The organism is Bradyrhizobium sp. 41S5 (genome assembly GCF_011516665.3).
GTDB lineage: Bacteria > Pseudomonadota > Alphaproteobacteria > Rhizobiales > Xanthobacteraceae > Bradyrhizobium > Bradyrhizobium quebecense.
The window spans coordinates 5,705,898-5,763,568 of the sequence record NZ_CP083721.1; the positions used below are offsets into that span (position 1 = coordinate 5,705,898).

A 57,671-nucleotide genomic window follows, 5' to 3' on the forward strand; every position below is an offset into this window, starting at 1 on the left:
CCAGAATCTCAAGGCGACCAAGGTCAAGGGCCGCATCGTCAATGTCGGCCGGCTCGGCGGCACCCACGGCGATTTCAACTTCGACCTGCACGCGGCGCGCCGCATCCACTACATCGGCGTCACCTTCCGCACCCGCTCGATCGAGGAGATCAGAGATATCTTCGACGAGGTGCGCAAGGACATCTGGCCCGCGGTCGAGGCGCGCAAGCTGCAGCTGCCGATCGACCAGGTCTACAAGTTCGCCGACATCGGTAAGGCATTCGAACACATGGAAGCCAACAAGCACCTCGGCAAGATCGTGGTGACGCTGTAGCCGTGCACGCCACTCCGTAGGATGGGTAGAGCGAAGCGAAACCCATCAAGGGTGCGCGCGGTGAGATGATGGGTTTCGCTGCGCTCCACCATCCTACGACCCTAATCTCGGTCTTGCCTGTGTGATGGCGACGCCGGAGATCGCGAGCAGCCCGCCGACAACCAGCTTCGGCGTCACCCGCTCGCCAAGGAACATCACGCTTGAGATCAACGCGAACACCGGAAGCAGCAAACCGAAGGGCGCCACGCGGCCCATGGAGCAACGCGCGATGAGCCAGAACCAGAGGCCAAATCCGACAATGCCTCCGATGAAAATCGTGTAGGCGAGCGCCAGCCAGCCGCGTTCATCCGCCGTGACAAGGCTCGCCGCTTGTCCATATTCAAGCAGCAACGACATCAACATCACCTGCGGCACCGTGAGCAGCGACGACCATCCCATCAACATCAGGGGATCAAACGGTCCGTAGCGTTTCGTTAGGACGTTGGACACCGCGAACGCGAACGCCGCCCCGACCACAAGCAGCAGCGGAAGCGCGTTTGTCGACAGTCCCGGCCCCGCTGCCAACACCACCACGCCGGCGAACGCAAGCACCACTCCGGCGGACGTGACGAGAGACGGCCTCTCCGCGAGCAGCGGCCAGGCCAGCAGGACGGTGAAAGGCGGCGCGAGTTGATATGCGACAGCCGATATGCTTCCCGAGCCGAGCCCAAGACCAACATAGAACAGCCCGAAGTTCAGTCCACCAAGGAAGATCGAAATAGCTGCGATAGGGCCGAACTGTTGACGCGTGGGCTTCTTGACGAACGGAACAAGCAGCAGCGCGATCGCCAGGAAGCGCAGTGCGAGGAAGAACAGCGGCGGAAACTCCGCGACGCCCACCTTGATGGCCACGAACTGCAGACCCCAGAGCAAGGGAACGGCCACTGCGCACAAGATCTGGATGGCAGACATGGCATCATTCCTTTCAAGACCGATCAGTCTAGATATGGACGCGCCAATAACGAAGGCGTCCATGCGCTATTGTTTATCTGAAGAAGCGATCGAGAAGCGCGTCAGCGGTGGCTTGCCATGTGATCCGTGTCTGTGCCGTTTTGGCGACCACCCGTAACCCCCAAACGAAACAGACGAGAATTCGGGCGGCACTTGCAGGCTCGACGCCATCGGCCAGTCTGCCCGCTGCCTCCGCGCGGGACAGTGCGTCTGCCACCCTGGCTTCCATGGTTTTGAAAAAGTTTGCGACGCGACGCCCAACCTCGGCATCCTGGCCGGCCAGTTCCATGGCTGTCGCCACCAGCAGGCATCCGCGCCGACCATTGGCGCCGCTGGCGCGCTCGATGTAACCGGCAAGGTAGGCCCGCAGGCCGGCGACCGGTTCCTTGCGGGGGTCGAGTTCGACATCCATCCGAGTCAGCGCATCGGCAATGTAGCGATCGAGCGCCCGCAGGAACAGCGAATGCTTGTCGCCGAAGGCGGCGTAAAGGCTGCCACGCGAGAGCTTCGTCGCACGAAGCAGGTCCGGAAGCGCCGTGGCGTGATAGCCGCGCGACCAGAACACATCCATCGCGCGTTCGACGGCGGCTTCGACGTCAAAGCCTCGGGGACGGCCACGGGGCGACTGCACGGGGGCTTGGCGGTTCATCCTCGGAATATAGACCGATCGGTCTATATATTGCAAGTGATCGCTTTGGGGCAAGAGCCGGCCAATGCCGGAACTTGTTGGTTAGTTTCGATGGCTCGATCATCAGAGTTCGCCGAGCATTTCCACTTCCAGGAAGCTATGCCCCGGCTCTTTCGCGTTCGATGTTCAGCCGACCGGTCCGGGAATCCAATAATCCCCCGCAAGCGGGCTGACCTTTACGCCACCAATGACTCCGAGCTCCAGGCTTGGATCGAAATAGCGCATCGTCCGCTCATTGAGGTCAATGATGCGGCCAGGCCGTAGTGGCCCCACGTCATTTATCTTCACGATGACCTTCTTGCCTACAGCCTCGACGAGGGCATATTTCGGCCTCCCGCCAAATTGGACCCCACCAAACTTCCGACGCAAGCTCGTTTTGATGGCGGCCGCCCAGACCGAGCGATCATAACGCTCGCCGGAGGCTGTGCTCGGACCGCCCTCCTCCTTGCCGGGCTTGAACGGATTGTACATGGATGCCGCGCCAACGATTGCATCCCCACACGCGGCATTGACGACGTCGCTTGAATGAACCGCACCGATTTCACTTCCAGCAGCGCGGCCAAAAATGGCGAACGCAACTACGGCGCCGCAAACTGCGGCGCTCGAGCCGAACAGCATCATAACTCCTTGACTGATTTTTCTCGATCGTTCGGTTCCCGATTCCGCAAAACATGGTCGGGTAACGTGGAGGCGTTAACTCGGAGCCAGTTCTTTGCGGATTCGTGCCATTTCCGGCGACGGAACCATTGCGGGAACCGCGGCGGTCCCACACAGTGTTTTTAGTTCTCGCCCGACTAAGACAGAGAATGCGTCAGCAACATGACTGAACAGAACGTCTTCGACGGCGCGTGAACAACCGCCGCACATCCATCAACGCAGGGAACGCCGCCCGATGCCGCGTTCCGAGCACCGGACCCGGCATCGCCGTCGCAACGCTCATGATTTTCCTGGTCGCACCACCCGATCGAGGGGCGCTTCGCGATCGTCACGGGTGCTGCGGCAAGACTCGATGATCACCGCATCGACGGTTACCAGTCGTCGTAGAGCCACTCCCTTGGCGGCATTCGAGGCGGCGCTCTCGCGTAGGGCGGCTCATATGTCCGCTGGGGCTTGCGCGGGGTCGGAGCCGGCTGCGTCGGAGGCGCTGATGTGGTCTTCTGCGCGGAAACCTTCGCGAGCGCCCGTTTCAATTCCTCCTGGCTTGCCTTGAGCTCCTCAATGGCTTTGGAGTTCTCGCGGGCCGTTTGCTGCTGGTCCGCCTTGAGCTGTTCGATGTTTCGCTGCACGTTCGCGAGATCGCGGGCAATGGTTTGCAGCAGATCGGTGCGATCCGGAGAAGCCGCAGGAGTTGGCGGCGGAGTGTCCTGCGTTGTTTTCGGTGCGGCGTCCTGCATTGCGGTCGAAGGCGCCGGCGCGGGCGTCGGTTGCGGTGGTGTGGGCTCCGCCGCGGCAATCTGAACGGCAGATGGAGCGCGCTGCGCGGTAAGCGGCGGATCATCCGGCGGCAATGATGGCGCTAACGCGAACTGCGGCACCCAGCGGGCGACGACCAGCTTGGCTCTCGCACCATAGGACGACTGCGAAGCCAGCACGGCGACAACGACACACGCCGCCAGCGACAAGGCGGCGAGGGCTCGGAAAGCTGGCCTTCCGGAAGATGATTGCGAACCGGGTCCGGACGAAGCAGCAGGTTCGGACGAAGCAGCAAGTCCGACCGAGGGTGGGTCAGGTTGAGCCGACGGAGGAGGCGGTGGGGGCGCAGCGTCGCGCTCCATCTTTGCAAGCCGCTCACTCAAGCGCGTCAGCTCTTCATCAGCGCGGACGATCTGCTTGTGAGCTTCCGCGAGCCGTTCATCGGCGCTCGCGGCCGGGCCCTCACCAGGTTCGGCTGCATTCGGAGTAGGTGTGGAGTTCATTGGCGTGTCCCTCTTCCGTCCAATGTCATCCAAGACTGCCGTCTTGGTTATCCATCAGGGTCGACCAGCCCTCAGCCTCCCGTTCAGCCTTGTCCCAGCAATGGTATGATAGCGCGCTTGACGTCTCGTGATAAGCAGGATCGCCTTCTTGTGGTGACGACGACTGTTGCCCGTTGGACACGACGGGCAACTCAGCAAAACGCGGCAACCCTCTCGATCAAAGCTCGGGCGAAACGCGCCGCGAGAACCCGGATGCATGTTTCACAGGTCGCGCAACGCTTCCCGTGTCGTCCTGGCGAAAGCCAGGACCCATATGTGGACGGCCCCCGTGGCACAAGAGCTTTCTGGGATTGATCGGATCGCTTGCATCCATATGTCCGGCCTGTTGAGTGCGATCGAATGGATCGCTGGCCAAGATGGTTTGCGCGATGCGAGTTCCAAACAACCACGCGACCTGTTGGCGGCCGATGGGTCCTGCGGATTGTCTCGCATCGTTGCTCGATCGATCGCTCCATCTGCTCTTGCAGCTCCGGGTCGGCTGACGAGCGAGCCCGCCGGCCGGCCAATCTGTTAAGCGGTACCCGTCGTAGCGGCATTCAGCCGTGCGGCGTCATAACTCTCGCCCGTCACCATCAGCTTCCAGGCGATGCGCGCCACCTTGTTGGCGAGCGCTACGGCCGCAAGCTTCGGCGGCTTGCGCTTGATCAGCGCCAGCAGCCAGCGCGAGTGATGACCGCGTCCGCGCCTGGCCTGCTGGATCACCGCCGTGGCCCCGACGACCAGCAAACGGCGCAGGTCCTCATCGCCCGCCCGCGTGATCTTGCCAAGCCTGGTCTTGCCAGCGGTGGAGTGGTCCTTGGGTGTCAATCCCAGCCAGGCCGCAAAGTGACGACCGGAGCGGAACGCGCCCGGATCAGGTGTCTTCATCACCAGCGCGGTTGCAACGATCGGACCGACCGAGGGGATCTGAGCCAGGCGCCGGCCCGTGGCATCGCCGCGGTGCCAGGCCATCAGCTTGGCCTCAACCGCCTCCAACTCACCCTCGAGCCTGACGCGCTCCCGGCCCAGCACCACAAACAGTTCGCGCGCCAGAGCGGGAAGCGTCTCGTCCTGCGCGATCCGCGCCAGCAGTGGTTCGATCGCGTCCAGTCCCTTGGGCGCGATCAGGCCGTACTCCGCCGCATGGCCGCGTATCGTATTGGTCAATTGGGCGCGCCGGGCGATCAATCCGTCGCGGACCCCCATCAGCATCAGCGCAGCCTGCTGCTCGGCCGTCTTCACCGGTACGAAGCGCATGCTCGGCCGGCTCATCGCCTCACACAGGCCTTCTGCATCCCGCCCGTCATTCTTGTTCCGCATCACGTAGGGTTTAACCAATTGCGGCGCCATCAGCTTCACCTCATGGCCCAGCCTGGAAAGCTCTCGCGCCCAATATTGCGACGCCCCGCAGGCCTCCATCCCGATCACGGTCGGCGGCAATTTGGCGAAGAACTCCAGCACCTGTCTGCGCGACAGCTTCTTGCGCAGTACCACCTGCTCCGTCGCATCAACCCCATGCAACACAAAAATATACTTCGACGTATCCATCCCAATGCGGATAATCTGGCTCACGGACGGTCTCCATGTCTGAGATTTGCAACAACCTCATTCTGGCACACTGATGCCGTAGGGGGCCGTCCACACCATCAACCCCGAATACGGGTCATGACGCGATGCAGCTGCTACAGCTCAACAACACAACCCTGTGGTTATGGGTCTTGGCTCTCGCCAGGACGACGGCTTGACTGGCGCAAACACAGGCGATCGATGAGCTTCGCACAGTGCACGTCTTGAGATTCGGAACAGTTCGCAACAACTCCACTACCGAGACGCGCTCTTGCAAGTGAGTTGCGATTGCGCATGGCGAACGACGACTGACACTTGATGTTCACCAACTCCCTGCTACACCGCCGCCCATGAACACATCCTCGACCAAGACATCCGTCGCCGCGATCTCGATCCTCGCCAGCGGCAGCATGGCGGTCGCAAAATTCGTCGTCGGCATCGCGATCGGATCGCTGGCGCTGATCTCAGAGGCGCTGCATTCGTCGATCGACCTGGTCGCCACCATCATTACCTGGGCGGTGGTGCGGGTGTCGGACCAGCCGGCCGACGCCGAGCATCATTACGGCCACGGCAAGTTCGAGAGCGTCTCGGCGCTCGGTATCATCGCCCTGCTCTATGTGCTGGCCGGCGGCATCCTGGTCCAGGCCTACAGCCATCTGCGCGAGGGAGCGCCGCCGCCGTCGATCTCAGCCATCCCCTTCATCGTCCTCGTCCTCGATATCGGGGTCAATCTGTGGCGGGCCCGCGCGCTGCACCGTGCCGCGCGCGACACCAAGAGCCAGGCGCTGGCCGCCGACGCGCTGCATTTCGCCTCCGACGTGATGGGATCCGCGGCCGTCATCGTCGGCCTCGTGCTGGCCGGCCTCGGCTTCTGGTGGGGCGATGCCGCAGCCGCCATCGCGGTCGCCGTGATGATCGCCCTGCTCGGCCTGCGCATGGCCCGCGAGACCGTCGAGACCCTGCTCGACCGCGCGCCCGAAGGCGCGCTGGAAAAGATCACCGCCGCCATTGAAGCCGTGCCGGGGGTGGTCGACGTCGAGCGGCTGCGGGTCCGCATGGTCGGCGCCACGCATTTCATCGATGCCTTTGTCACCGTGCCGCGCACCTACCCGATCGACCGCGTCGAGGACATCAAGCGCAGGGCGCAGCAGGCGGTGACCAAGGCGTTGGGGGACGCCGACCTCACCTTCACTGCGGTTCCGGTGGCGCGCGACAATGAGAGCGTGCGCGAGCGCATCATGGTGATCGCGCGCAATTCCGGTCTCGCCATCCACCACGTCACCGTCCACGACATCGGCGGCAAGCTGATCGTCGGCATCGACCTCGAGGTCGACAGCGCCATGGCGCTGGACGCGGCACACGACATCGCCCACGAGCTCGAGCGCGCGATCCGCGAGGACTTTGGCGAGGACGTCGAGGTCGACACCCATATCGAGCCGCTCGAGCCGGAACTGCCCTGGGGAACCGACGCCGCGCCCGACCGCGTCGAGGCCATCAAGACCGCGCTGACCGGCTTTGCCGATGGCGGCGTGATCCATGACATCCACAATGTGCGGGTCCGCAACAGCGACGCCGGCGAGGTCGTCAACTTCCATTGCCGCGCTGAGCCCTCGATGAGCGTGATCAAGGTGCACGAAAGCGTCGACGAGATCGAACGCAAGCTGCGCCGCGCATTCCCCACCGTGAAGCGTGTGATCAGTCACGCAGAACCGACGCGCGCGTAATTCTACGGAGCCGTTCCTGTTTCGGACTCACTTTGCGCCCGGTGATTCTCTCTTGGACAAGATTTTTTTCGCATTAACGAATCGTTGACTCTCGACAGCCCGGGAAATCTGGATTCAAATCATCATGATTCGGATGCGACGTGGGGAGCATCCGATCCGGGTAAAAAATCAGCTTAGATGGGGGTCTAAGGCATGGCGCGCGCGCATGCAGCGAACGCTTGTGTCCAATCCGATTCGATCAAGGGATTGGCGCAGTCGATCGCGAAACCGGCCTATCACAGGCTCTTGACGGCCGAGCCTGCACTGCGCCGCGCTGTCCCTACGCTGATCATCGCCTTCCTCATCACGATCTGCCTCGGCGCCTTCGTCCAGGTGATCGACCAGAACCGGCAGAAGCGCGGCGCGATGAAGCGCGACCTGGCCGCGCTCTCCGACATCCTCGCCGAGCGTCTCGACCGCCTGACCTCGGTGCGGCGCGACCGGCTCGCCAATATCGAGCAGATGCAGGAGCTGCTGCCCGACCTGATCCCGTCCTGGGGCATCGCCGATGGCCGCCATGTCATCATCACCGGCGCCGAGCACCGCGTGCTGGCCCGCGTGCCGATCGACGGCGCCGGCGAGAACGACCGCGTCCTCGACATCGTCTCCACCGCGCAGCTCCTGGTCGCACCGGGCCAGCAGGGCGCCGTCAGTGACATGACGTTGCCGGGCGGCACCGGCGCGCTGGCGATCTCGCAGCTCGTCAAGTCGCTACCCGGCCAGGTCGTCGTCATCCAGGAGATGAACGAGCCGATCTGGGGATCGGACGCCGCGCTCTCGGTGACGCTGTCGGCGACCACGAGCTTCGTGGTGCTGATCCTCGGCTTCGCCTTCCACTGGCAATCGACCCGCGCCCGCGAGGGCGACCTGATCAACGACGCCGTGCGCGGCAGGATCGACACCGCGCTCAATCGCGGCCGCTGCGGATTGTGGGACTGGGACCTGTCGCGCGGCAGAATCTTCTGGTCGCAGTCGATGTTCACCCTGCTCGGCCTCGATACCCGCAACGACCTCCTCACCTTCGGCGAGGTCAACGCGCTGGTGAACTCCGACGACATCAACCTGTTCGACATCGCCGAGCAGCTGATCTCGAGCAAGATCGATCACATCGACCAGAGCTTCCGTATGCGCCATGTCGGCGGCCACTGGATCTGGCTGCGCGTCCGCTGCGAGCTCAGCCACGCCGCGGCCGACAGCGGCCTGCATTTGATCGGCATTGCCGTCGACATCACCGAACAGAAGAGCCTCGCCGAGAAGTCGGTGGAAGCCGACCTCCGGCTGCGCGATGCCATCGAGACCATTCCGGAGGCCTTCGTGCTCTGGGACGCCGAGGACCGCCTCGTGCTCTGCAACTCGCACTTCCAGCGGCTGCACAAGCTGCCGGATATCGCGGTGAGCCCCGGCACCTCCTATGAGACCGTGATCGAAGTCGGCAGCATGCCCGAGGTGCGCACCCGCCTGCACGAGAGCGGCGTGCCGGCACCCGGCGCCCGCACCTTCGAGGCGCAGCTCGACGACGGCAGCTGGCTGCATATCAGCGAACGCCGCACCAAGGACGGCGGCTACGTCTCGGTCGGCACCGACATCACCCGCATCAAGGCGCACGAGCAGAAGCTGGTCGACAACGACCTGCGCCTGCGCGCCACCGTGATCGACCTGCAGCGCTCGCAATCCGAGCTGGAGCGGCAGGCCGTCGAGCTCGCCGACCTCGCCGAAAAATATTCGCAGGAAAAGACCCGCGCCGAGGACGCCAACGCCGCGAAGTCGAAATTCCTCGCCAATATGAGCCATGAGCTGCGTACGCCGCTCAACGCCATCATCGGCTTCTCCGAGATCATGGGTAGCGGCCTGTTCGGAACGCTCGGCTCGGACAAGTACGCGGAATACTGCCACGACATCCTGACATCGGGGAAATACCTGCTCGAGGTCATCAACGACATCCTCGACATGTCGAAGATCGAGGCCGGCCGCATGAAGTTCGACATGGAGCCGCTCGACCTCTCCGGCATCCTCGCCGAGTCGCTGCGGGTGGTCTCCGGCCGCGCCGAGCACAAGGGCCTGTCGCTGGAATCGGATATCGAAAGCACGATCTCGGTCGTCGCCGACCGCCGCGCGGTCAAGCAGATCATCGTCAACCTGCTCTCCAACGCCGTGAAGTTCACGCCCGACAACGGCCGCGTGCTGGTGCGCGGCCAGATGCTGGATGACTCGATCGTGCTCCTGATTGCCGACAGCGGCATCGGCATCGCACCGGAATCGCTGCGGCGGCTCGGCAAGCCGTTCGAGCAGGTCGAGAGCCAGCTCACCAAGAGCTACCAGGGCTCGGGCCTCGGACTTGCGATCGCGCGCTCGCTCACCAACCTGCATGGCGGCTCGATGAAGCTGCGCTCCAAGCTCGGCGTCGGCACCGTCGTCCGCGTCACCCTCCCCCGCGATCCGCGCTCCCTGCAAACCAGACTGCCCGAAGCGGCCTAGACTAGAGCATTTCATTGCTTAACTGAATCGGAGGGGATTCCGGTTTTTGGCGGTTTGTGATTCAAGATGCTGACTGGATTGGAGGCCAGCATCGCATGACCCGACCTCTTTCCCTGGATCTTCGCGAGCGTGTGGTGGCGTCGGTTTTGGCGGGCGAGAGCTGCCGATCTGTGGCGGAACGGTTTGGTGTTGCGGTCTCGTCGGTTGTGAAGTGGTCACAGCGGCAGCGGGCGACCGGCTCGGTTGCGCCCGGCAAGATGGGCGGTCACCGCAAGCCCTTGCTTGATCCGCATCGTGCCTTCATTGTCGAGCGGATCATTCAGACGCCGCACCTGACGCTGCATGGTCTGAAGGCGGAACTGGCAGCTCGTGGGGTCAAGGTCTCACACAACGCGGTCTGGCTGTTCCTGCGCCGGGAAGGGCTGCGGTTCAAAAAAAACACTGTTCGCCCTCGAACAAGCGCGCGCCGACGTCTCTCGTAGGCGCCAGCGTTGGCGATCCTGGCAGGCCGGACTTGATCCGGGCCGGCTCGTCTTCATCGATGAGACTTGGATCAAGACCAACATGGCCCCTTTGCGGGGCTGGGGCCCCAAGGGCGCACGCCTGCGCGGCTTCGCCCCGCACGGTCACTGGCGTACCCTCACATTCCTCGGTGCGCTCCGCCATGACCAACTCACGGCACCCTGCGTCTTCGACGGCCCGATCAACGGCGAATGCTTCTGCGCTTATGTGAAGCACCTTCTCCTGCCAACCCTGCGCGAAGGCGACATCGTCATTCTCGACAACCTCGGAAGCCACAAGTCGAAAGCTGTCAGGCAAATGATCCAGGCTGCTGGCGCCAGGCTCTGGTACCTGCCGCCATACTCGCCCGACCTCAACCCGATCGAACAGGCCTTCTCCAAGATCAAACACTGGATGCGGCAGGCTCAGAGGCGCACCGTCGAAGACACTTGGCGCCACATCGGTCACCTCGTTCAGGACATCCAGCCTCGCGAATGCGCAAACTACTTCGCAAACGCCGGTTATGCTTCAGTCAAAATGTGAAACGCTCTAGCCCCCGCGGGACTTCGCGAGCACCTCTTCCAGCAGCGCGGGATCGCCGAGGACGGCCAGCGTCTCGCGCGGCGTGAGATGCGCCACCGCCTCATCGAAACTGTCGCTGGCCTCGATCCGCGCGCGCGCCATCGCAAGATGACGGTCGATCTCGCCCGGACCGGCGCGTCGCGCCGGTGGAAGCGACGACAGATGACGACGCAGCAGGCCGGAATCCTGCCGCAGCGTCGCCAGCGCTGGGGCCGATGCCTGGGCAGGCTGCGACGCCAGTTCATTGGCGCGGACCAGCACGCCCGGCGGTCCGCTCTCCTCCGGCGTCACGAACAGCGCGCGCATCGCAGGCTTCGCCGTCCAGGCCCCGATCGGGATCGCAAACAGCAGGCCAACGATCACCGGCGACATCCACAGCAGCAGCGGCAACGACACCGCATAGGCGCTCGCCGCCATCGCCACACCGCAGGCGGTCGGGACCCCATATTTCCGATACAGTTCGCGTCGCTCGACCTCGCCGTCGTCGCGCCGCTGCGTCTGCCAGCCCGCATCCCGCCCGAGCAGAATCTCGATGACGGCGATCGACTGGAATACCATCATGACCGGTGCGATCATTGCCGAGATCAGCACCTCGGCGATGACACCGGTAAACGTCCGAAAGCCGCCGCCGAATTGCCGACGGGCATCCGAGCGCGCCAGCAACAGGATGAAGCCGAGCAGCTTCGGCACGATCAGCAGCGCCATCGTGAGGCCGAAGACCCAGGCGGCGAGCACCGGGTCCTGCGCCGGCCAGTTCGGGAACAGCGAGAAGCCCTTCGGAAAATATTCGGGGCGAATGAAGCGCGCCTGCAACGAGATCAGGATTCCGAGCAGCAGGAACGCAAGCCACATCGGCGCGGTGATGTAGGAGCCGATCCCCGCCATGAAATGCAGCCGCGAAATCCAGTGCAGCCGGCGCGTCGTCAGCACCGCGAGATGCTGCAGATTGCCCTGGCACCAGCGGCGGTCGCGGGCGGCAAAATCCAACAGCGACGGCGGCACCTCCTCGTAGCTGCCGCCGAGCATCGGCGCCATGTAGATGCCCCAGCCGGCGCGCCGCATCAGCGCCGCCTCGACAAAATCGTGGCTCAGGATATGTCCGCCGAACGGCTTGCGTCCGGACAGTTCGGGCAGGCCCGCCTGCTCGGCAAAGGCCTGGATCCGGATGATGGCATTGTGTCCCCAGTAATTGCCCTCGGAGCCGTGCCACCACGCGACACCGGCGGCGACCATCGGTCCGTACAGACGGCCGGCAAATTGCTGCAGGCGACTGAACAGGCTGCGCGCATTGACGATCACAGGCAGCGTCTGCAGCAGCGCCGCCTGCGGATTGGTCTCCATGGCGTGAACCATCCGCACCATCGTATCGCCCGACATCAAGCTGTCGGCGTCGAGCACGACCATGAACCGGTAGGCGGCGCCAAACCGCGTGATCCACTCGCCGAGATTGCCTGCCTTCCGCGCCGTATTATCGGCGCGATGCCGGTAGTAGAGCCTCCCGCCGCAGGCATCGCCGAGCGCGAGGAACGCCTGTTCCTCGGCGATCCAGATATCGGGATCGCGCGTGTCGCTGAGCACGAACCAGTCGAAGCTTCCGCCCTGCCCGGTCGCTTCGATGGATTCGTATATCGCGCGGAGGCGCGCCATCAATTGATGCGGATTCTCGTTGTAGGTCGGGAGCAGCACCGCGGTCCGGCTCGCGAGCCGCGGCAACGGACCATCATCGCGGATCGGCAGCGCGTTGCCTTTGCGCCCGAGCAGCACAAAGAAGCCGGCCAGCGCCGAGGCGAACGAGAACGCGATCCAGGCGAGCAGTGCGACGAACAGCGCCAGCACCATCCATTCCATGATCGTCACGCCGCCGACCTGGACCACCATGTACATCTCGTAGGCGCCCGCGCCGGTCAGCGCCGCCGTCAGCACCAGGATGAAGGCGCGGCGCATCAACATGCCCGCACCGGCCGACACCGGCTCGCTCACCGCGCGCGGCGGCTGGCCGAGATCGGCCGCCGACATCGCAAGCGGGCTCTCGTGCGGCAGGAAGCCACCGGCCGTTGCCGCGACGTCGGAACGAGGCGACGTGACTATGGCGCCCATCGATAGACCCAGATCTCCGAGAGCGGCTTGTCATCCTGCGCCAGATGGGCGCGCAACTCGACCGGCTCCTTCTTGACCGCACATTGGAAGCTGAGCCGCCATCCGCCGGTATTCGGGTTCGGCTGCGTGACAATGTTCGTGATTTCGGCCTTGTCGGCCGTCACGACGCCCTTGATGCTGGCCGGATCGATCCCCTTCAGATTGTCGCCGAACAGGTCGAGCACAAACAGCTTGCTGTTCTCGCCATGTGCACCGATGCCGGTGCGCGTGAAGCGCGCCAGCGAATGCGGCTTCGGCGCGTCAGGTCCCCAATGCAGGCGATAGGTCAGGTTGGTCTCGCTCTTGGCCTTGAGCGGCGCCTTCGGCCGCCAGAACGCGGCGATGTTGTCGTGGATCTCTTCCTTGGTCGGAATCTCGAACAGGATGACCGCGCCCTCGCCCCAGTCGCCGATCGGCTCGACCCACAGGCTCGGACGCTTCTCGAAGCTCGATTCGATGTCCTGATAGGCGAAGAAATTCTTCTCCCGCTGCATCAGCCCGAAGCCGTGCGGATTGATGTCCTGGAACGTGCTGATCTGGAGGTCGCGCGGATTGCTCAGCGGACGCCACAGGCTCTCGCCCTTGCCGTTGTAGATCGCAAGCCCGTCGGAATCATGCACCGACGGCCGGAAGTCATCGACCTCGTTGCGATCATTGGGCCCGAAGAAGAACATGCTGGTCATCGGCGCAAGGCCGGCGTGCTCGAGATCCGCACGCGGATAGAGCGATGCCTCGACATCGAAGACCGTGGTCTTCCCGGGTCTGATCGTGAAACGGTAGCTCGCCGCACAGCTCTTGCTGTCGAGCAACGCATGAACGACCAGCGAGGTCGCATTGGGCACGGGGCGCTCGAGCCAGAACGCCTTGAAGAACGGAAACTCCTCGCCCTTCGCCTCGCCGGTATCGATCGACAGGCCGCGCGCCGACAGACCGTATGTCTCACCCTTCGCGACCGCGCGGAAGTAGCTTGCGCCGAGGAAGACGCAGACTTCGTCGTAATAGTCCGGCTTGTTGATCGGCGCGTGGATGCGAAATCCGGCAAAGCCGAGGTCGGTCTCGGTGAACGCAGGAACGGTCTCACCGAACGAAAACATGTCCTTGCTGTATTTGACCTCGCTGACCTTGCCGTCCGCGACCTCGAAAATATTGACCTTGTTCTTGTAGAAGAAGCCACGATGAAAGAACTGCGCCTCGAACGGCAGCTTCGCGCCCCGCCACAACGCGCGCTCCGGCACGAAGCGGATCGAGCGGTACTGATCGTAGTTCAGGTCCGTCAGGCCATTCGGCAACTTCTCGTCCGGCGCCTCGAACGACTTGCTGGCGAGGTTGCGGGCAAGCTCCCTCACCATCGACGGGTTGAAAGGTGCGTCCGACGTGTTCCCTGCGGCCGCGGCCTCCCGCTGCGGCAGGAGCAGTAGTGTCGGCAACACGGCCGATCCGTGGAGTAACTGGCGACGATTCAAGGCGGCTCCTGCTCGTTGACCGGGACGCCGCAATGAAACCGCCAAGCGGTCGCTGAGTTCCATGTTGCCGCGCGCGGGAACGCGCGGCTGCTCCACGAAAACGAGACGAAACAGGAATCGCTTCGCGACGGGCTGTGCGCCGCGAATGGCTCAAGTGGGAACTGCGATGGGAGCGTCTCGGCCGCTGGCCGCGCGCTACGCGCTCTCCAGCTTCGGCGCGACCTCGCGTGCGACCTGCACCAGGGCGGCGATCAGCGGTGTCATCGGATCCCGCTGCGGGATCACCAGGCCGATGCTGTAGTCCACGACCGGATCGACGATCGGAATGCTGCGCACGGCATCGGCAAGGCCGAGCGTCTCGGCGAGCTTGGCCGGCATCACGCTGGCCCAGCGTCCGGTCTTCACATGGGTGTAGAGCACGAGCAGTGAATTCGACGTCAGCGTCGGCGTCGCCTCCGCGCCGACCGAGGTCAGCGCGCGATCGATGATGCGGCGGTTCTGCATGTCGGGCGTGAGCAGGCATAGCGGCACGGTGCCGACTTCCTTCCACGTCACCTGCTTGCGATCGCCGAACATCGCATCCGGCGCCGTCAGCAGACGATAGCTCTCGTTGTAGAGCGGGATGGTGCGGACCTTGCCGATCGGCTCGTTCTCGATGTAGGTCAGCCCGGCGTCGACCTCGAGATTCTCGAGCAGGCCGAGCACGTCGGCGGACGTGCAGGACTGGATGCGAAACCGCACATCGGGATGGCGCGCCCGGTACGGCGTGGTGAGCGAGGCCACCATGCCGAGCGCAGTCGGAATCGCCGCGATCCGGATCTCGCCCGACAGCTTGTCCTTGAGGCTGTTGATCTCCTGCTTCATCGCCCGCGTGTCGCCGACAATGCGCCGCGCCCAGTCCAGCGTGCGTTCGCCCTCCGGCGTGAAACCCTGAAACCGCGATCCGCGCTGCACCAGCATGACGCCGAGGATCTCCTCGAGCTGCTTGAGACTGGTCGACATGGTCGGCTGGGTGACCCCGCAGGCCTCCGCAGCCCGGCCGAAATGCCGTTCCTTGGCCAGCGCCAGCAGAAGTTCCAGCTTGTCGATCAAGGTTCAAACTCCTTCGGAAAACGGCGCCCCCAATGGCGGCCCGATATGCCCATAGGTAGCACGATCGGGGTGCGATCCCGAAATCCAAAGCGTCCCGGAAGTCCGTGATTCCAGAACATTATTGCGATCCCGGATCGACCCATTCGGCAACGCTATTAATCGCGTTTCGCAATCGCCGCATGAGACAGCTTTATTGATGTTTCGAAGGATTCCAATTCTCATGTGCAAAGCAAAAAACTGGATCGTGGGAAGCGCTGATGACGGTGGGATACGAACATTGGGAGAAGGCGCGCGGCGCTGAGATCATCGCCGAGCATGCCGGGCTTGAAGGCGCCACGCTGGTGATCCTGCACGCGCTGCAGGAAGCCTTCGGCTATGTGCCGGAGCCTGCGATCCCGATGGTTGCGGAGGCGCTCAATCTGTCCCGCGCCGAGGTGCACGGCGTGTTCACCTTCTACCACGACTTCCGCAAACAACCGGCCGGACGCCACGTCCTCAAGCTCTGCCGCGCCGAGGCCTGCCAGGCTGCCGGCGGCGACCGGCTTGCGGCGCGCGCCGAGGCCAAGCTCGGCGTTTCCCTGGGGAATACCACGGCTGACGAGCGCGTGACGTTGGAGCCGATCTACTGCCTCGGGCTCTGCGCCACCGCTCCCTCGGCGATGCTGGATGGCCGGCTGGTCGGCCGGCTCGATGAAGCGCGCATCGACGCGCTGGTCGCGGAGGCACAGCGATGACGATGCGAATTTACATCCCCCGCGACGCCGCGGCGGTCGCTGTCGGCGCCGACGATGTCGCTCTCGCCTTCGCGCAGGCCGCAGCAGCGCGCGGCGCAGCGATCGAGATTGTCAGGAACGGCTCGCGCGGGCTGTGCTGGCTGGAGCCGATGGTTGAGCTCTCGACCGCCCAAGGCCGCATCGCGTTCGGCCCGGTGACGCCTAAGGACGTTCCATCGCTGCTCGATGCGATGGCCGAAAACGGCCAGCATACCCTGCGGCTTGGTGTCACGGATGAGATCCCCTGGCTGAAACGCCAGACGAGACTGACCTTCGTCCGCTGCGGCGTGGTCGATCCGCGCTCGGTCGACGACTACCGCACTCATGGTGGCTACAAAGGCCTGGAACGGGCGCTGACGCTGAGCTCCGACCAGATCCTTGCCGACGTCACCACGTCTGGCCTGCGCGGCCGCGGCGGCGCCGGTTTCCCGACCGGCATCAAGTGGAAGACGGTGGCGCAGGCCAGCGCCGACCGCAAATACATCGTCTGCAATGCCGACGAAGGCGACAGCGGCACCTTCGCCGACCGCATGATCATGGAAGGCGACCCCTTCGTCGTGATCGAGGGCATGACGATCGCGGGTATCACGGTGGGCGCCACCAAGGGCTACATCTACATCCGCTCGGAATATCCGCATGCGGTCGAGGCGATGAACGCGGCGATCGTGGCCGCCCGCCGCGCCGGCTTCCTCGGCAAGCGGATCGGCGGCTCCGCGCACGAGTTCGATCTCGAGGTCCGCGTCGGCGCCGGCGCCTATGTCTGCGGCGAAGAGACCTCGCTGCTGGAGAGCCTTGAGGGCCGCCGCGGCATCGTGCGGGCCAAGCCGCCGCTGCCCGCGCATAAGGGCCTGTTCGGCCGCCCGAGCGTGATCAACAACGTGCTGTCGTTCGCGGCGATCCCCTTCATCCTCGACAATGGCACCAAGGCCTACGCCGATTTCGGCATGGGCCGTTCGCGCGGCACGATGCCGATCCAGCTCGCCGGCAACATCAGATATGGCGGGCTGTTCGAGACCGCGTTCGGCGTCACGCTCGGCGAGCTCGTCGACGAGATCGGCGGCGGCACCTTCACCGGACGCGAGGTGCGCGCGGTGCAGGTCGGCGGTCCGCTCGGCGCCTACTTCCCCCGCGCGCTGTTCGACACGCCGTTCGACTACGAGGCATTCGCCGCGCGCGACGGCCTGATCGGCCATGGCGGCATCGTGGTGTTCGACGATACCGTCGACATGGTCAAGCAGGCGCGCTTCGCGATGGAGTTCTGCGCGATCGAATCCTGCGGCAAATGCACGCCGTGCCGGATCGGCTCGACCCGCGGCGTCGAGACCATCAACAAGATCATCAACGGCGAGCGCGTGGTGGAAAACCTCGCCGTGATCGAAGACCTCTGCAACACCATGAAATTCGGCTCGCTGTGCGCACTCGGCGGCTTCACGCCCTACCCCGTGATGAGCGCACTGAAACACTTCCGGGAAGATTTTGGCGGAGATTTAGGTCCCGCACCGGCCCGGCTGCAGGCCGCGGAATAGCAAGGAGATCACGATGTCGCTGATCCAGGAAATCGATTTCGGCACGCCAAAATCCAAATCCGAGGCGATGGTCACGCTGACCATCGACGGCAATCAGATCACGGTGCCCGAGGGCACCTCGATCATGCGCGCGGCGATGGAGGCCGGGACCCAGATTCCAAAGCTCTGCGCGACCGACATGGTAGACGCTTTCGGCTCCTGCCGGCTCTGCCTGGTCGAGATCGAGGGCCGCGCCGGCACGCCCGCCTCCTGCACCACGCCGGTGATGAACGGCCTCGTCGTGCACACCCAGAGCGAGCGGCTGAAGAAGCTGCGCAAGGGCGTGATGGAGCTCTACATCTCCGACCATCCGCTGGACTGCCTGACCTGCGCCGCGAACGGCGACTGCGAATTGCAGGACATGGCGGGCGCGGTCGGCCTGCGCGACGTGCGCTACGGTTATGAAGGCGAGAACCACGTCTTCGCCAAATCGCACGGCTGCGAAAACGACAACTGGATGCCGAAGGACGAATCCAATCCTTACTTCACCTACGATCCCTCGAAGTGCATCGTCTGCTCGCGCTGCGTCCGCGCCTGCGAGGAAGTGCAAGGCACTTTCGCGCTGACGATCTCCGGCCGCGGCTTCGACAGCCGCGTCTCGCCCGGCATGAGCGAGAGCTTCCTCGGCTCCGAATGCGTGTCCTGCGGCGCCTGCGTGCAGGCCTGCCCGACCGCGACGCTGACCGAAAAATCCGTGATCGAGATCGGCCAGCCCGAGCATTCGGTCGTCACGACCTGCGCCTATTGCGGCGTCGGCTGCGCCTTCAAGGCCGAGATGCGTGGCGAGGAAGTGGTGCGCATGGTGCCGTGGAAGGACGGCAAGGCCAATCGCGGCCATTCCTGCGTCAAGGGCCGCTTCGCCTGGGGCTACACGACCCACAAGGAGCGCATCCTGAAGCCGATGATTCGCGAGCGGATCGAGGATCCCTGGCAGGAAGTGTCGTGGGACGAGGCGCTGAATTTCGCCGCCGCGAAATTCAAGGGCATCCAGCAGAAATACGGCCGTGACGCGGTCGGCGGCATCACCTCGTCGCGCTGCACCAACGAAGAGACCTATCTGGTGCAGAAGCTGATCCGCGCCGGCTTCGGCAACAACAATGTCGACACCTGCGCCCGCGTCTGTCATTCGCCGACCGGCTACGGCCTGTCGCAAACCTTCGGCACCTCGGCCGGCACCCAGGATTTCGATTCGGTGGAGGATACCGACGTCGTGCTGATCATCGGCGCCAACCCTGCCTCGGCTCACCCAGTTTTCGCTTCGCGCCTCAAGAAGCGGCTGCGCCAGGGCGCCAAGCTGATCGTGATCGATCCGCGCCGCACCGAGATGGTTGAATCGCCGCATGTGAATGCGCTGCATCTGCCGCTGTTGCCCGGCACCAACGTCGCCGTGCTCACCGCGCTCGCCCATGTCATCGTCACCGAAGGGCTGGTCGACGAGGCCTTCGTGCGCGAGCGCTGCGACTGGAGCGAGTTCGAGGATTGGGCCGCCTTCGTCGCGGAGCCGAAGCACAGCCCTGAAGCCACCGCGATCATCACCGGCGTCGATCCGAACGCTCTGCGCGAGGCGGCGCGGGTCTATGCCAACGGCGGCAACGGCGCGATCTATTACGGGCTCGGCGTCACCGAGCACAGCCAGGGCTCGACCACCGTGATCGCGATCGCCAACCTCGCGATGGTGACCGGCAATATCGGCCGGCCCGGCGTCGGCGTGAACCCGCTCCGCGGCCAGAACAACGTGCAGGGCTCCTGCGACATGGGCTCGTTCCCGCACGAGTTGCCGGGCTATCGCCATATCTCCGGCGACGCGGTGCGCGAGCAGTTCGAGGCGATGTGGAACGTCAAGCTCAACAACGAGCCCGGCCTGCGCATCCCCAACATGTTCGATGCCGCGATCGAGGGCACCTTCATGGGGCTCTACGTTCAGGGCGAGGATATCCTGCAATCCGACCCCAACACCAAGCATGTGGTGGCGGCGCTGTCGGCGATGGAATGCGTGATCGTCCACGACCTGTTCCTGAACGAGACCGCGAACTACGCCCACGTGTTCCTGCCCGGCTCGACCTTCCTGGAAAAGGACGGTACCTTCACCAACGCCGAGCGCCGCATCCAGCGCGTCCGCAAGGTGATGACACCGCGCAACGGCTATGCCGACTGGGAAGTGACAATCCTGCTCGCCAAGGCGATGGGCTTCGAGATGCACTACAACCATCCGTCGGAAATCATGGACGAGATCGCGGCGCTGACGCCGACCTTCACCGGCGTCTCCTACGCCAAGCTCGACGAACTCGGCTCGGTGCAGTGGCCTTGCAACGAGAAGGCGCCGGAAGGCACGCCGGTGATGCATATCGGCGGCTTCGTGCGCGGCAAGGGCAAGTTCATCATCACCGAATATATCGCGACCGACGAGCGCACCGGCCCGCGCTACCCGCTGCTGCTCACCACGGGCCGCATCCTCAGCCAGTACAATGTCGGCGCGCAGACCCGCCGCACCGAGAACGTGGTGTGGCATGCCGAGGACCGACTCGAGATCCATCCGCACGACGCCGAGCAGCGCGGCGTGCGCGACGGCGACTGGGTACGGCTGGCGAGCCGTGCCGGCGAGACCACGCTGCGCGCGCTGATCACTGATCGCGTGGCGCCGGGCGTGGTCTACACCACGTTCCATCACCCCGACACCCAGGCCAACGTGATTACGACCGACTTCTCGGACTGGGCGACCAACTGTCCTGAGTATAAGGTCACCGCCGTTCAGATCTCGCCGTCGAACGGACCGTCCGACTGGCAGAAGGCCTATGACGAGCAGGCCCGCCACTCCCGCCGCATCGCGCCGGTGGTGGAAGCCGCGGAGTAGCGATGCGCGAACCCGTCTACCAGGCGAAGCGGAAGGTCTGGCGCGACGGCGTCTTCAGCGAGGGCGTGCGCCTGATCCCGGAGGAGACGCCGCTGGCGCTGACTTATAATGGCGGCACCTACGCCGTGATGATGGGCTCGCCCGAGGACCTCGGCGACTTCGCGGTTGGCTTCAGCCTGAGCGAAGGCATCGTGCAATCGGCCGATGAGATCGAGACCCTCGGCATTGTCGAGCTCGACGACGGCATCGAACTTCGGATGTGGCTCAAGCCCGACAAGGCCGAACGGATCGTCGAGCGGCGGCGCAACATCGCCGGCCCGACCGGCTGCGGCCTGTGCGGGCTCGATTCGATCAGCGAGGCGGTCCGGCCGGCCGCGGTGGTGCCCGCAGGCCGCGTCTTCGCGCCGCGCGAGATCATGACCGCGGTGGCGGCGGTCGCGCCGCTGCAGGAGATCAACCACCAGACCCGTGCCGTGCACGCCGCCGCGTTCTGGACGGCCACGCGCGGCATCGTCGCGCTGCGCGAGGATGTCGGCCGCCACAATGCGCTCGACAAGCTCGCCGGCGCGCTGGCCCGAGACAAGGTCGTTACAAGTGATGGCGTGGTGCTATTGACCAGCCGCGTCTCGGTCGAAATGGTGCAGAAGACCGCCGCGATCGGCGCGCCGCTGATTGCTGCCGTGTCGGCCCCGACCGCGCTTGCGGTACGGATGGCGGATGCCGCCGGCATCACGCTTGCCGCGATCGCCCGCGCGGATGGATTTGAAGTCTTTACGCATCCGGAACGCGTCACAGGCGCGGTGCCCGGCAAGGAGTCCGCTTATGTCGTCGTCGCCTGACAAACTGGTCTATATGGCGAACCAGATCGGGAAGTTCTTCCACAGCCAGGGGCACGACCGTGCGGTGCAGGGCATTTCCGAGCACATCTGGAAGTTCTGGGACCCGCGGATGCGCAAGCAGATCTTTGCCCATCTCGACACCGGCGGCGCCGGCCTTGACCCCGACGTCCGCGATGCCTTGCAGAAGCTGAAGCAGCAGGCGTAGCCAGCCGCCCTGCTCTATCACCGTCACCCTAAGGAGGCCGCGAAGCGGCCGTCTCGAAGGGCGACGGCCCGGCTGGTGGCCGTGCATCCTTCGAGACGCGCTACGCGCTCCTCAGGATGACGGGTCGAGCTCCTTCTCCCTACCCCCCGCCCACGATCGCGTTGAAGACGCGACGCACCTCGCTTTGCGTCTCGCGCAGGCGGGCTTCAAGCGCGGAGAAATCCGGCGCGTCGCCGGCCCGCGCCATCACGCGCCGCAAATCCTCGCCCGCCGTCTCCGGATTGAACTTGCCGGTGACGCACAGCCGCAGGATCTGCGTGAGATCATGATAGAGCCGCGCTGCCGAGCGCAGGATCTCGGCCTCGGACTGGCCGAGCAGGCCGAGCTTGGCGGCATACTCGAGCACCTGCAGCGTCGAGACGCTGAGGATCTCCGGCTTCGCTGAGGCGTGCGCGAGCTGGAGATATTGCGCGATGAAATCGATGTCGACGAGTCCGCCGGCGGCAAGCTTGAGGTCCCAGACGTCGTCCTCGCCCTTCTCCAGCGCGATCGCGCGCCGCATGTCGGCAACGTCGGCTGCGGTCGACACTGCATCGCGCGGCCGGGTCAGCACGCTGCGGATGATCGCCTCGATCCTCTCGCGGAATTCCGGCGACGACGAGATCACGCGCGCGCGCGTCAGGGCCATGTGCTCCCAGGTCCACGCCTCGCGCTCCTGGTAGTCGGAAAATGAGTCGATCCGCGAGGCGACCGGGCCGGCCCGCCCCGACGGCCGCAGCCGCATGTCGACCTCATAGAGCACGCCGTAATTGGTCCGGGTCGTGAAGGCGCTGATCAGGCGCTGGGTGAAGCGGGCAAAATACTGCGCGCCGTGCAGCGAACGCTCGCCGTCGGAGTCCGGCGCCTCGCTGTCGAAATCGTAGAGCAGGATCAAATCGAGGTCGGAGGACGCCGTCATCTCGCGGCTGCCAAGCCGGCCCATCGCGACGATCGCGGTCTCCTGCCCCTTGATCCGGCCATATTGCGCGGCGAACTGGTCGGTGACGAGGCCGTGCACGGTGTGCACAATGCCTTCCGCGACGTCGGCAAAGGCCGTGCTGGCGTGCTGCGCCGACACCGTGCCGGACAGGATCCGCGTGCCGATCAGGAACAGGCTCTCCTGGCCGAACAGCCTCAGACGATCGAGGAAGTCCTCATAGGACGAGGCATCCTGCAGCGTGGCGGCAAGTCGCTCCGACAGCTCCTTCTTGTCCGGCATCGCGCCGAAGAAACGCGGATCGACCAGGCCGTCCATGATCTGCGGCTGCCGCGCCAGCATGTCGCCGAGCCGCGGTGCCGCACCGAGGATCAGCGCCACCAGCGCGACGAAATCGCGATTCTGGCTCAGCAGCGAGATCAGCCGCCCGCCCCGCTGCAACGCGCCCAGGAAACGGTCGAATGCCGCGACCGCATCGTCAGGCTCCTCGGCATCCGCGAGGCCATCGATCAGGCCGGGAATGAACTCCAGGAATGCCGCCCGGGTCGCCTCCACGCGCAGCGCGCGATAATCACCCTCGATCCATTGCTGCACGGTGCCCGCGACCATGACCGGCTTCTTGAAGCCGAGACTGGCGAGATGCTCGATCAGGCGACCGTCTTCGGGGCCCGCCCCATAGTCGACATCCGGCAGCTTCGCGCTCCCGGTCGGATCGTCGCCCTCGAACAGCTTGCCGTAATGGTTCTGCACGATCTCGAGCTGGCCGAGCAAATCCCTCGCGAAGGCCTCGCGATCCGCGTAGCCGAAGAAATGCGCGAAGCGCTCGACGTCCTCGGGCGCTTCGGGCAGCGAGTGGGTCTGCTCGTCGGCGATCATCTGCAGCCGGTGCTCGACCCGGCGCAGGAATTCGTAGGCCGTGGTCAGCTCGTCGCGCGCCTCAAAGGTGATCCAGTTGCTCTCGGCGAGCACATTGAGCGCCTCCAGCGTCGGCCGCACCCGCAACTCCGGATGGCGGCCACCGGCGATCAGTTGCTGGGTCTGGGCGAAGAACTCGATCTCACGGATGCCGCCGCGGCCGACCTTGACGTTGTGGCCCTCGACCGAGATCTCGCTTTGGCCGCGATAGGTCTGCATCTGCCGCTTCATGTCGTGGACGTCGGCCAGCGCGGCAAAATCCAGATGCTTGCGCCAGACGAATGGCGCGAGCTCGGCGATCAACGCCTCGCCGGCCTTGGGATCGCCGGCACAGGGCCGCGCCTTGATCATCGCGGCGCGTTCCCAAGTGCGTCCCTCACGCTCGTAATAATGCAAGGCGGCGTCGGTCGAGATCGCGACCTGGGTCGAGGCCGGGTCCGGACGCAGCCTGAGATCGACCCGGAACACATAGCCCTCGCCCGAGCGCTGCTGCAGCATCCGCGCCATCGCCTGGGTGACGCGCACGAAGAACGGCTGCGGCTCGATATCCTCGGCGAGCGAGGTGGCCGTGCGATCGAAGAACACGATCAGGTCGATGTCGCTGGAATAGTTCAGCTCGCCCGCGCCCATCTTGCCCATCGCAAGCACGATCAGGCCCGAACCCGCTTCCGGACGCTCGGGATCGACGGCAGTCATGCGGCCGCGGGCGACCTCCTGCAGGAACAAGTATCGCAGCGCCGACTGCACCGAATTCACCGCGATGTCGGTCAGCGCTGCCGTCACCCGCATCACCGGCCAGACGCCGCCGATGTCGCACAGCGCGATCATCAGCGCGGCCTCCGCCTTCATGCGGCGAAGCAGAACCATCACGTCGGCCTCGCTGCCGGCGGCGAGCACGTCGCCTGAGGTCGTCTCGATCAGGTTCGCAAGATGCGACTCCGGGTCGCATGACAGGATCCGGATCAGCCGCGCGGCATCAGCCCGCGCGAGCTCGAACAGATAGGGCGAGAACTCGGCAATGCCGCGCAGGATGTCCCGTGCGAACGGGTGCTCCAGCAACGCCGCGAGCGCAGCCGATTGCGCCGGCTCGAGCTCGGCGAGCCAGTCGGTCAGGCGCTGATCGGCGGATTGGGGCGCGGCGACACGCGGTCCGTCCGCGAACCGCGCGGCCAGATGGTGTCGATCCGCGTTTCCCGGCGCGGCGGCATTCATGCCGCCTTCTGTGGCACATCCTGCGTTTGAGCCGCAAGCCTGTCACTGCCGCCCGCCCGCGCCGGCAGCACCAGGGTGGCCACCAGCCCCGGATGGGCATCGCCGAGCCGCAGCTCGCCGCCGTGGAGCGTGGCAACCGCCGAGGCCAGGCTGAGGCCGAGACCGGACCCGGGTAAGGTGCGGCTCGCCTCGAGCCGGACGAAGCGCTCCACCGCGTGCTTGCGGTCACCTTCCGGGATGCCCGGACCGTGGTCGGTGACGCTGAGCAGGACCTGATCGCCGTCGCGCCGGGCCTCGATCAGGATCTCCCGCGCATCGGCCTTCATCGGCTCCACGCCCGCTTCGGGCTTGCCATATTTGATGGCGTTCTCGACCAGGTTGGCGACCGCCTGACTGATCAATTCACGGTTGCCGTGAATCGGCGCCGGCGCGGTCTTCACCTGCAGCGTCATGCCGTCGTCCTCGGCGAGCGGCTCGTACAGTTCGTGGATGCCGTTGGCGACGTCGGCACCGTCGAAATCGTCCATGTTGCCGCGCGCCTGGCCGGACTCGGCACGCGCGATCATCAACAGCGCGTTGAAGGTGCGGATCAAGCCGTCGGACTCCTCGATCGTCCGCTCCAGCGCCGCGCGATAATCGGCCTCGCAGCCCGACCGCGCCAGCGCCTCCTCGGCGCGGTTGCGCAGCCGCGTCAGCGGAGTCTTGAGGTCGTGGGCGATGTTGTCGGAGACCTCTTTCAGCCCCGTCATCAGCGCCTCGATGCGCTCCAGCATGACATTGAGATTTTCCGCGAGACGGTCGAGCTCGTCGCCGCTGCGGCCGACCGGCAGCCGGCCGGACAAATCGCCCGCCATGATGCGCTTGGTGGTGCCGGTCATGGCGTCGATCCGGCGCAGCACGCGGCGCGCGACGAAGATACCGCCACCGATGCCGAGCACGACGACGACGAGGATCGACCATTGCGCGGCCTTGGCGACGATGCCGAAAAGCCGCCGCCGCTCCTCGAGGTCGCGCCCGACCAGGAGGCGGAAACCGTTATCCATCTCGGTGACCCGCACCAGCGCGCGGTGATCGGTCTTGTCCTGGTCGTCGAACCGGCGATAGGCGGTCTCGCTCCAGCCCTGCACGCTCATCACGCCAGGCGCCAGCGAGCCGACATTGCCGGCCAGCGCCTGCCCGTTCGGCGCCGTTAGGAGATAGAGGTTGGCGCCCGGCCGCAGCGCACGATTGCCCATGGTGGTCAGCAGGCCGTGCAGGCCCCGACGGTTATAGATGGCGGTGATCTCGCCGATCTCGACGTTGACGGTGGTCGTGATCTGCTCGGTGATCAGCCGCCGCGTGTTCCAGGCAAAATAAGCCAGCAGCGACGCGGCAAACAGCGCGAACAGAAACAGGTAGACCAACGTCAGCCGAAACGCCGTGGTCCGGATCAGTTTACCGAATGCCGTCACGGATCATATACCCCGCGCCGCGGATGGTATGCAGCAGCGGCCTCTCGAAGCCCTTGTCGATCTTGGAGCGCAGCCGCGAGATGTGCACGTCGATGACGTTGGTCTGCGGATCGAAATGATAATCCCAAACGTTCTCGAGCAGCATGGTCCGCGTCACCACCTGGCCTGCATGCTTCATCAGATATTCGAGCAGGCGGAACTCGCGCGGCTGCAACGTCAGCTCGTCCTTGCCGCGGGCGACGCGATGCGACAGCCGATCGAGCTCGAGGTCGCCGACCCGATAAGTCGTCTCCTCGGCCGGCCCGACATTGCGCCGGGACAGCACCTCGACGCGCGCGAGCAGCTCGGCGAAGGAATAGGGTTTCGGCAGATAGTCGTCGCCGCCGGCGCGCAGGCCCTTGATCCGGTCGTCGACCTGGCCAAGCGCCGAGAGAATCAGGACCGGCGTCCGGTTGCCCTTGTCGCGCAGGAGGCCGATCAGCGACAGGCCGTCACGCTTCGGCAGCATGCGATCCACAACCAGAACGTCGTAGTCGCCGGTCTCCGCCATCGACAGGCCTTCCTCGCCGTCGGAGGCGAGATCGGCGATATAGCCGACTTCACGGAACGCCTTGACCAGATAGTCGGCTGATTCGCGGTCGTCTTCGATGATCAGGATGCGCATTTGCGGAGCGGTTGCGGTCACGGGAATGGGCCCTCTGTCAGCATGGCGCGGCCGGCCTGCACATGCAAGACGACCGCGAATATTCCGGATTGTCTGAAAAAAGTGGGCGGTGAAGCTGGGGGACCTCACCGCCCTGAGACCTTCCGACAGAGGGGGGCATATTCCATCGAAAGGCAACATAGGGAGCGAGCAAGGGGCCCGCCCTCCGGAACGCGCCGTCGGCGGGGGCGACGAATGCCGGCGACGCGTTCCAACTCATAGATAGTTATCCCTTGGCCAGCGGCACTGCCACAAAGCGCGACGAACCGCCGCTCTTCACGCGCATGAGAACGCTGTTCTTGTTGTCATTGCGCGCCGCGGTGATCGCGTCACGCACCTCACCGGCGGAGCCGACGGACTTGCCGGCGACCTCGAGGATCACGTCGCCTTCCTTGAAGCCCCGCTCGGCGGCAGCACTCTTGGGATCGACTTCAGTCACGACCACGCCATCCTTGCCAGCGCCGGCCACGCTGTTGGCCGGTGCCACAGTGAGGCCCAGTTTCGGCACGTCGGTGCCGCGGGACGAGTTGCCCTTGTCGCTGTTGTCGGTGTCAGCCTTGGCTTCCAGGTTGTTCGGCAACTGGCCGAGCGTGAGGTTGACGGTCTTGTCCTGACCCTTGTGCAGCACGTTCAGCTTCACGGCATTGCCGGGCGCGAGGCCGCCGATGGTGCGGGCGAGTTCGCGCGCATCCTTCACCGGCTCGCCATTGACGGCGGTGATGACGTCACCGGACTCGATGCCGGCCTTGGCCGCGGGGCCGTTGGCCTGCGGTTCGGCAACCAGCGCGCCTTCGGCCTTCTTCATGCCGAGGCTGTCGGCGATGTCGGAGGTCACCGGCTGGATCTGGACGCCGATCCAGCCGCGGCTGACCGAGCCCTTGTCCTTCAGCTGGGCAACGACGCTCTTGACGGTCTGGGCCGGGATCGAGAACGCGATGCCGACGCTGCCGCCGGACGGCGAGTAGATCGCGGTGTTGACACCCATCACCTCACCGGACACGTCGAACGCCGGGCCACCCGAATTGCCCTTGTTCACGGGCGCATCGATCTGGATGAAATCGTCGTACGGACCGTTGCCGATGTCGCGGCCGGAGGCGGAGACGATGCCCGCCGTCACGGTGCCGCCGAGACCGAAGGGATTGCCGACCGCCAGCACCCAGTCGCCGATGCGCGGCTTGGTGTCGGAGAGCTTGGCGAACTGGAAGTTGGAGCCGCCCTCGACCTTGATCAGCGCGAGATCGGTGCGCGGATCGGTGCCGATAACCTTGGCGGAATAGGTCTTGCCGTCGTCGGTCGTGACTTCGACCTTGTCGGCGCCGTCGACGACGTGATTGTTGGTCACGGCATAGCCGTCAGCCGAGATAAAGAAGCCGGAGCCCTGGCCCGTCACCACGCCACCGCCACGCGGTCCACCGCGCAGGCCCGGGGGCAAGCCATCCGGACCGCCGAAGCGGCGGAAGAAGCGCTCCATCGGCGAACCCGGCTGGAACGGCGAATCGTCATTGTTGCTGTCGTCCTTCGCGACCTTCTCGCGAATGTTGACCTTGACCGAGATCACCGACGGCTTCACGCGCTCGACGATATCGGCAAAGCCGACCGGCTGCTGAACCTTCTTGACCTCGTTATTGACCTGCGCGTGCGCGGGCGTCGTGAACAGGTCGGCCGGATTGTGGGTGGGGCTGAAGCCGTAGGTGGCGGCACCGAGGCCGGCCACGACCGACGCCATCAGCGCGAGTTTGCGGGCAGAGAACAGCGAGCGCTTTGGCGCCTTGTAGGACGGAAGGGTCGAGAGGTCGGGACGGTCGGTCATATCTTGATATCTCCAGGGCCAGAATCAGTCGGTGCGGGGGCGAGCACCTGATGCGCCTGAACATGGGGTCATCAGCCTTACGGGGCGCTGGCTGCGGAATTAAACTTTGGTAATTGAGCCGGCCTGTGCTGCGGCAGAATAGCGCATGCAAATTAAGGGCTTAGAAAGGAACTAAAGCGGCTTGTCCGGCGCAGATTCGGCCGCCAGCAGCCGTTGCAGGCGGGCCTCTTCGTCGGACGTCAATTCGGGGGTGGAATCGCCCCCACCGGCGGCCGGATTTGCCTTGCGCCGGCCGAGGCGCCAGAGCGCGAAACCGCCCAGCAAGAGCGCCAGCGGCGGGGTCAGCCACAGCACCAGCGTATGCTCGTTGAGGCGCGGCTTCAGCAGCACGAATTCGCCATAGCGGGCCACCAGGAAATCGATCACTTGGCTATCGCTGTCGCCGGCCGAGATGCGTTCGCGCACCAGCAGGCGGAGGTCGCGCGCCAGCGGCGCCTCCGAATCGTCGATCGACTGGTTCTGGCAGACCATGCAGCGCAGTTCTTTCGAGAGCTCGCGCGCCCTCGCCTCCTTGGCCGGGTCCGCCATGATCTCGTCGGGCAGCACGGCCCGGGCGGGCATCGCGCCGAGCACCAGGGTCGCCGCAAGCGCGGCGGCTGCAAGAGCGCGCGACCGCATCACTCGGCCGCCTGCAATGCGCGCGCCGCTTTCGCCGCCGGTTTCGGCGCGCCGACCCGCAAGCGGCGGTCGGACAGCGACAGCATGCCGCCGAACGCCATCAGCATCGGGCCCCACCAGATCATCAGCACCAGCGGCTTGTGATAGATCCGCACCGCGATCGCGCCGTCGGCCGAGGTATCGCCGAGCGAGATGTAGAGCTGGCTCGCGCCGCGCGTCAGCAGCGCGGCCTCGGTCGTCGAGGCGCCGCGGGTCGTGAAGTTGCGCTTCGATGGGGTCATCACGCTGGCCATCTCGCCGTCACGCGTCACGGTGAATTGCGCGACCATCTCGCGGAAGTTCGGCCCTTGCCGTGGATTCAGGCCATCAAGCCGCAGCTCGTAGCCGGCGACGCGGGCGACGTCGTCGGGCTTCATGGAGCCGATATATTCGCTGTTCCAGGTGGTCTCGCAGACGATCCCGATCAGCGCGACGCCGAGACCGGCATGCGCGAAGGCGGTGCCCCAGGTCGCGCGCGGCAGGCCGCGTGCGCGGCGCAGCGAGAGCGACAGCGGAATCCGGAACAGCGCGATGCGTTCGGCGAGATCGCACAGCGCGCCCATGATCACGAAGGCCGCAAGCCCGATCGCGAGCGGCGCCAGCGTCGCGCCGCCATAGGTCCACGCAAACACCAGCGCGATCGCAACCAGCGCGGCGATGCCGGCGACCATCAGCCGCTGCGCGGCGCCGAGCAGGTCGCCGCGCTTCCAGGCCAACAGCGGCCCGAACGGCACCGCGAGCAGCAGTGGCACGAACAGCGGCGCGAAGGTGAAGTTGAAGAACGGCGCGCCGACCGAGATCTTCTCGCCGGTCAGGACCTCGAGCGCCAGCGGATACAGCGTGCCGATGAACACCGTCGCGCAGGCGGTGGTGAGCAGCAAATTGTTGAGCACCAGCGCGCCTTCGCGCGAGATCGGCGCGAACAGCCCGCCCTGCTTCAGCGCCGGCGCGCGCCAGGCATAGAGCGACAGGCTGCCGCCGATGAAGACGAACAGGATCAGCAGGATGAAGACGCCGCGCGTTGGATCGGTGGCGAAGGCGTGGACCGATGTGAGCACGCCGGAGCGCACCAGGAAGGTACCGAGCAGCGAGAGCGAGAAGGTCAGGATCGACAGCAGGACGGTCCAGACCTTCAGTGCGTTGCGCTTCTCCATCACCAGCGCCGAATGCAACAGCGCGGTGCCGGCAAGCCAGGGCATCAGCGAGGCGTTTTCGACCGGGTCCCAGAACCACCAGCCGCCCCAGCCGAGCTCGTAATAGGCCCAGTAGGAGCCCATCGCGATGCCGAGCGTCAGGAATATCCATGCCATCAGCGTCCACGGCCGCACCCAGCGCGCCCAGGCGGCGTCGATCCGGCCCTCCAGCAGCGCCGCCACCGCGAACGAGAACGAGATCGAGAAGCCGACATAGCCGAGATAGAGCATCGGCGGATGCACCGCGAGGCCGATGTCCTGCAGCACCGGATTGAGGTCGCGTCCCTCGATCGGCGGATTAGCGATGCGCAGGAACGGGTTCGAGGTGATCAGGATGAACAGGTAGAAGGCGCTCGCGACCCAGGCCTGCACGGCCAGCACATGCGCGCGCAGCGACAGCGGCAGATTGTTGCCGAAGGCCGCGACGAGGCCGCCGAACAGCGCCAGGATCGACACCCAGAGCAGCATCGATCCTTCATGGTTTCCCCACACGCCGGTGATCTTGTAGAGCAGTGGCTTCAGCGAATGCGAATTCTCGTAGACATTGGCGACCGAGAAATCCGAGGTGACGTGGAGCGTCACCAGCGCCGCGAACGACGCCGCGACGAACAGCAATTGAGCTAGCGCGGTCGAGCGCGCGACGTTCATCAGCGCCGCATCGCGCCAGCGCGCGCCGACGATCGGCACGATCGACTGGATCAGCGCGAGGGCGAGCGCGAGCACCAGGGCATAATGTCCGCTTTCTGCGATCACCGCATGGCTCCCTGGGTCGGCGCCGCGGAGGCGCTCGGCATGCTGTTTGGTTTGGCGCCGTAGTCGTCCTTCCAATGGCCCTGCTTCTTCAGGGCGTCGGCGACGTCCTTCGGCATGTAGGTCTCGTCATGCTTGGCGAGCACGGTGTCGGCCCGGAACACGCCGCTCGCATCGAGCGCGCCCTCGGCAACCACGCCCTGCCCCTCGCGGAACAGATCCGGCAGGATGCCCTTGTAGGCGACCGGCAGCGTCGCGCCGCCGTCGCCGACGGTAAAGGTCACGGCAAGATTGTCGCCGCGCTTGAGCGAGCCTTGCTCCACCAGCCCGCCGAGGCGGAACCGCTTGCCCGGACCGAGATGCTTTTCGGCGACCATCGATGGCGTCGAGAAGAACACGATGGAATCGCGCAGCGCGTTCAGCACCAGGCCCGCGGCGACCGCGAGCACGACGAGCGCGCAGCCGATCAGTGTCAAACGCCGTTGCTTCCTGGTCATGGTTCATCCTTGCGCATGACATTCGCCGAAAACCGCAGCACATGTTTCGGCATCATGCGTTATCCATCCAACCCGAGACTCTTCAGCCCCTCATTGAGCTGGCGCAACCGATCCGCATCATTGGCCACCGCCTGGCGGGCATCCGCAAGCGCGCTCATCGCCTTGTCGCGCTGTCCCATCACGAGATAGGCGCGAACCAGCCGCAGCCAGCCCTCGACATCGTCGCCGTTGGTCTTCAGCCGCGTCGCCAGCCGATCGACCATACCCTGGATCATGGCGCCGCGATCGGCCTCGCTCATGTCCTTGGCCGCCGCCACCGCGCCGTCAGGCAGCGCGGGTGCGCTGACGCCACCGGGTGCGCTGGCGCCACCGACGCGAACCAGCGCGGCCTGCACCAGCGGCCGCCATGGCGCGTCGGACGGCGCCTTCGCCATCATCTTCTGCCAGATCGCGGCGGCGTCGGCCTTGCGGCCGTCCTGCTCGGCGGCGAGGCCGAGGAAATAGTTGGCCTTGGCATCGTCGCCATTCAGCGCGACCGAGCGCTCGAACTCCGCCTTGGCGTCCGCAGTGACCACGCCGCCGGCGCTCCCCATCAGCGCCTCGCCGAGATCGGCGCGGCGATCGGCGCTGTCGCCAGCATAGGTGATGGCATTGCGATAGGCACGCACCGCGTCATCGTAGCGCCCAAGGCGCGACAGCACCGGCGCCAGCACCGTCCAGCCGCGGCCGTCGGTCGGGTTCTTCTCCAGATGGGCCTCGACCTGCGCGACCAGATTGGTGAGCGGCTGGTTGGCATCGGCCACCCGGCTGCGCTCGGCGAGCGGAAAGTCGCCAAGGCGCGGCGAGCCGAGCGCGAGATAGAAGCCCGAGGAGATGACCGGCAGCCCGACCAGGGCCACGATCGCAGCTGTGCGCCGCAGACTGAGACTGCCCTGCACCGGGGCTTCGCGCTCGCTCTGGTCGGCGGCGGCCAATAGCCGGCGGCTGATCTCGATCCGCGCAGCATCGGCCTCGGCGGCGCCGATGATCCCGGCGGCCATGTCGCGGTCGATTTCGGCGAGCTGGTCCTGGTAGACAACGGCCTCACTGCCGCCGGTATCCGCCCGTCCGCGGCGGCTGAGCGGCCACAGTACGGCAAAGATCGCCGCGACCGTCATCAGCGCGAACACAAACCACAGCGTCATCAAGCGGTTCCCGGATGGAGCGGCGGCTTCCGGCAAGCCGCCTTGGAAGCGCTTTACACTAACGGCGCCAAGCGCGGCAATTGACAATTACTGGATCGACCGAAGGTCGAAATCAGCTGGTTTCCGGTGCCATTCCGGCGGTATTGCAACGGCGTTACCGGGCGAAGGCGCGCAATACCAAAATATCGAAAACAACCCCATGCAAAGGTGCAGGCTTCCGCCGACGCTCGCTTGACGACTTGACATGTCGGGCAAATCAGCGCCACACTTCCATTATTCCGAAATTGCGCAAATGCTTGTCGTCCCGACCTGGCGGCCTCGTCGGTTTGCCGTCGAGAATGCCCGCGAATCTCGCTACCCCGCGCGGGACGACTTGCGCTCGCCGGTCACGGCGTTTTCGGCCGCCCTGTTCATCAGGGAGGCGTAGTCGTGGCCGAACAGCACTTCACAGAAGCGGATCGCGGCCTTGACCTGCTGTTGCCGGAACGCGCGGACCCGCGCGTCGCCACCGCGCAGCGACTGTACCAGCCCCTCGGTCGACTGCTCGACATAATGTTGCAGGTCCGAGAAGGTCCGCAGCGTCACCTCGTTGATGGCGAGCTCGCTGGCATAGGTGCGACACACCGCGACGAAATCAATCAGGGCGGCGGCGTCCTCGACCTCGGACGCATCGATCTTGGCGCCGGCCGCGATGTCCTTGTCGGCACGCTGGCGCAGGATGCGGCGGACCCGGCCCGGCACGCTGTCGATCTCCGATTGCAGCGCGTTGGAGGTATCGGCACGCACCGAGGTGAGCTGGCGGCCCCAGGTGGAATCGTTGCGCAGGTCAAGCTCGGTGCGCAGGCCGCGGACACCGTCATGCAGGGTCTTGAGCTGCTCGCCGACATAATCGAAATGCCCGCGCTTGATATCGGTGCGCAGACAGGCTGCGACGAACGACAGGTCATGCAGCGCGATGGTGACGGCGATGCCGTACGGCGTTGCCGCGACCCGCAGCTCGTCGTCGGAGGCCGCCATCTTGATCGCGAGGCGGATGATCTGCCACGGCGCGGCGAGCCGCTGAGCGATCAATGACAGTGCGAACGGCAGCAGTTGCGGCGTCTGTAGCGACGGCAGCTTGAGCGCCTCCATCGCCGAGGCGATCTGGGAATCGGAGAACACCCGGATCTGGCTCGGCAACCGGCTGCCCAGGGTTTCCAGCGCCTCGCGGGCCTGCAAGACGAGGCCGATCGGCAGCAGGTCCTCGACAACGCTCGGCGGGCCCACACGGGACAGCGCGCGCTGACGGTCGTCCTGGGTCGGCCCCGCGACCTTGATGATGGCTTCCGCAGCCGCCAGCTGGAACTTGCGCGCGGCGATCTCCATCGGACCGCTCTCCGAGGCCGCCGCCAGCGCCGTCTCGAATTCGCGGGCGGCCTCGGGCGCGCCCTCGCGGGCCAGCCACTGCCAGATCGGCAGCAGCGAGGCACGCCGGAGCTGACCCGGGCGGGTCGGGAAATTGGTCTCGGCAAGGAACGGCTCGAGCGGCCGGAACAGGAGCCGCGCCGGATCGTCGCTGCGCGGCTGGATCTGCTCGTCCTGCTCGACCCCGCGCACGATCTTGCGCAGCTGCTCCAGGACCAGATTGGCGATCGCGACATCATCGCCGCGTTCGACCGCGCGCTCCAGCTCCCGCATCAGCAGCGCCTGCGATTGCGGCGGAAGCTGCGCGAGATAATCCCTCAGCCGCTCGGTCGATTTCTGGCTCATGCCCGGTCGTGAAAGCTAGGTGCCCGGCAAACGCCGCAGCCCGTCCGCCCGCGATGATAGAGGTGGGCGTGTTAAGAAGCCGTTTAGGAATAATGACCGCAGCGCCGCCCAAAAGGCGCTGGGGCCGCTTCTTTTTCACGGTTAGGAACAGCCCCGGTGACATTCCGTTGTCACGTGGTTCCGGTGCTCAAGACGGACAGCACTTGGACACGGCCTCAGCGTTCCCCCGGCGCTGGGGCCGTTTCTTTGGGGTGAAGAAGAAAGGTTCGGCCTTCGCCGGGCCTCGTAGTTCAAGCTGACTTGCAATTGGCACCATCCAGGCTTTCCACCATCAATTACAGTGAACGTGCGCGTCACGCGCACAGGCCGGTTCGGCTCCAGCGGCAGCACGGCATCGAGCAAATCACCGATAGTCCAAACCCGCTCCGCGATACCAAGCGCGACAGCTGGCGTAGTCCGCAGGGCCTAATGCACGCGGCAGAGATTGTAGTGAGCCACGTACAGGACCACAGCAGCGGCGTGATGATCCAGCTTCTTTGAAAAACCGCTGGTGAGGCGGGCAAAGCGCTTCTGCTCGCGTCCACTATTCAGCGCGATCCCGCCTGCTCCGTTGGGGCAATTATATTATGTTGTTTGCGTACGACGCGATTGATGGTGACGCCGGCAAAGAGCTTTTAGGTCGTGGATGATTGAAGCCCCCCGACGCGCAGCCATTCGGTCATGCTAGCGCCAGCCTCAGCTTGCCGGGCCAGCTTCAGGAGCGCTTCTCTCTCGATACCTGGGGCGAGCGCTGCGGCCTCTTCGCGTAGCTCTCTAGCTCTCTCAACAAGGCGCGCTTCAAGTGAATTGGTGTGTCTGACCCGACGTCGAATTTGGCCCATGTGACCTTTTTTCCTCGCTCAGTTCCTTGCCGGAACGGAGCTGTAAATCCACAGGGGAACGCAAAGTTCCTATCGGGCTACCTTCATGGTCCGCTCCACTTCATCGGCCAGCGTCCGGTGATGTGCGGCCAACTTGGCGAACAGTTCTTTCTTGGTCTTATTGGTCGCCAGCTTGCTGATTAGCTCGCACTCTTCCGCCTCCAGACGAAGCTTCTCTAAGTGCGCCTGCATGTCCTTCATGGTCCGTCTCCCGAGATCGGGGGATGATTGCACGGGGAACAAGCCGCGTAACACGACTTCTGGAACTCCGTTCACCCACGGAGAACCCGGGATTGGATCTAAACCCTTTGATCTAGATCATGGGCAAGAACAGATGGCGTACCGCACGAGGGCTGAAATACGGACAGCACCTGCGAGCGGAGCGGGAGCGCACCGCCTTCGTGAGCGCCATTCAACCTAATCTCATCATTCCCTACACCGCCGGCAGCGTGAGCTCGGCCCGCAGGCCGCCGATCGGCGCGTCATTCAGGTCGAGCTTGCCGCCGTAGAGACCGGCGAGATCGGTCACGATCGACAGGCCGAGCCCTGAGCCGGGTTTCGATTCGTCGAGCCGCTGGCCGCGCCGCGCCACCTGGGCGCGCTCGGCCTCCGACAGGCCGCGGCCGTCGTCGTCGACCACAATGCGCAGCCTGGGACCCGCGCCCGACGCCTCCGGCGGGACCACGCTGACCTCGATGAACACCTGAGAAGCCGCCCATTTGCAGGCGTTGTCGACGAGATTGCCGACCATCTCCTCGAGGTCCTGCCGCTCGCCGCGAAACCGCGCCGCCGGGTCGGCCTTCGCCTCGATCGCGAGGTCGCGATCGCGATGGATCTTCTCCATGGTCCGCCGCAGCGCCTCGATGACAGGGGCGACGTCGGTGATGGTGCTGACGATGGTGGCCCGGGCGGCGATCCGCGCACGCTCGAGGTGATGCGCGACCTGGTCACGCATCAGATCGGCTTGCTCCAGCACCTTGCTGGCAAAGGGATCGCCGGCATGCGCGCCGGCTTCGTTCACGATCACCGACAGCGGCGTCTTGATCGCATGGGCGAGGTTGCCGACATGGGTGCGCGAGCGCTCGACGATCTCCCGGTTGGCGTCGATCAGCGCGTTGGTTTCGCGCGCGAGCGGCGCGATCTCGACCGGAAACTGGCCCTCCAGCCGCTCGGCGCGGCCGGAGCGGATATCGGCGATCGCATCCGATATGCGCTTGAGCGGCGCAAGTCCGTAGCGAACCTGGAAGATCGTGGTCAGCAGCAGCACGATGCCGAGGGCTGCGAAAGTACCGCCGAGATAATAGTCGAAGCTGCGCGTCTCATCGAAGATCTCGGTGGCGTCGCCGGCGACGCTGACCAGGAACTTGCCGTCGGCGCCGAGATCGACCGGACGCTCGACCACGCGCAGGCTCTGGCCTTCGGGTCCGTCGACATAGCCGAGGCGGACGCCGGCGGCGGTCAGCTCGGCGCCGTGCTCCTCGAGCTTCGGCAGCTTCTTGTCCCACAGCGACCGCGAGGCGCGGGTCTCGCCCTTTTCGGTATCGGTGCGGGTGATCTGCCAGTACCAGCCCGACAGCGGCAGGTCGAACAGCGGCTCGCCGAGCGACTGGAACTGGCGGTCCGCCGGCTCGTCCGGCGTCGCCACCTCGGCGATCAGGGTGCGCAAATAGAGATTGAGCCGCCGATCGAAGGCGCGCTCGGTGGCGTCGCGATAGACCGACGACAGGATGACGCCTGTTATCGCCAGGATCACCACCACCCAGGCGGTCGCCGAGACGAACAGGCGGGTCGCAAGCGAGCTGCCGCCCATCAGGACACAGGCTCGAACATCGTGTCAGCGGCAACAGACATCAGGGATTCAAACATTGGCGAATCCAGTACTCCCGGCGCGGATCATGCCAATGCCCGTGTACGCCGATCAAGCGCTCTAAGAGCATGATCCGATTGAATAGGATATGCTCCCATCCTTTTGTTTGGTCGCGCTTTCTTCACGTGAGCGAACCGGTATCCACTTCGCTCGAAAACGCTTTAAGAGCATTATCTTTTCGGAAAACCGCTTCGCACTTTTCCGGATCACGCATCAGGTCGGCGGCGACAGCATGTAGCCGAGGCCCCGAACAGTCTGGATAATATCGACTTCCAGCTTCTTGCGGATGCGGCCGACGAACACCTCGATCGTGTTGGAGTCGCGGTCGAAGTCCTGGTCGTAGAGATGCTCGACCAGCTCGGTGCGCGAGACCACCCGCCCGGTGTGGTGCATCAGATAGTCGAGCAGATTGTACTCGTGCGAGGTCAGCTTGATCGGGTTGCCGTTGACGGTGACCCGCTTGGTGCGGGTGTTGAGCGCCACCGGCCCGCAGACCAGCTCGACCTGGGCATGCCCGGTCGCGCGGCGCAGCAGCGCGCGGATCCGCGCCAGCACCTCCTCCAGATGGAAGGGCTTTGCGACATAGTCGTCGGCGCCGGCGTCGAACCCCTGAACCTTGTCGCTCCAGCGGTCGCGCGCGGTGAGAATCAGCACCGGCATCACCCGCTTGTTCCGCCGCCAGGCCTCGAGCACCGAGATACCGTCCATTTTCGGCAGGCCGATATCGAGCACGACCGCGTCGTAGGGCTCGCTGTCGCCAAGGAAATGCCCCTCCTCGCCGTCGAACGCCCGATCGACCACATAGCCGGCGTCCGTCAGCGCGGTGGTGAGCTGGCGGTTCAGATCCGGGTCATCCTCAACGACGAGCAGACGCACTTTAGCCTCCGAGAGTGAGCATTGCGATATTCCGGCATCAAATGAGGCTCCCGGCCGTGAACGGCCTATGAATGGAGCCGCAGGCGAAACCTTATTTTTTCGTCAGGTGCACCATCCCGGGAACCCGCGCAAGCGCGACAGGTTCCCGCTGAGAGATGCGCGCCAAATGGGATTGAGTTTCAATTCAAGGTATTTAAATACCTTTTTTTGGCAACAAGACGACGCGTCGTGGCTGCCACAGTCGGCGGGTAAGTTAACCTTCGGCGACCATTTCCATGTCACCGGCGCGAGTGATGCGCTAATCAGCCCCGGGGGTCGTCTGCGGTACAGGACCGGGAATACTTTGTTGGAAATTTCACAGATACGGAAGTTCGGCGTGATTGCGGGCTGGCTCGCGCTTGCCTTTATCGCCTTCGTGACGCTGTCGCCGATTCAGGACCGTCCGTCGTTCTTCCCCCCTCAGACCGAGCGCTTCGCCGCATATGCAGTGATGGCGATGGCCTTTGTGTTGGGTTACCCGCGGCGTACCGCGCTGATCGTGCTCTTTGTGGTCTTCAGCTCGTTCACACTCGAAGCGATGCAACTGCTGACACCGGACCGTCACGGCCGCCTGCTTGACGCGATCGTCAAGGTGTCGGGAGGTCTTGCCGGCATCGGCGCGGGTCATCTCATCTTGCTGGTGCTGCGCAGCCAGTTCGGCCGGTTGAGTTCGCGCGCGGACACAGCCTAGTCTTCCGCCATTCTGAACATGATCTCCGGGCAAACGCGTTCCGCGTTTGTCGCGACGGAAAACCGCTTCGCACTTTTCCGGATCATGCCCTATCGCCGGCGCGGATGCGCCTTCTGGTGCCAGGCCCAGGCCGAGCGAATGATGTGGCCGATATCCGATCGGCTCGCCTTGAAACCGAGTCCGCTTTGCGACCTGGAGGGATCGGCGACCAGGATCGGCGGATCGCCGGCCCTGCGTTCGCGCACCACGCTCGGCACCGCTTCACCGGTCTCGGCGCGGATCGCGTCGAGCACCTCGCGCACCGAATAGCCGGTGCCGGTGCCGAGGTTGAACACCCCGCCGGCGCTCCCTTTCAACAGCAGCTCGAGCGCTGCGATGTGGGCGGCGGCGAGATCGTCGACATGGATGTAGTCGCGCACCGCGGTGCCGTCAGGCGTCTCATAATCTTCGCCGAAGATCGCAAAGTCCGGCACGTGTCCGAGCAGCGCCATCAGCGCGCGCGGAATCAAATGCGTCTCGGGATCGCGGAGCTCGCCGATGGTGCCGGATGCATCGGCGCCGCAGGCATTGAAGTAGCGCAGGCAGACCGATTTGAACTGATAGGCGGCGCGATAATCATCGAGCATCTGCTCGATCATGAACTTGGAGCGGCCGTAGGGATTGACGGTCGGCCCCGCGGCGCTCTCGGGAATGGGATCGCGGCCGGCATTGCCATAGACGGCGCCGGTGCTGGAAAACACCAGGCGATCGCAGCCTGCCTCACGCATGCCGCGCAGCAGGCCGAGCGTGCCGGCAACGTTGTTGCCAAAGTATTTCTGCGGATCCGCGACGGACTCGCCGACCGCGCTGAACGCGGCGAAGTGCATCACGGCGAGCGCATTGTGTTCGCGGATGGTGTCGGTGATCTTGTCGTGATTGGCGATATCGCCGATCACGAGCGGTCCCCATTGCACGAAATTGCGATGGCCGGTGGAGAGGTTGTCGTAGACGACGGGGAGAAACCCGGCCTCGGCGACCGCCTTGGCGCAATGGGATCCGATGTATCCCGCGCCGCCCGTGATGAGGATCGAACCTCTGCTCGCCATTGAAGATGCCGTCCCTGCGCGGACCGATCCCGCGCCTCAACCAACGCAATGATCGCATGGGTACGACATTCCGTCCGGCGCAGCAAAATGACGATGGGAATAGCGTTAAGACCGAACGGGTTTAGCGCCGCAACGACGGTCAACGCGCCCCCAGCGGCGCGTCGGCTAACTCGGATGTTAGACGCCGGCTTGTGCGAGGGCGGCCCAGCGATCGGGGCTCGCCGGGGTCTGCATCCTGACCCAGCGATAGCGCGCCTGCGACCAGTTGCGGATCTGCGCGTTCAGATTGTCGAGCACGACATCGCCGCCCTGGGCGCGGACCACCAGCACGAGATGATGCTCGCCCCAGGAGGTCACCACCTCGCTCAGCAGCAGGTTGCGCATCGGCCAGCCGCGCGCCAGCAGCTCATGGCGCTTGCTGACCGCGTAGTCGTTGCAGTCGCCGCGCGCCGGATTGATCAGCCATTCCTCGCCGGCGAGGCCGCGCTCGTTGCGCTGTGGCGCGATGCTGCGATTGACCGAGGCATTGACCTCGATCAGGTCGGCCATGCGCTGCTTGGTGAGACGTGTGGCGCCGCCGCGGAACACCATGCGGACGCGCGGCTTCTGCTTGCATTCGTCGGCATAGCGCATGCAGAACATGACGTAGGCCATCGGCGCCAGCGTCGGCTCGCTGAAGCGGATCTTCTCGACCATGCCGCGCAGCGGCAGCGGCGAGCCGATCATTGCAGCCTGGGTGTGCTGCGCGCTGGTCCCGAGCGCGACGATGGCCAGAAGCAAGGCCATCACTCTCTTGACGTTGTACATTCTTCCCTCCCCACCGTGACGGGAAGCATGTACGGGAAATGTCTTGAGCTTAGGCTCAAGCGCGCGGCGGCATTTTCCTCAAATGCTCAGATGCGCGCGAGCAATACGTTAACCAAGCAAGGTCCCCGCGTCGGCGAGCCTTTCGGTTGCCGAATGATGACGCACGTGCCGGCCAACGAATCGCGACTCCATCGCGCTTCCCGGCCATTTTTCCTGCGGTTTCGGAGGATGCCGCCGTCAGATGAAGCGGCAGCTGCGGTGCAGGATTTGTTGTTGCCATGCAGGCATGGTTAGCCTGATGTGAGGCAGCCGGAAATCTAGACCGTCACGCGCTGCCGGGGTGCGATCCCGCACCAGCTCATGACGAGATCGGCGAGCGTCTTGATCTCGATATCAGCGGGCGTACCGCCGGCGAAATCGGCAACCGATTGTCCCAGCGCGACGGCGCGAACATAGGCCGAGCGGCTTCCGATCATCGGCCCGATCTCTTCGTCGAGCGTATCCAGCTCCTCGATCAGCTGCTGGCCCTCGAGCGTGCGCTGGTCGACACGGTTCGGCACGATCATGGCACGGAGCGCGGTTCGCCGCGTCGCGCGCACCTCACGCACGATGTCGAGCGTCCTTGCGGTGGCCTCGATGTCGAGGCCGGACGGCGTACAGGGCATCAGAACGATATTGGCCACCGCGAGCACGGCGCCCAGCACCCGGTCGTTGGGCGCGGAATCCACGACGATGATCTGATGCGGAATCTGGCGCATCAACCTGGCCCATTCGGCAACCGGCCGGGTTTCCGGATCAAGCTGGTAGACGGGGAACGACAGGTTGCCGGGCTCGGCCCAGTGGCAGGCGGACGCCTGGGAGTCGGCGTCGACCAGTCCCACCAAGCCCGTACGCCGATCCAGTTCTGCAGCCAGCAAAACCGCGAGGGTCGTCTTTCCGACCCCGCCCTTGCGCTGTGCAACCGAGATGACAAGCGGCATCGCTAGCTCCTGGCGTTATCACCCGTGCGTACGCGGGAGGACACCTTCATCGACGAGCGTCAGCATCCGGGGCAGACAGACCCGCTTTGCGTCGTAATTGTCTCGCACAAAGCTCCTCGCCTTCATCCGCATCTTCTTGAAGGCTTTCGGCCGTGACAGCACCGAGACTACCTGATCCGACAACGCATCAGTATCAAAAAACGGCGCGAGCAGACCGTTGCCGTCCGAGATGATATCGCGAAGCGGAGCCGTGTCGGATGCCACCACCGCACATCCCGCACTCATGGCCTCCAGCAGCGACCATGACAGCACGAAGGGATAGGTCAGATAGACGTGCACCGAGGAGATCTGCAGCAGCGCGAGATACTGCTCCCGGGGAATCCGGCCGAGGAAATGCACGCGGCGCAGGTCGATGTCCGATCTGATTTCGTCCAGGAACATCGACTTCCAGCTCGAGCCCTTCGGCGGATTCGCGCCGTAGGATGTCCCGCTCCCGCCGACGATCACCACCTGCGCATTCGGCCGCGCAGCCAATATCCTCGGCAGCGATCGCATGAAGACATGGAATCCGCGCACCGGCTCCAAATTGCGCGAGACGTAGGTGATCACCTCGTCGTCCGCCGACACTGACGCGCCGTTCGGAAGCTGAAACCTGGCGACGGGATTGGGCTTCACCTCGTCGGTGTCGACGCCCTCGTGGATGACCTCGATCTTGCTCTGAAACTCGCGGGGAAAGGTCGACCTCTGCCATGGCGTCGGCGAAACGCCGGAATCGCATTCCGTGAGCGCCAGCAGCGTCGTCGCGTTCTTCAGATGCAGCGCGACATTGCCGTCGAGGCCCGTCATCGGAAACTCGGGATCGAAGCCGACGTCCCGGCCCTCGGCGCCGTAGTAGAATTCGCAATAGAGGATGATCCGCGCTTTCGGAAACATCGTGCGCAGCGGCAGCGTCTCACCCCAACCGGGATGCGCGAAGATCAGGTCGGGCACGAAGCCCTGCCCCGACAGCGACGACAGCGCATACAGGACCTCTTCGGCACGCCGCGCCTCGACATCGAAGCGGCGGGCAAAGGGATGGACCATCGCGGAGTCCGACTTGGTCGTCGAATATTTCAGCAGCCGGATATCCCGCGTCGTGCTCGCGGTCGATGAACCGACCGCAACGACCTTGTTTCCGGGCTGTTCCGCGAGCGCACGCGCGATGTGGCGGTACTGGGCTGGAAAGTTGTTGTGGACGAAGAGGACGTTCATTGGCGGGCGGGCGCGCCCCCCGGCCGCGCGGTCTTCGATTGGGGTCAAGGTCGATATCATGACCGGCAGGGTGTCTTCGATATGCACGTGCGAACTATCTCACCGGATTAACATTAAGCCCCCTTCTATCACACCAATTTTTGGGGCACACTGTGTGAGAGAAATATCGACCCATTCCGTTAGGCTCGCAGGCGACCATGAACGAACAGATTCAGCAGAAAACCATTGACCTGGCACGGGGTCTTTTCCTGGTTCGGTACAATGGCGCGGAAGACAAGACATCACCTCCGGTGGTGCGCGTCTATGCGGATCGCGCGAGCCTTAACAATTGTAACATCATTACCGGCCCCGACGCGGCCAATGGAACCCTGTTTGCGCCCGAGACCGCGCTGGTCGTGTCGGTGGCCCGGCCAAGCCGCCTGATCGTCGAGGTCACGGCAGGGCGCGCCGGCGGCTCGACCGCCGCCAATATCAAGATCGAACCGCTGAGCCAGGGACAACCGGCCGTGCAGCCGATCGGTCAGCCCGCCAGCCGGCCATTCGACACCTACGAGCCCGAGGCCGGCCCTGACGAACTGAGCGCCCTCAAGCTGCTCGCGCATGTCGCGGGTTTGGGTGACGTGACGGTCGGCCCGAATACGTGGATTGCCGGACCGGCCGCGCCGGCCCGAATCGAGGGAATTTCCCTCGAATGGCCGAACAAGCCCTACGATCTCAACCTGCAATATGCGGTCAAGTTCGCCAGGCCGCAGCGCGGCGACAACCAGTTCGTTCCGCTCGGAACCTTTGCCGGAACCCGGGGACGCGCGCTGGCCATCACGGGGTTCTCGCTGGAAGCCACGGGCCCCGGCGCGGATCGCTACGCCATCGCCGCCGAAACCATCTTCCTGGGGGCTCCCGCCCTGCGCGTGACCGGAAACCGGATTGTGGTATCGGGCCCTTCAGGCCGGGAACCCCTGGTGGGCCTCAAGCTCAGTCTCGAAGAGCACCGGGCGCAGGCTGCGCCCCTCGCGCCCCGGCAGCCGAGGCACACCGAACCCGCCCCCCCGATGCCGCGCCAGGAGGCACCGCGCCTCGAGGGACGGGTACGCGTATTCCGGAGCCGGCAGAACGCCGTCAAGACGGCGGGCTGATCATGCGGGCAGACAAGAGCGACATTTGACCGCCGGCGCGCGCAGGATCGCCTTTACGTCCAGAGCGCTCCACCACGTCGATCTCGAGCGAGCCGCAGTTGCAGCGCTCGAGGCACGTGATTTCCGTCGTGCATTCGCGCTCGCCGACCGCCGCTGCCGAATCCTGCCGCATCCGGGCGCCCGCGCCCACCTGCTGCGCGCAGAAGCGCTGTTTCGCCTCGATCTGAAGGAAGCGGCTGTCGCCAGCGTAGCCAAGGCGCTCGAACTCGAACCGGACGATCTTGCCGCCGCGCGGCGAATGATGGCTTGGGGCGACGGCCTTGCGCAGATCGAAGCCGCACGAAGCGTCGCGCGGCGCGATGACGATCCGGATTCAGTCAGGAGCGCTCTCCTGCTGCTCGAGCAGAGCGGTCAGGACAGCTGCGCCCGTATCGATTTCCTGGATGAGGAAGTGAAGGGATGGGTGACGTGGCGAGGCGCTGACGACCCGCACCTTTCACTGGCGCAGGCGGATCAATCCAGCACCGTCCAGCTTCCCGCCGATCCCCGTCACAGGTTTGCGCTCAATGGGCGACGTGCTGCGAGCTTCCGCCTGATGCGGCCGGCGTCCGCCGCCTCGCAACGCCTCCAGATAGCTCAAGCTGGCCGCGTCATCGCGAGCGTTCAGCTCCCGGCCAACCGCGCGCCGGATCGCCGCGACGCGCCACAACGGCCGCTTCGCGCAGAGAGCGCCGAAACTCCGCCGCTGACCATCATCATCCCGGTGTACCGGGATCTGGCCGCGACGCGTGCCTGCATCGAGAGCGCATTGACGGCCGTGGCCTGTACGCTGGGCGCGACCATCGTTGCCGTCGATGACGCGTCGCCCGAGCCCGACATCAAGCGCCTGCTCGGCGAACTGGCTTCCGAGCAGCGCATCCGGCTCCTGACCAACGCGCACAATCTGGGCTTTGTCGGCGCGGTCAACCGGGCGCTTGCCGAGACCGATACCGGCGACGTCGTGCTGCTGAACTCGGATACGACGGTGCCGAAACACGCGCTGCAACGCTTGCGAAGCGCCGTGCAATCGACGCCGCGCGTGGGCACGGCGACCCCGCTGTCGAACAACGGCGAATATACCAGCTTTCCAGTTCCGAACCGGTCGAATCCCCTGCCCTCGCCCCACGAGCTGGAACTGCTGGACGAACTTGCCGGCACGGCGAATTCCGGGATCGCCATCGACATTCCCAACGGCATCGGGTTCTGCCTCTACATCACCCGCGAATGCCTCGACGCCGTGCATGAGCTCTCCGACGACTTCTATCGCGGCTATCTTGAAGACGTCGACTTCTGCCTGCGCGCCGCGGAGGCCGGCTTCCGCAATGTGTGCATCCCGTCGGTCTTTGTCGGACACGAAGGTTCGCGCTCGTTTCTCGGCGAGAAGCGTTCTCTGGTGCTGCGCAATCTTCGCGTGCTCGAACACCGTTACCGGCGCTATGCGACGGAGTGCGCGGCGTTCCTGCTTGCCGATCCGCTGCGCGATTGCCGCGCGGCGTTAGAGCTCAAGCTGCTGTCCAACCAACAGCGCGCCGCCAGCCCGCACGTCATCCTCTGCGGCTCCGCCGTTGGCCGCGAGATTGCCATCAGGCGGTGCAGGCAGCTTGCGGCGGAAGACAAGCGCGGTCTGATCGTTCACTTCCGCGCCGAGGGACGACGCCAGCTGGCTGCGATCTTCGCTCCGGATGGCGGAGCCCCGCAGTCGATCGCACTCGACGTTGCGACAACTGAGGGCCGCGAGGCCCTTCTGAGGTTTCTCACCGATCTCCGACTCCGCTCGCTCGAGATTTCGGAACCGAACCGCATCCCCGGCGCATGTCTCGCGCAGCTCACGCAACATTTCGCCTACGAGCTCCTGATCACCGACACTAGACTTGCCGAGTGCGCAGCGATTGGATCCGGCCTCCATCCGGACTGGACCGGTCTCGTCGAAGGGGCCCGAGGCGTGATTGCGATCGGCGAAGAGGGAGCAGCCTTTTCGGTCTCGGTTCTCGGCCTGCAAGTGGTCAGGCCGAGCGACCCGCTGGTGCGGCCGGCGCGGCATCCTGCCGCGAGCGGCCCGGCGCGTCTCGGCCTGCTTGCCCTGCGCGGCAGCGCGGCGGAATTTCGCTTCGTGAGAGCCCTCAGCGATCAAATCGCCAACGCCCATGCAGACGCCGAGATCATCGTGCTCGGCACCACCGTCGACGATCTCAAGCTGATGCAGCGGACGAATGTCATGGTCACCGGCGAAATCGTCGTCGACGACGTCGCGACACTCATCGAAGGTCACGGCATCACGAAACTGGTTCTCGACATCGGCGAACCGGCATTCGGGCATCCGCTGGTGGATGCGCTGCTGGCGACCGGATTGCCGGCCGCCGCGACGGAATGGCTTCCGACACCGCCGGGACGTAGCCGAAAGACCGACCTGAAGCTGCAGCCCGGCTTTGACGCGGATGAAACGGTTGCCGCCGTCCTCGATTGGGTGGTCGAAGATGCGCAGTTACATCCCGATCGGAGGAGCAGTCGGCACAGGCGGGAGGTTGGCGCGCGGCTTCCATGACCGCGGCGGCCATGCAAGCGAAGAAAACGGCGTCGAGTCCAGCCCGAGCAGCGGGCTGTAATAGGGATCGTCGAGCAGCACCTCGCCCCACTTCGCGCGCAGCATCGCCAGCTCGCGCCCGAAGCGTGCTTTGCGGTCCGGCGCGGAATCGCGGCCCCGGCTTGCCGACTCCAGGTGAACGAGTTTCGCGTCCGGCGTGAATACGATCCGCTTTCCGAGCTGGCGCAGCTTCAGGCACAGATCGATATCGTTGAAACTGATCGGAAAGCGGACCTCATCCATGCCGCCTACGGCCACGAAATCGCGCTTGCGCATCAAGAGGCACGCGGCCGTCACCGCCGAACATTCGTGCGCCACCTGGAGCAGATCGCCGTAGCCGGGATCACCATCCATCCGGTCGTTGAAGGCATGCGCAGCGGAGAAATTCGCCCCCAGCACCACCCCGCCATGCTGCACGACGCTGCTCGGCCAGAGCAGCTTTGCGCCGACGGCTCCGACATCGGGAGCGGAGAGCCGCCACAGCATCTCCGCCAGCCAGCCGTCGTCGAGCGCCTGGACGTCGTTGTTGAGGAAGCAGATGTTCTCCGTGTCGACGCAATCGACGGCGGCGTTGTTGATGGATGCGAAGTTGAAGGGCCCTTCGACCGAAATGACGTCGATTTCGTCCGCTGAAAGACCCTCGAGATAGGCCAGCGCTTCCGGCTCGCTCGAGCTGTTGTCGACGACGAGAATCCGGGCATTGGTCTCATGTGCGGCCGGCAGGACCGTCTCGATACAGCGCTTGAGGAGTTCGGCGCGGTTTCTGGTCGGGATGATGATGGTGGTGCGCTCGTTCCAATCGACGGCGCGCTTGACCCGCACAGCTGGAAGAAGCCCCGCTTTCCGCGGCTCGACATTCGCCTCGACGCCAGTCCTGGCAAAATACGCCTTGCTTGCAGCGACAAGTTCGGCGGTTGCGACGGACGCATCAATTCGCGGCAACGCCGCAACAGATCCCGGCAGATGATAGGTTCGCTCAGCATCCACGCACCCAATGAAGATGTCGTAGAGCGACGTCGCCGATCGAAGCGCCTCCTCGGCACGTTCCCGGCGCACCGCAAAGCAATACGATCCATAGCCCTGCTCGAGCGCACGTTCGCGATCGAATGCCGAAAACGCCAGCGGCCAGACCGCGCCGGCGCCGGCCGCGACCTCGACGTCGCCATAGACGAGCTCGCAACCGGGCTCGGACGCGAACACATCGGCGAAGCGCTGCAAGGCATCTTCCGCCAGGATCGTCCCGCTCAGACAGAAGACGAAGAACGCGCTGTTGGCGGCATCGCCGTCGACGAACTCGCGCGCAGCTTTCAGATCGAACTGACTGAACCCGCGGGCCGGCAGAGACACCGCCGACCAGGCCGGGTGCCGCTGGGCTTCGAGGCTCTCGATGCTTTCGTCCACCCTTGCATCCCCGATCAGGACGACCGCGGCCTCGGACGGAACATCAGACGGTGCTGTCGGCGAGAAGCGCTCTTTCCAGCTGCGATAGCTGTGAAACGGCACCGAGGCAGGCAAAAGCTGATCGAACAATTGTCCGCGCAGCCGCTCGCTATCCCAGCGTCCGAGCTCCGCGATGGTTTGCTCCAGGCCGCGCTCGAAAGCGACGAATGCAACCGGCTCCGAGATCAGGCTCCGTCCCGAAACTGTCCGCGCCGACAGCCTGCGCACGCGACCGTCGGCAAAATGCTCGGGCAGATGAAAGTCGATCCGGCGGCCGATGCCGAATTCGCTGCCACGCGCAACGTTGGTCCACCCGGTCGGCTTCACGGTCATCACCGGCCGTTGCGCGATCAGGATCTCGATGTCTTCGTCGACGTCGTGCGAGAGCCAGCCCTCGAAGCGCAAGCCTCCGGCCCATTCAATATCGCCGATTCGGTGCCACTGCGCTTCCGGTGCGGCGACGTCGCAGCGAATTGGGGCACCGACCGGACTTCCGATATTCGCCAGTCTTGCCTCGATGATCGCAGCGTTCGAGCTGACCTCATCCTGCACGTTGAACGTAAAGCCAAACCGACCGTCGCCGATTCCGGCGTCAGCAAGCTCTGTTACAAACTCGTCACACAATGATGACATGTATGGCTCGCCGTCGACCAGCAGTTCGACGGCGTAGCGTCGGGTAGGATCGGCGCGGTCATAAACAAATCCAGAAAACGTGGTGCGATCGTATCTGGAGAATTGCGTTTGCAGCGACGCGTATTCAGCTCCTGAGGGCCTCTGCTTGCCAATCGTCTTCGTGCTCATGTCCACCCCTCAAAACGGCGGCTCGATTGTCGGTCGATTTCAAGTTGAGAATGTGTCCATGGCGCGCCCAAGGTGATTAGCAGGCACTCACCTGCACTGAGGCGATCACCGCTTGCACAAAAAGCCGCCGAGCTCCAACACAATTGATACGTTATAAAACTTGGCGTTATCGGCGCCAATTGTGCTAGTGCTAACTCCTCCTCTCCACACTGATCGACGAGCGGATTCATGAAGATTGCAATGGTTGGAACGGGATATGTTGGTCTCGTGTCCGGAGCGTGTTTTGCCGATTTCGGCCATCAGGTCGTGTGTGTCGACAAGGACGCCGGCAAGATCGAAGCCCTGAAGCGGGGCAAGATCCCGATCTATGAAACCGACCTCGACAAGCTCGTCGAGACCAATACCGCCGCCGGACGGCTGACCTTCACGACGGAGCTGGCCGGCGCCGTCGGCGACGCCGATGCCGTCTTCATCGCGGTGGGAACACCCTCGCGGCGCGGCGACGGCCATGCGGACCTGAGCTACGTCTATGCTGCCGCCCGCGAGATCGGCGCAGCGCTCAAGAAGTTCACCGTGGTGGTGACAAAGTCGACGGTGCCCGTCGGCACCGGCGACGAGGTGGAACGCCTGATCCGCGAGACCCGTCCCGACGCGGATTTCGCGGTTGCTTCGAACCCCGAATTCCTGCGCGAAGGCGCCGCGATCCAGGATTTTCGCCATCCCGACCGGATCGTCGTCGGCACCGAGGACGATCGGGCCAAGAGGGTGATGGGCGAAGTCTATCGCCCGCTCTACCTGAACCAGGCGCCGATCCTCTATACCGCACGACGCACGGCGGAGTTGATCAAATACGCCGCGAATGCCTTCCTCGCCACCAAGATCACCTTCATCAACGAGATCGCCGATCTCTCCGAAAAGGTCGGGGCGAACGTACAGGAGGTCGCGCGCGGCATCGGGCTCGACAACCGGATCGGAACCAAGTTCCTGCATGCCGGCGCAGGCTATGGCGGCTCATGTTTCCCGAAGGATACCCGCGCCTTGTTCAAGACGGCGCTCGATCACGACGTCCAGCTGAAGATCGTCGAGGCCACGCTGACCGCGAACGACAACCGCAAGCGTGCGATGGCACGCAAGGTCGCCAACGTGCTCGGCGGAGAGCTGCGCGGCAAGACGATCGGCGTGCTCGGCCTGACCTTCAAACCCGATACCGACGATATGCGCGAGGCACCGTCGATCCCGCTGATCAACGGCCTGATCGATTTCGGCGCCAAGGTTCGCGCCTACGATCCGGTCGGCATGGAGCAGGCGCGCAAGGAATTGCCCGAGATCGAGTACTGCAAGGACGCCTATGAATGCGCCCGCCAGGCGGATGCGCTGGTGATCGTGACCGAGTGGCGCCAGTTTCGCGCGCTCGATCTGAAGCGCATCAAGCAGGAAATGAAGCATCCTGTCGTCGTCGACCTGCGCAACATCTACCGGCCGGACGAGATGGCCGCGCACGGCTTCACCTACGATAGCATCGGCCGGCCGCGCTAAGCGCCGTGCCGGCGCCGTGTAATTCCAAAGCGCGATGAGGTTGAATCCTCATCGCGCTTTTTGCTTGTTGTCTCAGCATCGGCCCAGCGCAAACGCCGCGTGTTTGGCGCGGGGACGCCGCATTACATTCTGAGCTCCAGAGCATAATGAGATTGAGTTGAGCTGGAACGGCGTCGAAAGCTCACCTCTCCCTTGGGAGAGGTCGATTTGCGTAGCAAATCAGGTGAGGGGTTACGGTCTACCGAGAGAGCAAGAGCCCTCACCCGGATTGTCCCGGACGATGCTTCGCATCGCCGAGAGCAATCCGACCTCTCCCCAATGGGGAGAGGTGAACCGAGACCGCGCCAAGCCGATTCAACCAAAACTCATCCCGCTTCAGGCGTGGGCGGGCGCGACGAGCTGGACGTATGCGTCCAGCTCGCGTGCGAGCGCTTCCTGCCACGTCGGCATCGTGACCCCGAACTGTGCCTTCAGCCGCGTCAAGTCCAGCCGCGAATTGCCCGGACGCACCGCCTTGGTCGGGAAATCGGCCGTGGCAATCGGCACGATGTTGTCGACCGCCAGCGTGACGCCACGCGACCTCAGCCCGCCGACAATGGCGGTTGCAAAGCCATGCCAGCTGGTTTCGCCGGCGCAAACGAGATTGACGACACCGCCCCGGCGCGCGAGCTGATCGTGCAGCGTGGCGATGTTCGGCAGGACGATCCCGGCGACCGCGCTCGCAATCGCCTGTGCCGTCGTTGGCGCGCCGATTTGATCGGCCACGATCCGCAGCTCCTTACGCTCGCCGGCAAGCCGCGCGATGGTCCGCAGGAAATTCGTGCCCTTTGCGGCATAGACCCAGGAGGTGCGCGCGATCAGATGCGCCCCGCCGGCCGCCTGGATCGCGAGATCACCGGCAAGCTTGCTCGCGCCGTAAGCCGACAACGGTTCGGTCGGGCTGTCCTCGCGCCACGACCGGTCGCCTGAACCATTGAAAACGTAGTCCGTGGAGAAATGCACCAGCGGCACGCGGTTCGCTGCCGCCCATTTTGCCAGCGCTTCGGGTCCCCTGGCGTTGACCAGGAAAGCCAGCTCGCGCTCGTCCTCGGCGCGATCGACGGCCGTATAGGCGGCCGGATTGATGATGAGATCGGGCTTCAGTCTCTCAAGCTCGCCCGTCAACATCTCCGGCTTCGACAGATCGAACTCCGCGGTCGGCGGCGCGATGAGGGTGCCGTGGCCTTCCAGCACGGGCTTGAGCGCACTGCCAACCTGGCCACGCGTTCCCGTCAAGAGAATACGCATCAGATTTTTCCATAGGTCGGGAGATTGCTGGCGTCGGCGAGGAGCGGCGCATCCGCATCCTTGGCCGACAGTTGCGGCTTATCGACGCCCCATTTGATCCCGATCGCCGGATCGTTCCACCGGATCGAGAGCTCGTCCTTGGGGCTGTAGAAGTCATCGCATTTGTAGAAGAAGTCGGCGGTTTCCGAGAGCACCACGAAGCCGTGGGCAAAGCCGCGCGGCACCCATAGCTGACGGCGGTTGTCCTCGCTCAGTTCGACCGCGACATGCCTGCCGAAGTTCGGGCTGCCGACACGCACGTCGACGGCGACGTCCAGCACCTTGCCGCGCAGCACGGAGACGAGCTTGCCCTGGGTGACCGGGTTCTGCAGGTGCAGCCCGCGCAGCACCCCATAGGCCGAGCGGGACATGTTGTCCTGCACGAAGGGGCGCGTGATGCCGTGCTCGACATAACGGGGCGACTGGTAGGTCTCGAGGAAGAAGCCGCGCTGGTCGCCGAACAGCTTCGGCTCGACGATCAGAACTTCAGGAAGCTCGGTCTTGATGACGTTCATTTAACATTTGTTCCAGTTTGACGCGCCCAAAATGTTAATTCTCACCTCATAACAAACTTGTGCGGCGCACGCTATATGTTATGTTTTGATAATCAAACTGTGAGGGACCATGAAAGGCATTATCCTTGCCGGTGGCACCGGCTCGCGTCTCTACCCCGTGACGACCGTCGTCTCCAAGCAGCTGCTGCCCGTGTTCGACAAGCCGATGATCTACTATCCGCTGTCGACGCTGATGCTGGGTGGAATCCGCGATATCCTGATCATCTCCACACCGCAGGACAAGCCGCTGTTCCAGCGCCTGCTCGGCGACGGCAGCGAGATGGGCGTCCGGTTCGCCTATGCCACCCAGGAGACCCCGCGGGGCCTCGCCGACGCCTTCATCGTCGGACGCGACTTCATCGGCGATGACTCGGTCGCGCTTGTGTTAGGTGATAACATTTTCTACGGCCACGGCCTGCCGAGCATGCTGTCGGCCGCCTCGGTCCGCAAGAAGGGCGCCACCGTGTTCGGCTACGTCGTCAACGCGCCGGAACAGTACGGCGTGATCGAGCTGGACGGCACCGGACGGGCGCTGTCGATCGAGGAGAAGCCGAAACGGCCGAAGTCCAACGTCGCGGTCACCGGTCTCTACTTCTACGACAACGACGTGGTCGATATCGCCGCCGGCATCAAGCCGTCGCCGCGCGGCGAGATCGAGATCACCGACGTCAACAAGGCCTATCTCGAGCGCGGCGACCTCTATGTCGAGGTGCTCGGCCGCGGCTTCGCCTGGCTCGACACCGGCACCCATTCCTCGCTGGTCGAGGCCAGCCATTTCGTCCAGATCCTCGAGCAGCGGCAGGGGCTGCGCATCGCCTGCCCCGAGGAGATCGCGCTGCGCCAGGGTTACATCTCGCTGGAAGCCTTCGCGAGGGTGGCACAGAAGACCGCCAAGAGCAGCTACGGCGAGTATCTGCTGTCGGTCTACCGCTCGTTCCAGGGCCAGCCCCGCACAGCCGAGGTATTCAGACATGCGGTTTAAGGGATCGACGATCTTCGTCACCGGCGGCGCCGGCTTCATCGGCTCCGCCGTGGTCCGGCACCTGCTGCGAGACACCCACGCCCGCGTCGTCAACATCGACAAGCTGACCTATGCGGCAAACCTGGCCTCCCTGCCCGGCTCGACCGAGAGCCTGAACTACACCTTCGAAAAGGCCTGCATCTGCGAGGCACAGGTGCTGCGCCGGCTGTTCGAGAAGTATCAGCCCGATGCCGTGATGAATCTCGCCGCAGAAAGCCATGTCGACCGCTCGATCGATGGCCCCGGCGAATTCATCCAGACCAACATCGTCGGCACCTTCACGATCCTGCAGGAGGCGCTGCGCCACTGGCGCACGCTCTCGCCCGAGAAGCGCGACCAGTTCCGGTTCCTGCATATCTCGACCGACGAGGTGTTCGGGTCACTCGGCGACGAAGGCCTGTTCACCGAGACCACGGCCTATGCGCCGAACTCGCCCTATTCGGCCAGCAAGGCATCATCAGATCATCTGGTACGCGCCTGGCGCGAGACCTATGAGCTGCCGACCCTGGTGACCAACTGCTCCAACAATTACGGTCCCTATCACTTCCCGGAGAAGCTGATCCCGCACATGATCATCAAGGGGCTCGCCGGCGAGCCGCTGCCGGTCTATGGCGACGGCCAGAACATTCGCGACTGGCTGTTCGTCGAGGATCACGCCAAGGCGCTGACCCTGGTGCTGGAGCGCGGCGAGGTCGGCGAGACCTACAATGTCGGCGGCCGCAACGAGCGCACCAACCTGCACGTCGTGGAAAGCATCTGCGACCTGCTCGACGACGTCATGCCGGCTGCGGCGGGCCCGCGGCGCCAGCTGATCAATTTCGTCGCCGACCGGCCCGGCCACGACCGCCGCTACGCCATCGACGCCACCAAGCTCGAAACCGAGCTCGGCTGGCGTGCCGAGGAGAATTTCGAGACCGGCATCGCCAAGACGGTGCGCTGGTATGTCGACGAGCAACCCTGGTGGCGCGCGATCCTGGAGCGCGGCTACAAGGTGGAGCGCGTCGGGCTGAACCAGTAATCGCCGCTCTCTCCAAGCCGTCGGCGTGGATAGCCAACCGGAAGCCGAGAAGCCCGATGACGATTCAACCGGATATCATCGCGGCTTGACGAGCCGCGACCGCCTTCCGACGGTGGATTGGCGACCGCCCGCCAGACAACAAATCGAGAAACCAAGGGATCCCGCCATGAACATCGCAATGGACGGTCAGGAACAGACATTGTTCAAAAGCTTCGTGGATCTCTCGACGCGCTATCTGGAGTTCGGGTCGGGCGGAAGCACCTGGCTCGCCTGTCAAACCAGGAAGGAGTGGGTCATTTCCATCGATTCCTCCTCGGAATGGCTCTCAAAGGTTGGCGAAGCCACGAGCGGTGCGAGCACCAGGCCGCAGCTGCTGCACGTCGATATCGGCAAGCTGCGCGAGTGGGGCTATCCGGTGGACAAGGACAGGGAGAGCTCCTGGCCGGACTATCACGAACGCATCTGGGAGCGTCCGGAAAGCAAGACGGCGGACTTGTACTTCGTCGACGGCCGGTTTCGCGTGGCTTGCTTCGTGCAGTGCGTGCTTCACGCCGCGCCGGGAGCCTTCATCGCTATTCACGACTTCGAGAACCGTCCCCACTACCATTCCGTGCGGACGGTCGCGCGGGAAATCGCGCGTGCCAACAACATGTCGATCTTCCAAAGGCCGGCGGAGATCGACCGCGACGCCGCACAGCAGCTGCTCGCGAAATACCGGCTGGAACCTCTGTAGCCGACCGCTGCGGTCGAAGATTGCTTCAAGCGCACTGTTCGGGCACGCGGCCCTGGCGCGCCCTCCTTCGGCGAGGATATCGCCGTTCCCGGATTCAGGCCTGAACCAGTTTCTTCAGCTCCGGAACAAACCGCTGGATCGTCGCGTCTTCGATATCGTTGCGATCCCGCAACGTGAAGAACTCCATCGCGCGGATCTTCTCAGGATCCCCGTCGGCCAACGGCCTGCCGCGCTCACGCTTCTTCAGCAATTGCTGCCGTGACTTCGTGTAGTAGTGATTGATGACGAGCTTGTCCCGCTTGGGAGCCGTACAGCGACCGCCGATCGGGAAAACGGGCGTGCCGTCCTCCTGGACGTAGCAGCCCAGAACAAGCGATTGATGGGGATGCAGGTACGACACGATGGTGTCCGGCCGAATGATCGACTTCATGATGAAATGATCCGGGAAGTCGTCCGGAGCGCGACGCGTGAACGATTCGATGCACAAGCCGGCCGGCTTCGCGTCGTGACCGTTCGATCCGAAGTTCAACCAATGCACCGCCACCGCCGGCGCTGATCCAACCTCCGCCAGGACGTCCTTGATGTTGCCGGCCTGGGTCGGAAACAGGTACTCATCCGCATCGATGAAGGCGCACCATTCCGAGCAATTGCGATAGCTGTCGATCGCATGAGAGAACGCGCGCATCTGGCCAAATTCCCCCTCCACGAAATGATAGGTGATCATTTCAGGCCACGGGAAGGATTCGATCACGGCGCGCGTGTTGTCGGTACTGCCGTTGTCGTAAAGATAGAAGTGATCCACTCCGACCAGTCTGTGAAAGTGTAGCCATTCCAGCAGGTCGTCGCCCTCGTTCTTGATGGCGCACACGACGGCCAGGCCATGCTTCTTCCGATCGACCCCGACATAGAGCTTCTTCGCCTCCATCACGCGCAGCAGGCCGGCAAACTCGCGCCGCAGATTTTCGCTTTTCGGGGCCGCGGCGAGCGCGGAGAGATAAACGTCCTGCGCTTCCTGCGCTGATCCCATGTTGAGATCCGCGATCGCAAGGCGATGCAACACCCGCGAGTCGGACGGCAGCTGCCTGACGAGGTCGAGAAGGATTGCACGGGCTCCGGCGAAATCACATGCCTGCACAAGCGCCGCCGCCTTTGCAAACTGGAATTCCTTGTAGTGGCCGTATTGCTGCTCCAACTGCTCGACCGATTGGATAAGGTCGTCGGGCTTCGGATTTGCGATCCGCCCGGAGAAGAAATCTCGAAGCCTTGTCTCGATCTCACTTGCTGGAAGCGTATCGAGATTCACGCCTGAGCTGAAACTAGACAATGCAGGAATTTCCATGTCCAACCTGAGCCGCTCCCCACGAGATCAACAAGCAATTGCCATTGGTTCGCACCACGCTTTCCCTATTAGCGCACTTATCCTACAAGAATAAGGCTATAACACGTAGCACTCACATTTAACTGTTGTAAGGTTATTTCGAGGGAAATCAATACAATAGAAGCAGAGGGCTCGCTGTCATTTGCACGAAACCGTCGCACCGGACGGGAACGATCGGAGATCGCCAATGAACAATGAGAATGCAGCAGTCCGTAAGCCGTTCGCGCTTACGAGACGGATGTTTTTGACATCGTTATCCGCAAGCCTCCTGCCCGGCTCGCTCAGCGTCGGTTCCAGCCATCCTGCTGCGGCCGCGGCACCCTCCCGGCCGCTGGTCGGAGCGATCCGATGGGACGCCTGGTATTCGCCGGGCTCGCAGCCGACGGAAGCCATGAAGCAATCGCTCGGTCCCGAAAAATATCGTTGGCGAACGCCCTTCTTCGGAACGCAAATGAACCGCGATCCCAACGCGCTCGATTTTTCGGCTTCGATCGAGGCCGAGATGGACAAGGAGATCGACCAGGCCATCTTTGCAGGACTGCACTATTGGGCGTTTGCCGCCTACGGCGCAAACCACCCGATGTCGAAAGCCCTGTACGCATTCAGAGCCCGGCCAAAGGCAGCCGAACTGAGATACTGCATGTTCACCGAGCTCGGGCGATGGGGATCGGCAGCCAAGCT

The 57,671-nt window shown here is 64.4% G+C and carries 45 protein-coding genes (2 of these 45 cut by a window edge); 17 read left to right on the forward strand and 28 right to left on the reverse strand.

Annotation, left to right across the window (positions count from 1 at the left end; all coding sequences use genetic code 11):
* On the forward strand, window positions 1–313 hold the 3' portion of the coding sequence (locus HAP47_RS27705; protein WP_173641872.1) for a zinc-binding dehydrogenase. Its footprint begins 656 nt before the window's first position; only the last 313 of its 969 coding nucleotides appear in the window; its start codon lies beyond the left edge, outside the window; it ends in the stop codon at window positions 311–313.
* Between the two features lie 93 nt (window positions 314–406).
* On the opposite strand, the gene HAP47_RS27710 is transcribed toward HAP47_RS27705, so the two are convergent.
* From HAP47_RS27710 to HAP47_RS27730, 5 genes are all read right to left on the reverse strand, one after another.
* Window positions 407–1,264, reverse strand: a complete 858-nt coding sequence (locus HAP47_RS27710; protein ID WP_173641871.1) for a DMT family transporter — start codon at window positions 1,262–1,264, stop codon at window positions 407–409.
* Window positions 1,265–1,337: 73 nt separating this feature from the next.
* The gene (locus tag HAP47_RS27715; RefSeq protein WP_441299934.1) at window positions 1,338–1,874 is read right to left on the reverse strand and encodes a TetR/AcrR family transcriptional regulator; all 537 of its coding nucleotides are present in this window, start codon (window positions 1,872–1,874) and stop codon (window positions 1,338–1,340) included.
* A gap of 243 nt (window positions 1,875–2,117) precedes the next feature.
* Window positions 2,118–2,612, reverse strand: coding sequence for an RlpA-like double-psi beta-barrel domain-containing protein (locus HAP47_RS27720; protein WP_173641869.1), 495 nt, complete (start codon window positions 2,610–2,612; stop codon window positions 2,118–2,120).
* A 407-nt stretch (window positions 2,613–3,019) separates the two neighbouring features.
* A complete protein-coding gene (locus HAP47_RS27725) occupies window positions 3,020–3,613 on the reverse strand; it encodes a hypothetical protein (RefSeq protein ID WP_173641868.1) in 594 nt (197 codons plus the stop codon).
* An 864-nt stretch (window positions 3,614–4,477) separates the two neighbouring features.
* Window positions 4,478–5,518, reverse strand: coding sequence for an IS110 family transposase (locus HAP47_RS27730; RefSeq protein WP_173640214.1), 1,041 nt, complete (start codon window positions 5,516–5,518; stop codon window positions 4,478–4,480).
* Between the two features lie 344 nt (window positions 5,519–5,862).
* Between HAP47_RS27730 and HAP47_RS27735 the strand changes: the two genes are divergently transcribed.
* The 3 genes from HAP47_RS27735 (at window position 5,863) to HAP47_RS27745 (ending at window position 10,794) form a co-directional block, all read left to right on the forward strand.
* The gene (locus tag HAP47_RS27735; protein ID WP_173641867.1) at window positions 5,863–7,236 is read left to right on the forward strand and encodes a cation-efflux pump; all 1,374 of its coding nucleotides are present in this window, start codon (window positions 5,863–5,865) and stop codon (window positions 7,234–7,236) included.
* A 192-nt stretch (window positions 7,237–7,428) separates the two neighbouring features.
* Window positions 7,429–9,750, forward strand: coding sequence for a sensor histidine kinase (locus HAP47_RS27740; RefSeq protein ID WP_173641866.1), 2,322 nt, complete (start codon window positions 7,429–7,431; stop codon window positions 9,748–9,750).
* A 95-nt stretch (window positions 9,751–9,845) separates the two neighbouring features.
* A protein-coding gene (locus HAP47_RS27745) for an IS630 family transposase (protein ID WP_173637148.1) occupies window positions 9,846–10,794 on the forward strand; the annotation gives its coding sequence in 2 pieces (ribosomal slippage) (window positions 9,846–10,181 and window positions 10,183–10,794; 948 coding nt in all).
* Between the two features lie 6 nt (window positions 10,795–10,800).
* Here HAP47_RS27745 and mdoH read toward each other — a convergent pair.
* The 3 genes from mdoH to HAP47_RS27760 all read right to left on the reverse strand — a co-directional run bounded on the left by mdoH (window position 10,801) and on the right by HAP47_RS27760 (window position 15,524).
* Entirely contained in the window at window positions 10,801–12,930 is a 2,130-nt protein-coding gene (gene mdoH / locus HAP47_RS27750; RefSeq protein ID WP_173641865.1) for a glucans biosynthesis glucosyltransferase MdoH, read from the reverse strand.
* Window positions 12,918–14,432 (reverse strand): glucan biosynthesis protein G, encoded by a 1,515-nt coding sequence (locus HAP47_RS27755; protein ID WP_173641864.1) that lies wholly within the window; start codon window positions 14,430–14,432, stop codon window positions 12,918–12,920. The genes mdoH and HAP47_RS27755 overlap by 13 nt, the downstream gene beginning before the upstream one ends.
* Window positions 14,433–14,627: 195 nt before the next feature.
* The gene (locus HAP47_RS27760) at window positions 14,628–15,524 is read right to left on the reverse strand and encodes a LysR family transcriptional regulator (RefSeq protein WP_173641863.1); all 897 of its coding nucleotides are present in this window, start codon (window positions 15,522–15,524) and stop codon (window positions 14,628–14,630) included.
* A gap of 257 nt (window positions 15,525–15,781) precedes the next feature.
* Here HAP47_RS27760 and HAP47_RS27765 point away from each other — a divergent pair, with 257 nt between their 5' ends.
* The 5 genes from HAP47_RS27765 to HAP47_RS27785 are packed head-to-tail and all read left to right on the forward strand — an operon-like array spanning window position 15,782 to window position 21,757.
* Window positions 15,782–16,258: a formate dehydrogenase subunit gamma gene (locus tag HAP47_RS27765; RefSeq protein ID WP_173641862.1), complete on the forward strand. Its 477-nt coding sequence runs from the start codon at window positions 15,782–15,784 to the stop codon at window positions 16,256–16,258.
* On the forward strand, window positions 16,255–17,823 hold the full coding sequence (locus HAP47_RS27770; RefSeq protein ID WP_173641861.1) for an NADH-ubiquinone oxidoreductase-F iron-sulfur binding region domain-containing protein: 1,569 nt from the start codon (window positions 16,255–16,257) through the stop codon (window positions 17,821–17,823). The genes HAP47_RS27765 and HAP47_RS27770 overlap by 4 nt, the downstream gene beginning before the upstream one ends.
* A 13-nt stretch (window positions 17,824–17,836) precedes the next feature.
* Window positions 17,837–20,713, forward strand: a complete 2,877-nt coding sequence (gene fdhF, locus HAP47_RS27775) for a formate dehydrogenase subunit alpha (protein WP_173641860.1) — start codon at window positions 17,837–17,839, stop codon at window positions 20,711–20,713.
* A 2-nt stretch (window positions 20,714–20,715) separates the two neighbouring features.
* A complete protein-coding gene (gene fdhD, locus HAP47_RS27780; RefSeq protein ID WP_173641859.1) occupies window positions 20,716–21,552 on the forward strand; it encodes a formate dehydrogenase accessory sulfurtransferase FdhD in 837 nt (278 codons plus the stop codon).
* Window positions 21,536–21,757: a formate dehydrogenase subunit delta gene (locus HAP47_RS27785; protein WP_173641858.1), complete on the forward strand. Its 222-nt coding sequence runs from the start codon at window positions 21,536–21,538 to the stop codon at window positions 21,755–21,757. Before fdhD ends, HAP47_RS27785 begins: the two co-directional genes overlap by 17 nt.
* Before the next feature lie 139 nt (window positions 21,758–21,896).
* Here HAP47_RS27785 and HAP47_RS27790 read toward each other — a convergent pair whose 3' ends face one another.
* From HAP47_RS27790 to HAP47_RS27850, 12 genes are all read right to left on the reverse strand, one after another.
* Window positions 21,897–24,860 (reverse strand): bifunctional [glutamine synthetase] adenylyltransferase/[glutamine synthetase]-adenylyl-L-tyrosine phosphorylase, encoded by a 2,964-nt coding sequence (locus HAP47_RS27790; RefSeq protein ID WP_173641857.1) that lies wholly within the window; start codon window positions 24,858–24,860, stop codon window positions 21,897–21,899.
* On the reverse strand, window positions 24,857–26,311 hold the full coding sequence (locus tag HAP47_RS27795; RefSeq protein ID WP_173641856.1) for a sensor histidine kinase: 1,455 nt from the start codon (window positions 26,309–26,311) through the stop codon (window positions 24,857–24,859). The genes HAP47_RS27790 and HAP47_RS27795 overlap by 4 nt, the downstream gene beginning before the upstream one ends.
* Complete coding sequence (locus HAP47_RS27800) at window positions 26,295–26,975, reverse strand: response regulator transcription factor (protein WP_173643086.1); 681 nt, start codon at window positions 26,973–26,975, stop codon at window positions 26,295–26,297. The genes HAP47_RS27795 and HAP47_RS27800 overlap by 17 nt, the downstream gene beginning before the upstream one ends.
* A gap of 265 nt (window positions 26,976–27,240) precedes the next feature.
* Complete coding sequence (locus HAP47_RS27805) at window positions 27,241–28,824, reverse strand: Do family serine endopeptidase (protein WP_173641855.1); 1,584 nt, start codon at window positions 28,822–28,824, stop codon at window positions 27,241–27,243.
* Between the two features lie 171 nt (window positions 28,825–28,995).
* A complete protein-coding gene (locus HAP47_RS27810) occupies window positions 28,996–29,502 on the reverse strand; it encodes a cytochrome c-type biogenesis protein (protein ID WP_173641854.1) in 507 nt (168 codons plus the stop codon).
* Window positions 29,502–31,487 carry a heme lyase CcmF/NrfE family subunit gene (locus HAP47_RS27815; RefSeq protein ID WP_173641853.1) on the reverse strand — a complete coding sequence of 662 codons (1,986 nt, stop codon included), beginning with the start codon at window positions 31,485–31,487 and terminating at the stop codon, window positions 29,502–29,504. Before HAP47_RS27815 ends, HAP47_RS27810 begins: the two co-directional genes overlap by 1 nt.
* Entirely contained in the window at window positions 31,484–31,981 is a 498-nt protein-coding gene (ccmE, locus tag HAP47_RS27820) for a cytochrome c maturation protein CcmE (RefSeq protein ID WP_173641852.1), read from the reverse strand. Before ccmE ends, HAP47_RS27815 begins: the two co-directional genes overlap by 4 nt.
* 59 nt (window positions 31,982–32,040) lie before the next feature.
* A complete protein-coding gene (gene ccmI, locus HAP47_RS27825) occupies window positions 32,041–33,165 on the reverse strand; it encodes a c-type cytochrome biogenesis protein CcmI (RefSeq protein ID WP_173641851.1) in 1,125 nt (374 codons plus the stop codon).
* Window positions 33,166–33,519: 354 nt separating this feature from the next.
* On the reverse strand, window positions 33,520–34,914 hold the full coding sequence (locus HAP47_RS27830; RefSeq protein ID WP_173641850.1) for a hypothetical protein: 1,395 nt from the start codon (window positions 34,912–34,914) through the stop codon (window positions 33,520–33,522).
* A gap of 950 nt (window positions 34,915–35,864) precedes the next feature.
* Window positions 35,865–36,035: a hypothetical protein gene (locus HAP47_RS27840; RefSeq protein WP_173641849.1), complete on the reverse strand. Its 171-nt coding sequence runs from the start codon at window positions 36,033–36,035 to the stop codon at window positions 35,865–35,867.
* A 232-nt stretch (window positions 36,036–36,267) separates the two neighbouring features.
* A complete protein-coding gene (locus HAP47_RS27845; RefSeq protein WP_173641848.1) occupies window positions 36,268–37,644 on the reverse strand; it encodes a sensor histidine kinase in 1,377 nt (458 codons plus the stop codon).
* Between the two features lie 270 nt (window positions 37,645–37,914).
* Window positions 37,915–38,577, reverse strand: coding sequence for a response regulator transcription factor (locus HAP47_RS27850; RefSeq protein ID WP_163154879.1), 663 nt, complete (start codon window positions 38,575–38,577; stop codon window positions 37,915–37,917).
* Window positions 38,578–38,644: 67 nt separating this feature from the next.
* Between HAP47_RS27850 and HAP47_RS27855 the strand changes: the two genes are divergently transcribed.
* Complete coding sequence (locus HAP47_RS27855; protein WP_173641847.1) at window positions 38,645–39,307, forward strand: hypothetical protein; 663 nt, start codon at window positions 38,645–38,647, stop codon at window positions 39,305–39,307.
* A gap of 89 nt (window positions 39,308–39,396) precedes the next feature.
* Here HAP47_RS27855 and galE read toward each other — a convergent pair whose 3' ends face one another.
* The 4 genes from galE to HAP47_RS27875 all read right to left on the reverse strand — a co-directional run bounded on the left by galE (window position 39,397) and on the right by HAP47_RS27875 (window position 43,430).
* The gene (gene galE / locus HAP47_RS27860; protein ID WP_173641846.1) at window positions 39,397–40,392 is read right to left on the reverse strand and encodes a UDP-glucose 4-epimerase GalE; all 996 of its coding nucleotides are present in this window, start codon (window positions 40,390–40,392) and stop codon (window positions 39,397–39,399) included.
* A 177-nt stretch (window positions 40,393–40,569) separates the two neighbouring features.
* Complete coding sequence (locus HAP47_RS27865) at window positions 40,570–41,199, reverse strand: transglutaminase-like cysteine peptidase (protein WP_231168425.1); 630 nt, start codon at window positions 41,197–41,199, stop codon at window positions 40,570–40,572.
* A gap of 317 nt (window positions 41,200–41,516) precedes the next feature.
* Window positions 41,517–42,179, reverse strand: coding sequence for a ParA family protein (locus HAP47_RS27870; protein WP_173641845.1), 663 nt, complete (start codon window positions 42,177–42,179; stop codon window positions 41,517–41,519).
* 18 nt (window positions 42,180–42,197) lie between these two features.
* The gene (locus HAP47_RS27875; RefSeq protein WP_173641844.1) at window positions 42,198–43,430 is read right to left on the reverse strand and encodes a glycosyltransferase family 4 protein; all 1,233 of its coding nucleotides are present in this window, start codon (window positions 43,428–43,430) and stop codon (window positions 42,198–42,200) included.
* A gap of 197 nt (window positions 43,431–43,627) precedes the next feature.
* On the opposite strand from HAP47_RS27875, the gene HAP47_RS27880 reads away from it, so the two are divergent.
* Both HAP47_RS27880 and HAP47_RS27885 read left to right on the forward strand, forming a co-directional pair.
* Window positions 43,628–44,563, forward strand: coding sequence for a hypothetical protein (locus HAP47_RS27880; protein WP_231168427.1), 936 nt, complete (start codon window positions 43,628–43,630; stop codon window positions 44,561–44,563).
* A gap of 25 nt (window positions 44,564–44,588) precedes the next feature.
* Complete coding sequence (locus HAP47_RS27885) at window positions 44,589–47,144, forward strand: glycosyltransferase family 2 protein (RefSeq protein WP_173641843.1); 2,556 nt, start codon at window positions 44,589–44,591, stop codon at window positions 47,142–47,144.
* On the opposite strand, the gene HAP47_RS27890 is transcribed toward HAP47_RS27885, so the two are convergent.
* Complete coding sequence (locus tag HAP47_RS27890) at window positions 47,085–49,424, reverse strand: glycosyltransferase family 2 protein (protein WP_173641842.1); 2,340 nt, start codon at window positions 49,422–49,424, stop codon at window positions 47,085–47,087. The two genes, HAP47_RS27885 and HAP47_RS27890, sit on opposite strands and share 60 nt — an antisense overlap.
* 228 nt (window positions 49,425–49,652) lie before the next feature.
* On the opposite strand from HAP47_RS27890, the gene HAP47_RS27895 reads away from it, so the two are divergent.
* Window positions 49,653–50,960: a UDP-glucose dehydrogenase family protein gene (locus HAP47_RS27895; RefSeq protein ID WP_173641841.1), complete on the forward strand. Its 1,308-nt coding sequence runs from the start codon at window positions 49,653–49,655 to the stop codon at window positions 50,958–50,960.
* Window positions 50,961–51,335: 375 nt separating this feature from the next.
* Here the strand turns inward: HAP47_RS27895 and rfbD are convergent, their stop codons facing one another.
* Entirely contained in the window at window positions 51,336–52,247 is a 912-nt protein-coding gene (rfbD, locus tag HAP47_RS27900; RefSeq protein WP_173641840.1) for a dTDP-4-dehydrorhamnose reductase, read from the reverse strand.
* Window positions 52,247–52,801: a dTDP-4-dehydrorhamnose 3,5-epimerase gene (rfbC, locus tag HAP47_RS27905; RefSeq protein WP_173641839.1), complete on the reverse strand. Its 555-nt coding sequence runs from the start codon at window positions 52,799–52,801 to the stop codon at window positions 52,247–52,249. Before rfbC ends, rfbD begins: the two co-directional genes overlap by 1 nt.
* A gap of 109 nt (window positions 52,802–52,910) precedes the next feature.
* Here rfbC and rfbA point away from each other — a divergent pair, with 109 nt between their 5' ends.
* The 3 genes from rfbA to HAP47_RS27920 all read left to right on the forward strand — a co-directional run bounded on the left by rfbA (window position 52,911) and on the right by HAP47_RS27920 (window position 55,612).
* Entirely contained in the window at window positions 52,911–53,822 is a 912-nt protein-coding gene (rfbA, locus tag HAP47_RS27910) for a glucose-1-phosphate thymidylyltransferase RfbA (RefSeq protein ID WP_173641838.1), read from the forward strand.
* Window positions 53,812–54,879 carry a dTDP-glucose 4,6-dehydratase gene (gene rfbB, locus HAP47_RS27915; protein WP_173641837.1) on the forward strand — a complete coding sequence of 356 codons (1,068 nt, stop codon included), beginning with the start codon at window positions 53,812–53,814 and terminating at the stop codon, window positions 54,877–54,879. Before rfbA ends, rfbB begins: the two co-directional genes overlap by 11 nt.
* 166 nt (window positions 54,880–55,045) lie before the next feature.
* Window positions 55,046–55,612, forward strand: a complete 567-nt coding sequence (locus HAP47_RS27920; RefSeq protein WP_231168428.1) for a hypothetical protein — start codon at window positions 55,046–55,048, stop codon at window positions 55,610–55,612.
* Window positions 55,613–55,706: 94 nt separating this feature from the next.
* Here the strand turns inward: HAP47_RS27920 and HAP47_RS27925 are convergent, their stop codons facing one another.
* Complete coding sequence (locus HAP47_RS27925; RefSeq protein WP_231168430.1) at window positions 55,707–56,936, reverse strand: glycosyltransferase family 92 protein; 1,230 nt, start codon at window positions 56,934–56,936, stop codon at window positions 55,707–55,709.
* 196 nt (window positions 56,937–57,132) lie between these two features.
* On the opposite strand from HAP47_RS27925, the gene HAP47_RS27930 reads away from it, so the two are divergent.
* Window positions 57,133–57,671 carry the 5' end (the start) of a hypothetical protein gene (locus tag HAP47_RS27930; protein ID WP_231168431.1) on the forward strand. It continues 700 nt past the right edge of the window, so 539 of the gene's 1,239 nt are visible here — the first part of the coding sequence; the start codon lies at window positions 57,133–57,135; the stop codon falls past the right edge of the window.

Bases quoted from the DNA above. Each gene is read 5' to 3' on its own strand.
- HAP47_RS27710 (WP_173641871.1), bottom strand. From the start codon at position 1,264: ATGTCTGCCATCCAGATCTTGTGCGCAGTGGCCGTTCCCTTGCTCTGG.
- HAP47_RS27715 (WP_441299934.1), bottom strand. From the start codon at position 1,874: ATGGATGTGTTCTGGTCGCGCGGCTATCACGCCACGGCGCTTCCGGAC.
- HAP47_RS27720 (WP_173641869.1), bottom strand. From the start codon at position 2,612: ATGATGCTGTTCGGCTCGAGCGCCGCAGTTTGCGGCGCCGTAGTTGCG.
- HAP47_RS27735 (WP_173641867.1), top strand. From the start codon at position 5,863: ATGAACACATCCTCGACCAAGACATCCGTCGCCGCGATCTCGATCCTC.
- HAP47_RS27740 (WP_173641866.1), top strand. From the start codon at position 7,429: ATGGCGCGCGCGCATGCAGCGAACGCTTGTGTCCAATCCGATTCGATC.
- mdoH (WP_173641865.1), bottom strand. From the start codon at position 12,930: ATGGGCGCCATAGTCACGTCGCCTCGTTCCGACGTCGCGGCAACGGCC.
- HAP47_RS27765 (WP_173641862.1), top strand. From the start codon at position 15,782: ATGACGGTGGGATACGAACATTGGGAGAAGGCGCGCGGCGCTGAGATC.
- HAP47_RS27770 (WP_173641861.1), top strand. From the start codon at position 16,255: ATGACGATGCGAATTTACATCCCCCGCGACGCCGCGGCGGTCGCTGTC.
- fdhF (WP_173641860.1), top strand. From the start codon at position 17,837: ATGTCGCTGATCCAGGAAATCGATTTCGGCACGCCAAAATCCAAATCC.
- fdhD (WP_173641859.1), top strand. From the start codon at position 20,716: ATGCGCGAACCCGTCTACCAGGCGAAGCGGAAGGTCTGGCGCGACGGC.
- HAP47_RS27785 (WP_173641858.1), top strand. From the start codon at position 21,536: ATGTCGTCGTCGCCTGACAAACTGGTCTATATGGCGAACCAGATCGGG.
- HAP47_RS27790 (WP_173641857.1), bottom strand. From the start codon at position 24,860: ATGAATGCCGCCGCGCCGGGAAACGCGGATCGACACCATCTGGCCGCG.
- HAP47_RS27800 (WP_173643086.1), bottom strand. From the start codon at position 26,975: ATGCGCATCCTGATCATCGAAGACGACCGCGAATCAGCCGACTATCTG.
- HAP47_RS27805 (WP_173641855.1), bottom strand. From the start codon at position 28,824: ATGACCGACCGTCCCGACCTCTCGACCCTTCCGTCCTACAAGGCGCCA.
- HAP47_RS27810 (WP_173641854.1), bottom strand. From the start codon at position 29,502: ATGCGGTCGCGCGCTCTTGCAGCCGCCGCGCTTGCGGCGACCCTGGTG.
- ccmE (WP_173641852.1), bottom strand. From the start codon at position 31,981: ATGACCAGGAAGCAACGGCGTTTGACACTGATCGGCTGCGCGCTCGTC.
- ccmI (WP_173641851.1), bottom strand. From the start codon at position 33,165: ATGACGCTGTGGTTTGTGTTCGCGCTGATGACGGTCGCGGCGATCTTT.
- HAP47_RS27830 (WP_173641850.1), bottom strand. From the start codon at position 34,914: ATGAGCCAGAAATCGACCGAGCGGCTGAGGGATTATCTCGCGCAGCTT.
- HAP47_RS27840 (WP_173641849.1), bottom strand. From the start codon at position 36,035: ATGAAGGACATGCAGGCGCACTTAGAGAAGCTTCGTCTGGAGGCGGAA.
- HAP47_RS27845 (WP_173641848.1), bottom strand. From the start codon at position 37,644: ATGGGCGGCAGCTCGCTTGCGACCCGCCTGTTCGTCTCGGCGACCGCC.
- HAP47_RS27855 (WP_173641847.1), top strand. From the start codon at position 38,645: ATGAATGGAGCCGCAGGCGAAACCTTATTTTTTCGTCAGGTGCACCAT.
- galE (WP_173641846.1), bottom strand. From the start codon at position 40,392: ATGGCGAGCAGAGGTTCGATCCTCATCACGGGCGGCGCGGGATACATC.
- HAP47_RS27865 (WP_231168425.1), bottom strand. From the start codon at position 41,199: ATGTACAACGTCAAGAGAGTGATGGCCTTGCTTCTGGCCATCGTCGCG.
- HAP47_RS27870 (WP_173641845.1), bottom strand. From the start codon at position 42,179: ATGCCGCTTGTCATCTCGGTTGCACAGCGCAAGGGCGGGGTCGGAAAG.
- HAP47_RS27875 (WP_173641844.1), bottom strand. From the start codon at position 43,430: ATGAACGTCCTCTTCGTCCACAACAACTTTCCAGCCCAGTACCGCCAC.
- HAP47_RS27880 (WP_231168427.1), top strand. From the start codon at position 43,628: ATGAACGAACAGATTCAGCAGAAAACCATTGACCTGGCACGGGGTCTT.
- HAP47_RS27890 (WP_173641842.1), bottom strand. From the start codon at position 49,424: ATGAGCACGAAGACGATTGGCAAGCAGAGGCCCTCAGGAGCTGAATAC.
- HAP47_RS27895 (WP_173641841.1), top strand. From the start codon at position 49,653: ATGAAGATTGCAATGGTTGGAACGGGATATGTTGGTCTCGTGTCCGGA.
- rfbD (WP_173641840.1), bottom strand. From the start codon at position 52,247: ATGCGTATTCTCTTGACGGGAACGCGTGGCCAGGTTGGCAGTGCGCTC.
- rfbC (WP_173641839.1), bottom strand. From the start codon at position 52,801: ATGAACGTCATCAAGACCGAGCTTCCTGAAGTTCTGATCGTCGAGCCG.
- rfbA (WP_173641838.1), top strand. From the start codon at position 52,911: ATGAAAGGCATTATCCTTGCCGGTGGCACCGGCTCGCGTCTCTACCCC.
- rfbB (WP_173641837.1), top strand. From the start codon at position 53,812: ATGCGGTTTAAGGGATCGACGATCTTCGTCACCGGCGGCGCCGGCTTC.
- HAP47_RS27920 (WP_231168428.1), top strand. From the start codon at position 55,046: ATGAACATCGCAATGGACGGTCAGGAACAGACATTGTTCAAAAGCTTC.